Source organism: Pseudomonas sp. IT-P176 (assembly GCF_949767245.1).
Taxonomy (GTDB): Bacteria; Pseudomonadota; Gammaproteobacteria; order Pseudomonadales; family Pseudomonadaceae; genus Aquipseudomonas.
Genome location: NZ_CATKPN010000031.1, coordinates 1 through 57671, shown reverse-complemented (window position 1 = coordinate 57671; position 57671 = coordinate 1). Strand labels below are relative to the sequence as shown.

The window sequence follows — 57671 nt, the reverse complement described above, 5'->3', positions numbered from 1 at the left end:
GGAGCCGCCACTGACCTCTTCCGTCTGCGCCAGGCCGGCGCTGTGGTGGATCGCCGAGTAGATCATCTTCGCCGCGAAGTACAGCAACAGCACCGAACCGCCGACCCACAGCACCCAGCGCACCGCCGAGTACTGCAGCAGAACGGTCATGCCGGCCAGCGCCAGCACCGCGTAGACCAGGTCGCCGACACAGGTGCCCAGGCCCAGGGCAAACCCTTGGAAATAGCCACGCTGCATGGCCAGGGTGATCATTGCAATGTTGGCCACGCCGATATCCAGGCACAGCGAAAGGCTCAGTAAAAAGCCGCTGGAAAACTCCATTTTTTTATCCTGTTGCTGTCAGTGCCGGGGAAAAAAGTTGCTGGATGCCTCTGGACAAGCGGCCATCGGCGCCCTTATCGTGCGCCCAGACCACCGCAGTGGTCGGCGTCGCTCGGACGGTTCCGGGCGCTCACGTTATCAGAGGCAACAATGGCAGACCAAGGTTCGCCGCGCCGCTTTGCGCGCATAGATCGACTCCCCCCTTACGTATTCAATATCACTGCCGAGCTGAAGATGGCCGCCCGTCGTCGTGGCGAAGACATCATCGACTTGAGCATGGGCAACCCCGACGGCCCGACCCCGCCCCACATCGTCGACAAACTGGTTACCGTCGCCCAGCGCGAAGACACCCACGGCTACTCCACGTCCAAAGGCATTCCCCGCCTGCGCCGGGCTATTTCCCGCTGGTACAAGGATCGCTACGAGGTCGACATCGACCCGGAAAACGAAGCCATCGTCACCATCGGTTCCAAGGAAGGCCTGGCGCACCTGATGCTCGCCACCCTCGACCAGGGCGACACGGTACTGGTGCCCAACCCGAGCTACCCGATCCACATCTACGGTGCCGTGATTGCCGGTGCCCAGGTGCGTTCGGTGCCGCTGATTCCGGGCGTGGACTTCTTCGCAGAGCTGGAGCGGGCCATTCGTGGTTCGATCCCGAAACCGAAGATGATGATCCTCGGGTTCCCGTCCAACCCTACCGCGCAGTGCGTGGAGCTGGATTTCTTCGAGCGGGTAATCGCCCTCGCCAAGCAGTACGACGTCCTCGTCGTGCACGACCTGGCCTACGCCGACATCGTCTACGACGGCTGGAAAGCCCCGTCGATCATGCAGGTACCAGGCGCCAAGGACATTGCCGTGGAGTTCTTCACCCTGTCCAAGAGCTACAACATGGCGGGCTGGCGCATCGGCTTCATGGTCGGCAACCCGGAACTGGTCAACGCCCTGGCGCGGATCAAGAGCTACCACGACTACGGCACCTTCACCCCGCTGCAAGTGGCGGCCATCGCGGCACTGGAAGGCGACCAGCAGTGCGTCAAGGACATCGCCGAGCAATACCGGCAACGCCGCAACGTGCTGGTCAAGGGCCTGCATGAACTGGGCTGGATGGTCGAGAACCCGAAAGCTTCGATGTACGTCTGGGCGAAGATCCCCGAAGCTTATGCCCACCTGGGTTCGCTGGAATTCGCCAAGAAGCTGCTGGCCGAGGCCAAGGTCTGCGTATCGCCCGGGGTGGGTTTTGGTGAGTACGGCGACGACCACGTGCGCTTCGCCCTGATCGAGAACCAGGACCGGATTCGCCAGGCGGTGCGGGGGATTCGCGGGATGTTCCGCGCGGATGGGTTAGTCACTAAGTAAGACGATCAGCCACAAAAAAACCGCATCGCTGCGGTTTTTTTGTGGCTGCGAAACGCTTAGACGAACAACGACAACAGCAGGATAAAGCCCAGCGCGACGATGGACAGGATGGTTTCCATCGCGGTCCAGGTCTTGAAGGTTTCCGCCACGGTCATGTTGAAGTACTGCTTGACCAGCCAGAAGCCCGCGTCGTTGACGTGGGACAGGATCAGCGAGCCGGCACCGGTGGCCAGCACCAGCAGCTCACGGTTGACCCCTGGAATCATCCCCACCACCGGCACCACGATGCCCGCACCGGTAATGGTTGCGACAGTCGCCGAACCGGTCGCGATACGGATCACTGCCGCCACCAGCCACGCCAGCAGGATCGGCGAAATCTGTGCGCTTACGGCCATATGCCCGATCACATCACCCACACCGCTGGTCACCAGCATCTGCTTGAAGCCACCACCGGCACCGATGATCAGAATGATCGCGGCGGTTGGTGCGAGGCTGGCATCCAGCAGCTTGAGGATGCGTTTGGAGTCGATGCCCTGGCGATGGCCGAAGGTATACAGCGACAGCAGCAATGCCAGCAGCAGCGCCGAGATCGGGTGACCGATCATGTCCATCCAGGTGCGGAAGAAGTTGCCGTCCGGCAGCGCGACGTCAGCGAAGGTCTTGAGCAGCATCAGGAACACCGGCAACAGCACGGTGAACAGGGTGATGCTGAAGCTTGGCAGGCTGGCCGAATCCGGTTCGCGGGCCAGTTGATCCACCAGTTCCTGGTTAGGGTGACCGGGGATGTACTTGGCAATGAACGTACCGTAGATCGGACCGGCAATGATCGCCGTCGGCAGAGCCACGATCAGGCCGTACAGAATGGTTTTACCGATGTCGGCACCAAATACCCCAATGGCCAGCAACGGCCCCGGGTGTGGCGGCACCAGCCCGTGCACCGCCGACAGGCCAGCCAGCAGCGGGATACCGATCTTGATGATCGACACGCCCGTGCGCCGGGCCACGATGAACACCAACGGGATCAGCAGCACGAAGCCGATTTCGAAGAACAGCGGAATGCCCACCAGGAATGCGGCAAACATCATCGCCCACTGCACCCGCTCTTTACCGAACGAGCGGATCAGGGTCTGGGCGATCTGGTCGGCCCCGCCCGATTCGGCCATCATTTTGCCGAGCATGGTCCCCAGCGCCAGGATGATGCCGACAAACCCCAGTACCCCGCCAAAGCCGTCCTGGAACGCCTTGATGATGGTGCCGATCGGCATGCCCGATGTCAGGCCGAGGAACGCCGCGGCGATGATCAGCGCAATGAAGGGGTGGAACTTGAACTTGGTGATCAGGACAATCAAGCCGATCACCGTGACCACTGCATCAAGCAGCAGGAACGAGTCGTGGGACATACCGAACATTAGGGGTGACTCCTGGTTGTTGTTGTTATTAAAGCGGGTAATTCGAAAGCCATCAGGACAGCGCTACCTTTAAAAACAAAACTCATACGGCGAGCTTCAGGCCATGCCCAAGCCACCAATGGTGGGCTTGCGCGGCCAATTGCTCGACGCTGTGGGTCGAAGCATCCAGCGCCAGGGTCAGCGCTTCGCCGACCGGGGACTCGAGCGTGGCGAACTGGCTGTCGATCAGGGTCGACGGCATGAAGTGGCCCGGACGATGGGACACCCGATCCGCGGCCACTTCCCGGGTCAGTTCCAGGAACACGAAGCCCAGGCCCGGCAAGGCGCTACGCAAGCGCTCGCGGTAACTGAGCTTGAGCGCCGAACAGGTCAGCACCGGGCGCTGGCCCGTGGCGTCGACGCGACGCAATTCGGCGCACAGGCTGTCGAGCCAGCCGGCACGGTCGTCGTCGTTCAGGGGAATACCGGCGCTCATCTTTTCGATGTTGGCCGCAGGGTGAAAGCTATCGCCTTCGATGCCGGTCGCGCCGCTGAGCTGGCACAAGGCCTCGCTGACGCTGGACTTGCCGCAGCCGGCCACGCCCATGATGACCAGGGCGGAGATTGGTTGACTCATGTAACACCTCAGCGCGAAGACAGCGCTACCTTTGCTCATTGAGACTCTAGTGCAAACGCAGCCATCGTCGACGTCTTCTTGTCATTTTTATGGGTTGCAGCACGTTATTGCTCAACGCCAAATAGCAGGGATCAGGCAACCCCCGCTCATTCATTTGCAGCCGCATCGAGACAGCGCTACCTTAGTGCCTTGAATTTTGTTTGGCAAGCCGCCCGATGACCTCCACTAAAAACGATAAAAATCCCCGCACCACTGGCCGCCCTACCCTCAATGAAGTTGCTCGCCTGGCGGGGGTCAGCCCGATCACCGCTTCCCGCGCCCTGCGTGGGGTCAGTACGGTGGCCACCGAACTGGTGGAAAAGGTCCAGCAGGCCGCCCTCGAACTCAATTATGTGGTCAACCCGGCCGCGCGTGCGCTGGCCTCGGCCCAGAGCCATTCGGTGGTGGTGCTGGTGCCCTCGCTGTCGAACCTGCTGTTCATCGAAACCCTGGAAGCCATTCACCAAGTACTGCGGCCCAAAGGCTTCGAAGTGCTGATCGGCAACTTCCACTACTCCCGTGACGAAGAAGAAAACCTGCTGCGCAACTACATGGCCTATCAGCCACGCGGTTTGCTGCTGACCGGTTTTGATCGCACCGAAAGTTCGCGACGGATGATCGAGGCCAGCAACATCCCCTGCGTGTACATGATGGAACTGGACCACGCTGCCGGGGTGAACTGCGTCGGTTTTTCCCAACTCAGCGCCGGCGAAACGGCGGCCGAGCACTTGTTGTCCCGCGGCCGCAAGCGCCTGGCGTACATCGGCGCGCAGCTGGATCAGCGCACCTTGCTGCGCGGTGAAGGGTTCCGCCGGGCCTTGCAGAAGGCCGGTCGCTACGACCCGGACCTGGAAGTGCTCACCCCGCGCGCGTCATCCGTGGGCCTGGGCGGCGAGTTGTTCCTGCAACTGCTGGCGGCCCAGCCGGATGTCGACGGGATCTTTTTCGGCAACGACGACCTGGCCCAGGGCGCATTGCTTGAGGCCCTGCGCCATGGCATCCAGATTCCCCAGCAGGTGGCGATTCTCGGTTTCAACGACTTGCCGATGTCCGAGCACATGGTGCCGCGCCTGAGTAGCATCTATACCCCCCGCGAAGCCATTGGCCGGCGCGCGGCGGAACAGATGCTGACGTTGATGGCGGGCAACAAGGTGGCGCGGCCGGTGGAAGACATGGGGTTTGAGCTGAAGATTCGCGAAAGCAGCTGAGACTGGCGCCTACACCGTCTGGCCGAGCAGATCGACCAGGGCCAATGCGCCCTTTTGCAGCGGCTGGCTCTTGAGCCATACCGCATGCACCGGCAGCACCAGGCCGTTTTCGATATTGCGGAAGTTCAGCCGTTTCAAGCGCCCTGAATCCAGGCGTGCCTGCACCACCGACAGCGGGAAATTGCCCCAGCCCAACCCCGCCTCGACCATCTCCAGTGCAGTTTCCAGGTTGTCGGTGCGCCAGCAGGATTCGGCCACCAGCGGCCGGGTCTCGCTGATCGGCAGATCGCGGCTGGCGACGAAAATCTGCCGCACGTGCACCAGGTCCTCGAGAAACAGATCCTGTCCCTGCAGCAACGGACTGTCCGCCGCCAGCGTGGCGATCATGCGTTCGCTGCCGACAAATTGAAAGCGCTCCAGCACATTCATGCTCAACCCGGCAAACGCCAGGCACAGGCTGACACGCCCGCTGTGCAGCATCGCCAGCACGTCATCCTGCGGCGCCGTCAGCACTTCGACGTCGAGCAACGGATGGCGCTCGGCAAGCACCTTGATCGCCGCCAGCAAGCGGCGCCGATCGATGTCCGCGACCACGCCAATCGACAGCTTGCTTTCCAGCCCCAGCGACAACTGCACCGCGTGCACCTGCAATTGCTTGAGCTGCCCGGCAATCAGCCGTGCGTGGGGCACCAGCGAATTGGCCATGGCGGTGGGTTGGGGTTCGCGGTGGCTGCGGTCGAACAATGGATAACCGAGCTCTGCCTCCAGATTGGCAATGCCCATGCTCACCGCCGAAGGGACCTTGCCCAAGGCCCGGGCGGCCGCGGAAAAAGAGCCGCGCTCAATCACGGCGAGAAACAGTTCGATGCTGTCGCTGTTGAAGTTCACTGGATCAACCTATCAATAAAACTGAAAGCTACTGACTTTTTCTGTCATCTCCATTGAAGCTATCTTTCGCCGCCTGCGCCAGCCCCACTGGCCATCAAGCACTGAAAAAGAGGCAACTCCATGCAAGGCGTCAAACGCAAACTGGTCTACGTTTCACTCTACGAGGTGATCGGCATGACCTTCTCCGCCCTCGGCCTGGCCTTGCTGTCCGGCACTTCGCCAGGCAGCACCGGGCCGCTGGCGGTGATCATCACCAGCATCGCGGTGAGCTGGAATTTCATCTATACCTCGCTGTTCGAGCGCTGGGAAAGTCGCCAGGTATCACGCACCCGCACCGTCAAACGGCGGATCGCCCACGCCGTCGGTTTTCAACTGACGTTGATCGTGTTCCTGATCCCGTTGATTGCCTGGTGGATGCACATCAGCCTGGTGCAGGCCTTCCTGCTGGACCTGGCGCTGATCATCTTCATCCCCTGCTACACCTTTGCCTTCAACTGGCTATTCGACCGCACCTTTGGTTTGCCAACCTCGGCACTGCCCGACCCAGCCTGAAGCCAGAGGCGCGGACAAGGCTGGCGAACACTTGCGCAGCCTTCGCCCCCTCACCCGTCAGTGCAACTGCAGGGTCTCATTGAACTGGCTGATGGCATCCACCACATGCCGTGAGCCCTGCTGGATCTCCAGGATTACCTCGCCAGCCTCGTTGGCCAACTCCACCCCCAACCCGGTACGGCTCAAGCTCGATTGCATGCTCGACACCGCACTCAACGAGAGGTCGTGGTTCTTGCGCACCACGTCGACAATTTCCAGGGTCGCCTTGCTGGTACGCGCCGCCAGGCTGCGCACTTCGTCGGCCACCACGGCAAATCCGCGTCCATGCTCCCCGGCCCGCGCAGCTTCGATAGCGGCGTTGAGGGCTAGCAGATTGGTCTGGTCGGCGATGCCGCGAATGGTCTGCACAATGGTGCCGATGATGTCTGACTGCTTGCTGACCGCATCGATGCTCAGCGCAGCCTCGTTCAAGTCCTGGGAGATCTGCTCGATGATCTGCACCGTCTGCTGCACCACCTGCGAGCCCTTCTGGGCACAGGCGTCGTTTTGCACCGAGGTCGAATGCGCGGCTTCGGCGGCCGATTGCAGGGTGGTCACCTGCTGGGTGATGTCGCTGGCAAACTTGACCACTTTGTACAGCCGGCCCTTGGCGTCGAAGATCGGGTTGTAGGAGGCTTCCAGAAACACGATGCGCCCGAACTTGTCGACCCGCTCGAAGCGGTGTGAGTGATATTCGCCACGGTTGAGCGAGGCCCAGAATGCCTTGTAGGCCGACGACTCGCTTTCCGCACGGTGACAGAACAGGCTGTGGTGCTGGCCCATCACTTCGCCCGCGGAGTAATGCATGGTCTGCAGGAAGTTATCGTTAGCGCTGATGACTTTGCCGTCGGGGGAGAACTCGATCACCGCCATCGCCCGGCCCAAGGCATTCACCAGTGCCTGGTTCTCATGCTCCTTGATGATTCGGGCGGTGATGTCCGTGGCCACCTTGATCACGCTGTGCACCTGCCGGTCGGCACCGATCACCGGCATGTAGCTGGCTTCGAGCCAAACCTCCCGCCCTTGCCTGTCCAGGCGCTGGAACGTCCCGCTGTTGGGTTCGCCACGCTCCAGTTCACGCCAGAAGCGTTGGTATTCCTCGCTCTTGGCGTAATCGCCCTCGCAAAAGATCCGATGGTGCTTGCCGCGTATTTCTTCGAGGGAGTAACCCATTGCCTTGCAGAAGTTTTCATTGGCATCGAGGATCACCCCGGCAGGGTCGAACTCGATCATCGCCATCGAGCGACTGACCGCCGCCAGCTTGGCGTTGGCCTCGCTCAAAGCACAACTGAAGCGTTGGATTTCGAGCAGGTCAGACTTGTGATGTAGGTTAAACATGGTCATATCACCCTAAGCGCGGTCTTTTGATTGATGAAAGTACTTCGGTCTTTCAACGGATCCACCACAACGTTCCATGGAACAGGTACACGCCTTCCTCCAGCGCAAGGACAGATAAGGTGATAAATGATGGGTAATCGGAGAGTCCGTGGGGACAGCGCTCTAGCCCGGACATCCTTATCAGGAAGATCAGTGCTGAGCATAGACAGGCTCGGCACGGATGCAAGGCCATTAATAAGCCACCATCGAGGACAAAATCGGTTCAGCACCCGCCCGGCGTCAGTACATCAGCGCAGGAAAATCCGGCAGCGAGGGGTTATTGGCTTGGAACTGAACACGGAGCCCGCTTGCCGGGCTCCGTCGAGACGGGTCTGATTAGTGGCCGAATATGCCGACCTTCTTGGCTTTCTTGTCTGCGCGTTTTTCATCGGCGCTTTTTGCCGGTTTTTTCTTCGCGGCTTTTTTTGAATCCATGCCTTTGGCCATGATACTTACTCCACTCATACAGGATGTGAGTTCAGGTATACACCTATCGCAGAGCGCCCGTTCTTTTATAATCCACGGCTTTGCGCACCGATGGCCTCTTTCATGCCCCACACCCAGTACACACAGCTAGATGACGCGCTGTGGCCCTTGATGAACAAGTTCTACCGCCGTCATCAGTCATCGATGAAAGCGGTACGGGATGCACAATTGTGGGTCGGTAAACGTGATGAGATAGTCGCCGGCCTGTGTCTGCGACCCATGGCCGAAGGGTTATGGCTGACGGGCCTGCTGGTTGCTCCGGCCTGTCGCGGCCAGGGCGTGGCTGCGGCCTTGATGGCCGAGGCGCTGGCAACGGTCACCCAGCCGGTGTGGCTGTTGTGCCACCCGGACCTGCGTGAGTTCTATCAGGGCAACGGCTTCAGCGCCGGCCCGCAACTGCCCTATGCGTTGGCCGAGCGCCTGCTGCGCTACAGCCGCAGCAAGCCGATGATTGCCATGGGGCGTAGCTGATCGTGATCAGTCGTCCGCCGCTGGGTCGAGTTCGGGGAACATCACCTCGGTAAAGCCGAACTTGGCAAAGTCGCTGATCCGCGACGGGTACAGACGGCCGATCAGGTGATCACATTCGTGTTGCACCACGCGGGCATGAAACCCCGAGGCCATACGCACGATCGGCTCGCCCTTGGGATCGACGCCCTCATAACGAATGTGCTGGTAGCGCTGCACCGCACCCCGTAACCCGGGCACTGACAGGCAACCTTCGAAGCCCTCCTCCAGGGTGGGCTCCAGCGGGGTGATCAGCGGGTTGATCAGGATGGTCTGCGGCACGGCTTCCGCGTCGGGGTATCGCTCGCTGTGTTCAAAGCCGAAGATCACCAGTTGCAGGTCGACGCCAATCTGCGGCGCGGCCAGGCCGACCCCGCCGACGCTTTCCATGGTCTGGAACATGTCGTCGATCAACTGCCACAACTCAGGGCTGTCGAACATCTGCGCCGGAACCGGCGGGGCAATACGCAGCAGGCGCGGATCGCCCATTTTGAGAATTTCACGGATCATGGTCAGGCTTCGTCAGTGGTCGGTTTGAGCGAGTGGTCCCGTCCCAGTCCCGAAACGTGGTGTTTATGTGCATGGTCGTGCTCGCCCGGGACCTTTTCGCCAGGGTCCTTGCCTTCGCTCGACATGTGTTCGATCACAGCATTCATCTCCGCCCCCAGCAACAGCACTGCAGCGGAGATATAGAAGTACAGCAACAGCACGATGATCGCGCCGATACTGCCATACATGGCGTTGTAGTTGGCGAAGGTTTTCACGTAGAAACCAAAGCCCAGGGAAGCGATGATCCACACCACCACCGCCAGCACCGAACCTGGGGTGATGAAGCGGAACTCCTGCTTTACGTCGGGCATCACGTAGTAGATCAAGGCCACCGCGATCATCAGCAGAATCACGATCACCGGCCAGCGCAGAATGGTCCAGACCGTGACGATGAATTCCTGCATGCCAATCTGCGATGCGATCCATTCCATCACCTGCGGGCCAAGCACCATCAAGGCCGCGGCCACCAGCAGCATGCCGGCGATACCGACGGTGTAGAAAATCGACAGCGGGAAGCGCTTCCAGATCGGCCGTCCTTCGACCACGTCGTAGGCGGCATTCATCGCGCTCATCATCAGCCGCACACCGGCCGAGGCGGTCCACAGGGCGATGACGATACCCACCGAGAGCAACCCGCCTTTGGATTGCTGCAACTGGTCAATCACCGGGTTCACTTGCTCCAGGGCCTGGGGCGGCAACACCAATTCCGATTGCAGGCGCAGCCAGGAGAAGAAGTCCGGCAAGTGCAGGAACCCGATCAGGGCGATCAGGAACAGGATGAAAGGAAACAGCGAGAACAGCATCTGATAGGCCAGCGCCGAGGCATAGGTCGACATTTCGTCGTCGACGAACTCGGTGACCGTGCGCATCATCACGCGATGCAGGGGCAAGCCTTTCAAATCCGGGAAAATCATAGCGTCTCCTTTCGCCGCAATCAGGTTGTAGTCGGGGGCGACTCAGGGGCCGTTTTCTACAACAAGGTAACCTGTTTGGCGACCTTGAAACAATTTCCACGCGTTGCTTAACCATAGTCGACAAAAAAACGGCCACCCGCGGATGGCCGTCGCCCTGCCTTGCGGCTATCAGGCCTTGTCGACTGTTTTCTTGACTGCGTCCTTGGCGTCGCCGAGCGCTTGCTGGGCCTCACCTTTCTTTTCCTGGATCTTGCCTTCGGTCTGCAGCTTGGGATTATCGGTGGCTTTACCGACACCCTGCTTGATGTTGCCGATCGCTTCGTTGGCCAAACCTTTCGCTTTATCGCCAGTGCTGCTCATGGTCTTGCTCCTGTGAACATTCAAAGGTCAGTGTCGTTACGTAGAGGTTGACCGGCGGGCGTCAGGCGGAGTTTCATTTATTTTCACTGCGTCATTTCATCGCCAGATGCAGGTTGGGCTTTATGTTTGTGGGCTTTGCCGGGAGAATGCGCAACGTATTCAGGCCTTGGCGCTGAACGTCCAATCCCGTAGGAACGTTATGAAACTCGATAAAAAGCAGGCCATTGCCCGCAGAAACCAGGAACTGGGTGGTGCCGTGCTTGGCGTCAACAACTGCCACTTCACTGAACTGAACCGCAACCGCAACATCTGGTGGTTCGATATCCCGGTGGCCCGCCTGGCCGTGGGTCAGTACGAGTGGATTCACCTGCTGATGCACACCCCGGACACCGACCAGTTGCTGCACTTGAAAGTGCCAACCGTGTTCCTGCGGGAAAAACTCGAAGGCCTGGTAGTGCGCAACGAAGGCAAGCGCAAGGCTGCCCTGAGCCTGGAGCTGAGTGCCGACAAGGACTCGTACCTGCAGGACATGCGTCCGGCCGGCACCAATGTGAATTTCGCGCAGTTCCAGCAGTAACGTTCCACCCACAAAAAACCCCGCATCGGCGGGGTTTTTTATGGGTCAGGCGCTGACCTTCTTCAAACCGAGCTTCTTCAGCTCTTCGTCCCGCAGTTCGCGACGCAGGATCTTGCCGACGTTGGTGGTCGGCAGCGCATCGCGGAACTCGACAGCCTTGGGCACCTTGTAACCCGTGACGTTGGCACGCATGTGCGTCATCACCTGTTCCTTGGTCAGGGTCACGCCAGGTTTGGCAACGATGAAAATCTTGATCGCCTCGCCCGACTTGTCGTCCGGCACGCCGATGGCTGCGCACTGCAGGACGCCTGGCAGAGTCGCCAGTACGTCTTCCAGTTCGTTGGGGTAGACGTTGAAACCGGAGACCAGAATCATGTCTTTCTTGCGATCGACAATGCGCATGTAGCCATCCGGCTGGATCAGCGCGATGTCACCGGTCTTCAACCAGCCTTCGCTGTCGAGCATTTCATCGGTGGCGTCCTGGCGCTGCCAGTAGCCCTTCATCACCTGCGGCCCCTTCACGCAAAGTTCGCCGATTTCGCCCAGCGGCTGCTCGACGCCCTCGTCGTTGATGACCTTGCACAACGTCGAAGGAACCGGAATCCCGATGGTGCCGATCTGGATGTTCTGGATCGGGTTGACCGTGGCCACCGGGCTGGTCTCGGTCATGCCGTAGCCTTCGCAGATCGGGCAGCCGGTGACTTCTTTCCAGCGTTCGGCGGCGGCCAGTTGCAAGGCCATGCCACCGGACAGGGTGACCTTGAGCGCCGAGAAGTCCAGCTTGCGGAAGGCTTCGTTGTTGCACAGCGCGACAAACAAAGTGTTCAAGCCGACAAACCCGCTGAACTTCCACTTCGACAGTTCCTTGACCATCGCCGGCAGGTCGCGCGGGTTGCTGATCAGGATGTTGTGGTTGCCGATCAGCATCATTGCCATGCAATGAAAGGTGAAGGCATAGATGTGGTACAGCGGCAGCGGGGTAATCAGGATCTCGCAGCCTTCGTGCAGGTTCGAGCCCATCAGCGCCTTGCACTGCAACATGTTCGCCACCAGGTTGCGGTGGGTCAGCATTGCGCCCTTGGCCACGCCGGTGGTGCCGCCGGTGTATTGCAGTACGGCGACGTCGCTGCTGGCCGGGTTGGCCTCGGTCACGGGTTGCCCCTGGCCTTTGCTCAGCACGTCATTGAACTTGATGGCCTTGGGCAGGTTGAACGCCGGCACCATCTTCTTCACGTACTTGATCACGCTGTTGATCAACAGGCGCTTGAGTGGCGGCAGCAGGTCCGCCACTTCGGTGACGATCACATGCTTGACGCCGGTCTTGGGTACCACGGCCTCGGCCAGGTGCGCCATGTTCGCCAGGCAGACCAGGGCCTTGGCCCCGGAATCGTTGAACTGGTGTTCCATTTCCCGCGCGGTGTACAGCGGGTTGGTGTTGACCACGATCAAGCCGGCGCGGATGGCACCAAACACGGCGATCGGGTATTGCAACAGGTTAGGCAACTGTACGGCGATTCGATCACCGGGCTGCAAATCGGTATGCTGTTGCAGATAAGCGGCAAATGCCCCGGACAGTTCGTACAGCTCACCGTAGGTGAGTGTCTTGCCGAGGTTGCTAAAAGCCGGTTTGTTGGCGAAGCGTTGGCAGGATTGCTTCAACACTGCCTGAATATTCGGATACTCGTCTGGATTGATGTCGGCAGCAATCCCAGCTGGGTACTTATCCTTCCAAAAGTCTTCGATCATGGAAGCCCACTCCTCAGCAACGCGAATTCTTCACCGCATTTGATGCGATTATTATTGGTGTGTGTTTTTTGGTGAATCTGGCTTTTACTCAAGGCCGAGAAGTCACAAAGCGCGCCGAGAGTAGCAGCTTTGCCAAGGGCCTACTAGAGCCAAACGAAGGCTCTACGGTCACGATAATGACTCAAGACAAATCAATGGTCATTTTTAGAGTAAAAATTCTATATGCCGTGAAAGCCCCGTTCTACAGGGCTCCGCGCGCTTTTACTGGGACAAAAAAAGGGGCGCTCCAACTCGAGCGCCCCTTCTTGCTGCTGCATCGCTAACAATTCATTACGCGATATCGCGCAACTCCCGCCGCAGGATCTTGCCCACGGGGGTCATCGGCAACGAATCTCGCAGCACGATGTGCTTGGGCACCTTGTAGGCGGTGAAGTTCTCTTTGCAGTAGGCCTTGAGTTCTTCCAGGCTGACCCCGGCTTCACGCGCCACCACGAACAGCTTCACCGCTTCCCCGGAACGCTCGTCCGGCACACCGATTACCGCGCAATTGGCAACGTTGGGGTGGGCCATGACCACGTCTTCGATCTCGTTGGGGTACACGTTGAAACCCGAGACGATGATCATGTCTTTCTTGCGATCGACGATGCGCACAAAACCATCCGGATCGATCACCGCAATGTCACCCGACTTGAACCAACCCTCGGCATCCAGCACCTCCTCGGTGGCCTCGGGTTTCTGCCAGTAGCCCTTCATGATCTGCGGGCCCTTGATGCACAACTCGCCGCGCTCGCCCATGGCTTGCTCGACACCATCGTCGTTGATCACCTTCAGCGTGGTGCCCGGTACCGGCATGCCCACGGTGCCGATGCGCGACAGGTCGCCATAGGGGTTGGTGCAGGCCACCGGCGACGTCTCGGTCAGGCCGTAGCCTTCGGTAATCCGGCAACCGGTGAGCTTTTCCCAGCGCTCGGCAGTGGCCTTGACCAGTGCCGTGCCGCCGGAGTTGGTCAGCTTCAGGCTGGAGAAATCCAGGGTCTTGAAGTCCGGGTGATCCATCAACGCGACGAAGAGGGTGTTGAGCCCAAGCAAGGCCGAGAAGCGCCAGTTCTTCAGTTCCTTGATAAAGCCGGCGATGTCCCGAGGGTTGGTGATCAGCACGTTATGGTTGCCAGTCACCATCATGCACATGCAGTTCGCCGTGAAGGCATAGATGTGGTACAGCGGCAGCGGCGCGATCATCACTTCCTGGCCTTCGCGCAACAGCGGTTGTCCGTCACAACCGAACTGGCCCAGGCAGGCACGGGCCTGCTGCATGTTGGCGACCAGGTTGCCGTGGGTCAGCATCGCGCCCTTGGCCAGGCCCGTGGTGCCGCCGGTGTATTGCAGCACGGCGACGTCATCGAGACCGATCTGAAGCGGCTTGATGCTCTGCCCACGGCCCATGCGCAATGCACTTTTGAAGGAGATCGCCTGGGGCAGATTGTAAGCCGGGACCATCTTCTTGACCTTGTCCACCAGGGTATTGACCAGCCAGCCCTTGGCGGTAGGCATCAGGTCACCCATCTTCGCTTCGATCAGGTACTGGATCTCGGTGTCGGGCAGCACTTCCTGGACTTTCTGCCCGAACATGTTCAGGTACACCAGCGCCCGGGCACCGGAGTCCTTGAACTGGTGGCGCATCTCGCGCGCGGTGTACAGCGGGTTGGTGTTGACCACGATCAGGCCGGCGCGCATGGCACCAAACACGGCAATCGGGTAATGCAGGACGTTGGGCATCTGCACCGCGATGCGATCGCCGGGCACCAGGTCAGTCTGGCTTTGCAGGAAGCCGGCGAACGCTGCGCTGTAGCGTTCGAGGTCAGCGTAGGTCAGGGTCACGCCCATGTTGCTGAACGCGGGACGATCAGCGAATTTCTTGCAGGAACGTTCGAACACCTCGATCACCGACTTGTAGGCACCCAGGTCGATATCGATGGGTACGCCGGCCGGGCGTTTATCATTCCAGAAATCAGCTTGCATTATTATTGTCCTCTATACCTGAGCCAATCCGGGCCGCCTGAGCGGAGCTTCTGGGACACTAGCAGTTATGGTGAATCAGGCAAATATCAGCACCGGCGTCATTGATCGCGTGAATCTTGCTGCCGCGGGCTTTGCGCATTACCCGTCCCCGGGTTGTTGCGCTATACAATGCTGCGACCCCGCGCAAAGGAATCGCCATGATCCACGATACGTTCTGGTTGACCGCGAACGACCACAGCCAACTGTTCGTCAACCAATGGTTGCCGGAGGGTACGCTCAAGGCCGTGATTCTGGTGTCCCATGGAATGGCGGAACATAGCGCACGCTACGCACGCCTGGCCGAACAATTGTGTAACCAGGGGTACGGCGTGTATGCCCTGGACCAGCGCGGACACGGCCAGACCGCCACCAACGGGGTCATGGGGCACTACGCCGACGCCGACGGCTGGTGCAAAGTGGTGGGTGACCTGGCCAGCCTCAACCAGCACATCGGCCAACAGCATCCAGGCGTGCCCATCGTGCTGCTGGGCCACAGCATGGGCAGCTACATCGCCCAGGCGTACCTGCTGCACCACAGCGCCAGCCTGCATGGCGCGGTCCTCAGCGGTTCGAATTTCCAGCCGGTGGCGCTGTACCGCGCAGCGCGCCTGATCGCCCGTTTCGAACACTGGCGCCAGGGCCCTACCGGGCGCAGTGCGTTGCTGGAGTGGTTGTCGTTCGGTTCATTCAACAAGGCGTTCAAGCCCAATCGCACCGCGTTCGACTGGCTCAGCCGCGATCCCGACGAAGTCGACAAGTACGTCCGCGACCCGCTCTGCGGCTTTCGCTGCAGCAATCAGCTGTGGATCGACATGCTGGGCGGCTTGCAGCAGATCAGCAAAGCGTCCAATCTCGCCCAGATCGATCCGGGCCTGCCGTTACTGGTGATCGGCGGTGAATGTGATCCGGTGAGTGAGGGCAAGCGTCTCACCTCTTTGGCCGAGGCGCTACGCCGCGCCGGCAGCCAGGGACTGGAACTGAAGATCTACCCCCAGGCCCGGCACGAACTGTTCAATGAGAGCAACCGCGATGAAGTGACTGCGGACCTGCTCACCTGGCTGGCCGGGGCCTTGAGCCATCGCCGTCCTGCCAGGACCGAATGACCTTCGGTTTTTTTCACTTAACTCGTCACAGGATCCAAGACACATGACCCAGGTTACCAACACGCCGTACGAAGCCCTCGAAGTCGGCCAGACCGCCAGCTACAGCAAGACCGTGGAAGAGCGCGATATCCAGCTGTTCGCGGCGATGTCCGGCGACCACAACCCGGTGCACCTGGACCCTGAATTCGCGGCCGCCAGCATGTTCAAGGAACGTATCGCCCACGGCATGTTCAGCGGTGCGCTGATCAGCGCCGCAGTCGCCTGCGAACTACCTGGGCCGGGCACCATCTACCTCGGTCAACAAATGACTTTCCAGAAGCCGGTGAAGATCGGCGACACCCTGACCGTGCGCCTGGAAATCCTCGAAAAACTGCCAAAGTTCCGCGTACGCATCGCCACTCGCGTGTTCAACCAGCGTGATGAACTGGTGGTCGATGGCGAAGCCGAGATCCTCGCCCCGCGCAAGCAGCAGACCGTGACCCTGCCAACCCTGCCCGCAATCAGCATCGGCTGATTCGCCCTCGCACCAGGCCCTGACACCCACAAAGGTGTCCGCCTGAGCGCAATGCGGTCCGCGTTGATAGATCCGCGCAGCCAAGAAAAATCCGCAGCCCGATAAGGCCTGCGGATTTTTTATGTGCATGAGATTAATTCAGGCGAACCGCTAGCTCGCGCCTACCTGTACATCGCCACTTCTTAAAACAACCTTACACCCATGACAGCCCCGTCCGACTGCCCATGACACTGGCTCGACTACGCCACTGCAATGCCACGGATTAAAGGTGAAAAAGTCGTCTGGCTGTGGACCGGATTTAATCCAACCTGATTGCAGTGGCTGGGCCAAAAAAAACGCCGCCGTCCATGACTGGACGAGCGGCGTTTTTACACAGCTACAAGCTTACGAGCGAGCACGCGCCTGGTTGCGCAGGGCTTTGACCTGATCGTGATTGCGTTGCACGCCGTGGTACTGACGTTCAACCAGGTCACGAATGTTCACCAGGTTGTGTTTGTTGATTTTCTCCAGCGCTTCTTTGTAAGCCTTCAGGGCATGATCTTCGCCGCGCTCGGCTTCGTTAAGTACCGCCTCTTCGTCCTTGCCGGTCACCAGCGACTTGAGGTCGACCCAGCGACGGTGCAGGTCACCGCTGACGCTGGTGGAGGTTTCCGGATCGCCACCCATCGAACGCACGGTGCTCTGCAGTTCCGCGGCGGCGGTGGCGCAGTCGGTAGAACGTTTGACAAACAGCGCCTTGAGTTCAGGATGCTTGATGTCTTCGGCGCAGGTCTTGAACCCCTCCTGGCCGTCCTTGCTGGTCTCGATCAAGTCGTTGAGGACTGAAATCGCTTCTTTATTAATGTCGGTCATTTTTCAATTCCTTGCGGGTTGAGAGAGTTGCATTAAGAGTTGCAGCTCGTGTGCCAGCTTTTGAATTGATAAATTTCCGTTATTTTTCAACGACTTGGTATTTTAGATGGAATCTGTATCCACGCTATTTGCATGATCTGTCAATTGGCCTGCATGCAGAATGCCTGTATTTTCCAAAGTGTCTGAACCAGGACCGCTGACCGATGAACCCTGAAAAGCTCGAATTACTGATCACCCGCGAAATGCCCTTTGGCAAATACAAGGGACGCATCATCGCCGACCTGCCTGGCCCCTACCTCAACTGGTTCGCCCGCGAGGGTTTCCCCCACGGTGAACTGGGCGGCCTGCTGGCATTGATGCAGGAAATCGACCACAACGGGTTGTCCGATCTGCTGGACCCATTGCGGGCCAAACACGGCAAACCCAAACCTCGTCACTGAGCCACTGAACCCGCACCGAGTCGCCCCATGCCCGATAACACGCTACGCGCCCGTGATGAAGCTTTCTGGCAAACCTTCGCTGATCGCTACGATGTCCAGCCAGGTCCGATCAACTTGGAAAACGGCTATTTCGGCCGTATGTCGCGTACGGTGATCGACGAGTACCAGCGCAATATCGAACTGATCAACCGCAGTAACTCGGTGCATGTGCGCCAGCGCTTCGAACAGTTCGAGAGCGTGACCGTGCGCGAGCACCTGGCCGACTTGCTGCGGGTACCCGCCGAGGCGGTCGCCTTCACCCGCTGCGCGTCCGATGGGTTGCAAGCGCTGATTCGCAATTACAACGGCCTGCAACCGGGCGACCAGGTACTGCTCTGCGACCTGGAATACGACACGGTAAAAAGTGCGATGCGCTGGCTGGCCCGCCATCGTGGCGTGGAAGTGATTGAAATCCAGCATGCCCACCCGGCGAGTTTCGAGACCCTGCTGGCGAGCTATCGCGCGGCATTCGAGCAATATCCGCGTCTCAAGCTAATGGCCCTGACTCACGTCACCCACCGCACCGGCCTGGTGCTGCCGGTCCAGGCCATTGCCAGCGCTGCCCGAGAACACGGGATCGACGTAATCCTCGACGGCGCCCACGCTCTCGGCCAGATCGAGTTCGACCTGGATGAACTGGGCATCGAGTTTGCCGGCTACAACCTGCACAAATGGATCGGCGGCCCGTTGACCCTGGGGTTCATCTACATCGCGCCGCAGCGCCTGGCCGCAATCGATCCGGACATGGGCGAGTTCCATTTCCCCACGAGCGACATCCGCTGCCGCACGCCCTACAGCACCCCGAACATTCCAGCCCTGCTGACCCTGCCCCTGGTGTTCGAAGAGCATCGAGCCATGGGCGGCGCCGCAGCCAAAAGCGCGCGCCTCAACTACCTGCGCAACCTGTGGGTCAGCGCCGTGCGCAAGGTACCGGGGATTGAAGTCATGACCCCGGATGACCCGCGCCTGTACTGCGCGATCAGCTCCGTACGGTTTACCCGCCAAGCAGATCAGCAACCAATGGTCGAGCGCCTGCTCAAGGACTACAACCTATTCACCGTCGCCCGCAGCGGCTCGGCCTGCGGCCCGTGCATCCGCATCACCCCGGGCCTGACCAGCACCGCACGGGACATGCGGCTGCTGGCACAGGCGTTGATCGAATTGAGCTGAGACGCCAACGAGAACAAAAAAAAAGGCGCACCGACCAAGTGCGCCAAATAGCCGTAAAACACAGAACAACTACAACGATCCTGCAAAAACCATCAATTCAACAGAGCCAGCGCCTCAGCCGTACACTCCTGAATACGCGCCCAGTCACCGTTCTTGATCCACTCCGGATCCAGCATCCAGCTCCCGCCCACACACATCACGTTCTTCAACGCCATGTAGCTCTTGATGTTCCCCGGACCCACCCCACCCGTCGGGCAGAACTTCACTTCACCGAACGGACCGCCCAGGGCCTTGATGGCCGCGACACCGCCGCTGACCTCGGCCGGGAACAACTTGAAGCGCCGATAACCCAAGGCATAACCCTCCATGATCCCCGAGGCATTGCTGATCCCCGGCAACAACGGGATCGAGCTGGCTACGCTGGCTTCCAGCAGCTCACGGGTAATCCCCGGAGTGACGATAAACTGCGAACCCGCAGCTTCAGCGGCAGCCAGCGTGGTGCGATCCAGCACCGTGCCGGCACCGGTGACCAGCTCCGGACGCTGCTCACGCAGGATCTGGATCGCCTTGAGGCCGAACTGCGAGCGCAAGGTCACTTCCAGTGCGGTCAGACCACCGGCCGCCAGGGCGTCAGCCAGAGGCAGGACATCCTGCTCGCGGGCAATGGTAATCACCGGCAGGATCCGCGCCTTGGCGCAGAGGCTGTCGATCAGGGCAACTTTGTCCGCCATGGAAACGGTCGGGGATGGGTTTTTCATAGCGGCTGATCCTTGGCTCATGGGCACCAGTAAATCTCTAACGTAGGTTGCAGAAAGGCACGAATCGGCATTGCGGCGACATCGTCACCGGCCAGTGCGTCACTCAGGGTGGCCAGCTTGGACTGACCGGAAATCGAAAGAACCGTGACCTGCGCCGACGCCAGCAACGCACGACTCATGGTCAGGCGCTGATGAGGTACGGTCGGCGCCAGCATCGGCCAGCACCGGCGCGTGCCGTCGACCTGCAGGGCCTCGGCCAGGTGCGGACTGTTGGGGAACAACGAAGCGGTATGCCCGTCGTCACCCATGCCCAGCACCAGCACATCAATCTTCGGCAGCTCGGCGAGCAGGCGGTCGGCCTGTTCGGCGGCTTGCTCAAGGTTCGCGCTGGCGCTGTACAGGCTGAGGAACTGCGCCTTGGCGGCCGGCCCCTGCAGCAGATAACGCTTGAGCAGGCCGGCATTGCTGTCGGCGTGTTCGACCGGCACCCAGCGTTCGTCAGCCAGGCTGACCACGACGTTGGCCCAGTCGAGTTTCTGCTTGGCCAGATGCTGGAAAAACGCCACCGGACTGCGCCCACCGGAGACCACCAGGGTCGCCGTGCCCCGGGCTTCGATGGCGTCGCCCAGTTGCCGAGCCACTGCCAGCGCCAGGCTCTCGGCCAGCAGCACCGGGCTTTTGAATGCATGGGCGCTGACGCCCTCGGGCAGTTTTAATTCAGATATCGCCATACCACGACCTCCCGTCCCGCGTGATCAGTGCAATGGAGCTCATCGGCCCCCAGGACCCCGCCGCGTACGGCTTGGGGGCATCTCCGGATTTTTTCCATCCGGCGATCAACTGGTCGCACCACTTCCACGCGGCTTCGATTTCATCTTTACGGACAAACAGGTTCTGATTGCCGCGCATCACTTCCAGCAACAACCGCTCGTAGGCATCGGGAATCCGCGCACTGCGATAGGTATCGGAAAAATTCAGCTGCAGCGGTCCGCTGCGTAGCTGCATGCCCTTGTCCAGGCCTTGTTCCTTGGTCATCACGCGCAAGGAAATACCTTCGTCCGGCTGCAGGCGGATGATCAGCTTGTTGCTGATCTGCAAGCGCTGCTCGGGGGCGAAGATGTAGTGCGACGGTTCCTTGAAGTGAATGACGATCTGCGACAGCTTGTCCGGCATACGCTTGCCGGTACGCAGGTAGAACGGCACGCCGGCCCAACGCCAGTTACGAATGTCGGCCCGCAGCGCAACGAAGGTTTCGGTATCGCTCTGGGTGTTGGAGTTCTCTTCTTCCAGGTAACCCGGCACCGGCTTGCCCGCGCTGTAGCCCGCGATGTACTGGCCGCGCACCACCTGGGTAGTCAGGCCTTCCGGGCTGATCGGCGCCAGCGCCTTGAGCACCTTGACCTTCTCGTCACGGATGCTGTCGGCGGACAGGTCGGCCGGCGGGTCCATGGCGATCAGGCAGAGCAGCTGCAACAGATGATTCTGGATCATGTCGCGCAGTTGGCCGGCCTTGTCGAAGTAGCCCCAGCGACCTTCGATCCCGACTTTCTCGGCGACCGTGATTTCCACGTGGGAAATGTAGTTCTGGTTCCACTGGGTTTCGAACAGGCTGTTGGCGAAACGCAGGGCGATCAGGTTCTGTACCGTCTCTTTGCCCAGGTAGTGGTCAATGCGATAGGTACGGTTTTCCGGGAAGTACCGCGCTACGGCATCGTTGACCTTGCGCGAGGACTCCAGGTCCGAACCGATGGGCTTTTCCAGCACCACCCGGGTGTTTTCCGTCAGGCCCACTTGCGCCAGGTTCTCGCAGATAGCGCCGTACACCGCTGCCGGGGTAGCGAAGTAGGCAATCATCCGCTGCGCGGTGCCCGCCAGTTCGGCCAGGGCGACATAGTCGTCCGCCTTGAGGAAGTCGACGTGCAGGTACGTCAGGCGTGCCAGGAAGCGCTCGACCACGGCTTCGTCAAGCTCCTTGGCCTCTACATAGCGCCGCAGTTCCCGGGCGATGAAAGCCAGGTGCTCCTGCTCCGTGCCCGCTTCACGGGCCAGTGCGATAATGCGCGTGTCCTCATGCAGCAGGCCCGCGCCATCAAGTTGATACAAGGCAGGAAACAGCTTGCGCAGGGCCAGATCGCCGAGGGCGCCGAACAAGGCAAAGGTGCACGGTTCAACCGTAATCGAAGGCATGATGTTTGTTCTTTTATCAAGTTAAGCTACAAATACCTTTTTTCAAGGCATCGCTCAAGGAAAAATGTAGTAATAACCACAACATTTTTCCAAAATACAGATTCCGAGTGGTGGTCAGTCGGGGCCATCAGTAGGATAGGCCACCGTTATGGGCCCGATCAAAGTCTCAATTGGCATAGCCAAGCCCCCTCTTTGCAGAGCTGAACCAAGGAATTTCATATGGACCGCGTGCGGAACTTACTGGAACAGATCCAGAATCGCCTTGCCGACCTGAACAAGGCCGAGCGCAAGGTCGCCGAAGTGATCCTGCTCAACCCACAGCAGGCCACTCGCTTCAGCATCGCCGCCCTCGCCCAGGCCGCCTCGGTCAGTGAGCCGACGGTCAACCGTTTCTGCCGTTCATTCGGGGTCAGCGGCTACCCGGAACTCAAGCTGCAACTGGCGCAGAGCCTGGCCAGCGGAGCGGCCTACGTCAGCCGCGCGGTGGAGGCTGATGACAATCCCGAAGCCTACACCCAGAAAATCTTCGGCAGCGCCATCGCCTCCCTCGACAGCGCCTGCCAGGCACTGGACCCGAACCTGATCAGCCGCGCCGTCGACCTGTTGATCCAGGCCCGGCAGATCCACTTCTTCGGCCTCGGTGCTTCCGCCCCTGTGGCCCTGGACGCCCAGCACAAGTTCTTCCGCTTCAACCTGGCGGTCACCGCCCATGCCGACGTACTGATGCAGCGGATGATTGCCTCAGTGGCCCACACCGGCGAGTTGTTCGTGATCATTTCCTACACCGGACGCACCCGTGAACTGGTGGAAGTGGCGCGCATCGCTCGGGAAAATGGCGCTTCGGTCCTCGGCCTGACCGCCGAGGGCTCGCCACTGGCCAAGGCCAGCACCTTGAGCCTGAACATCCCGTTGCCGGAAGACACCGACATCTACATGCCGATGACCTCGCGGATCATTCAACTGACCGTGCTCGACGTCCTCGCCACCGGCATGACCCTGCGCCGTGGCGTCGACTTCCAGCCACATTTGCGCAAGATCAAAGAGAGCTTGAATGCCAGCCGCTATCCGGTAGGTGACGAGTTCAACTGATCCAACAGCTTCATTGCCCGCTCAGACCTCATCGCGGGCAAGCCCGCTCCCACAGGTTCAATGGCAGCCGCAAGTTTTGTGCTCGACGTGGACACTGTGGGAGCGGGCTTGCCCGCGAAGGGGCCAGTCCAGACACCGCAATTTCTTAAACTAAGCCGCCGCCCACGCCTGCAGGCTCAAATGCGCCCGCTCCCCCGGCGCCAGGCACAAGCTGTCGGTGCCACCACTGGCGGCTTCGACACAGACAAACTCGGAAATCTCGTTCCAGCTCACCCCCAGCAACGGCCGTGAGCCGGGATGCCAAACCACCGTGTCAGCGCTGGCACCGGTGTCGATGCACAACTGGCGCTGCCAGGCGTGGTCCTTGAGCTGCAGTTCCCCCTCATGCTGGAACACCCGTTGACAGCCGCCCTCGACCCGCAACTCGCCCTGCTGCTGGCAATTTTCCCGCTTGAGCTGGTCATAACCCTGGGCGCCATCGAGCCCAGACAGCGCTACCTCACCGACGTCACCAATACGCCAGTAAGCGTGCAAAGCATGGCTCAACTGGCACGGCAGGCTGTCCTGGTGCTCAGTGCTCAGGCGCAATTCCATGCGCTCGCCCAGGTGCGCGTGCAGGTCCACTTGCCAGTCACACAGCTGCAACTGCCAGTGCAGGCGTACGCCGTCGGCATCGCTGCTGCTGTCGATCAGCTTCCAGTCGATCAGCCGCGCCCAACCATGGGACGGCCAGGCGTTTTCGCTCGGGTGGCGGCCATACCACGGCCAGCACACCGGCACGCCGCCACGGATGGCGCCGACCTGTGGCCACTTCGCCGCACACCACAACCAGGGCTTGTGCCCCGAGGGCTGGAAATGCAGCAACTGCGCGCCCTGGCGACTGAACACCGCCTGGCACAGCGGATGGTCGATCACCAACACATCGCGCTTCTGATAGCGCTCCCACGCAAACACCGGACGTTCGCGCAAGGATTTGAAGAAACGTTGTAGCGGATGCTCTTGCATGTGCCACGGTCCTGAAAATCAGCGGTAACCAGAGGGCGCGCGACCCCAAAAAAAAGCGGACAGCCTGGGCTGTCCGCAAAAATGCGCACATGGAGAAGAGCTTATCGCAACCGCGTTAGAACACCGACTGAATTTTCAGGCCGGCCACCAGCGCGTTGTCGACTTCATCGACACCGCCCGGGTGGGTGACGTATTGCAGATTAGGACGCACCGTCAGCCAGTTGGTGACGTGGAAACCGTAGTTGATCTCGTAGTTGTACTCGGTGGTCCGCAATGGCGAGAACAGCGGATCGGCATAGTCGCTGACGCCATTGGCCGCGTTGACCAGCTCGGCGTTTTTCTTCACGTCTTCGTTGACGTGGATACGGGCGAAGCCGATGCCGACGTCATCTTTTGGCCGTGCATCGAACGGGCCCTTGTACACGAACATCAGCGACTGATAGTTGTCGACGACGTTGGTGTCCTTGTCGTGGAAGGTCGCGTTGGCCGCGATGTTCAAGCCGCGGGAAGCGTCGCCGTTGTGGCTGGTCAGTTGCTGCTGGGCGACGAACCAGTAACCGTGCTTGCTGCTGTGCTCGCGGTAGCTGTCACCGCTGGTTGCGGCATCCTGGCCGTTGTCGTCCTCGCGCACGTCATTGGCTGCGGCCGTGCTCTTGTAGTAGCCCACACGGTATTCACCCGGCAGGTTGTTGACCTTCGGCGACCAGACCAACTCGACCGGCAACACGGTGCCCTGAGTGCCGCTGCCGCTGAGCTTGAAGCCGTTGCCGTGCTCCAGTTGCGACGGGTTCTGGTTGTAGGCACCGATCTGCGCGAAGAACTCTGGCGTGATGTTGTACTTCACGCGGATCGCCGCCTGGCTGACCGGCCAGTTGTACCAGATGTTGGTGGCCCAGTTACCCACCTGGGAACCACAGAACGCCAGGTTCTGGAACTCGCACGGGAAGGTATTGAAGTCCTCGCCCTCGCCGAAGTAACCGGCCTTGACGTCGAGCTTGTTGTCGAGGAACTGATGCTGGATCCACAACTGGGTCAGACGCACCATATGGCCGCGACCGTAGACTTCCTGGGAGGAACTCAAGGTGCCCGCGCGCGGGTCGCCGATACGGTCGTTGGAGATGTTTTCGCCGTTGCGGTTGGTCAGCTGGATCTTGGCCTGGGTGTTGTCCCAGCCCCAGAGTTTCTGCAGGTCCAGCGCCACGCCGAGGCCAAACTGGTCGGCATAGCGCGCGGTCTTGTCGTCGTTGTAGCCACCGTTGAGGTTGCCACCGACTTCACCCACGTAGTCGGCCTTGATGTCGATGCCTTGCTCGATCAGCCGGGTACGCTCGCCGCCCCAATCGCCGGTCATCCACTTGGAGTCAGCGCTGAACGCGTCAGCGGCATGCGCGTTGGCTGCCAGGCACATTGCTGCGACCGCCGACAGCTGGCAGATGAGTTGAGCGTTGTTCTTGATCTTCATCCCTACTTCCTCGTTTTATTGTTATTAACTGGCATCCCCTGCAGGAGCGAGCCTGCTCGCGCCTACAATCGTGTGCTTCAGCGGCCTTTGAACTGGGTCACGTTGGCGCTGTGAGCTTCACTCCTTGGCAGACCCGCCGTCCCCAGGCGCTCCCCGGTCTTGGCATCGAACAGCAGCACCTTGGTCGGATCGAATTGCAGGGTCAGGGTCTCGCCCACGGCGGGCGCCACATCCGGCGCCAAGCGGCAGCAGACCTTGGTTTCGTTCAGGTTGACGAACACCAGGGTGTCCGGCCCGGTCGGTTCAGTGACCTGGACCTCGGCACGGATAGTCGGCAAGCCGTTGGTTTCGCCAGATGCCAGCACGATCTGCTCGGGACGCATGCCGAGGATCACTTCACGATCCTCGAGGCCCGCATCCTGCATGGCCAATGGCAGCTCGACACGCGCCTGGCCACTGTCCAGCAGGGCCAGCAGGCGGCCGTCCTTGCGTTGCAGGCGCAGGGGGATGAAGTTCATCGGCGGCGAACCAATGAAGCTGGCGACAAACAGGTTGGCGGGGTCGTTGTAGATCTGCTTCGGCGTGCCGAACTGCTGGATGATCCCGTCCTTCATCACCGCCACCTTGTCCCCCAGGGTCATGGCTTCGATCTGGTCGTGGGTGACATAGACCGTGGTGGTTTTCAGGCGCTGGTGCATCAGCTTCATTTCGGTACGCATCTCGACCCGCAGCTTGGCGTCGAGGTTGGACAGCGGTTCGTCGAACAGATAGATCTTCGGCCGCCGCGCCAACGCCCGGCCCATCGCCACGCGCTGTTGCTGGCCGCCGGAAAGCTGGCCCGGCTTGCGCCCGAGCAGGTGTTCGATCTGCAGCAGCTTGGACACCCGCGCCACTTCTTCATCGATTTCGGCGGTCGGCATTTTGCGAATCTTCAGGCCGAAGGCGATGTTGTCGCGCACGCTCATGGTCGGGTACAGCGCGTAGGACTGGAACACCATGGCGATGTCTCGGTCCTTGGGGCTCATGCCGCTGATGTCGGCGTCGTCCACCAGGATCGCCCCGCCGCTGATGTTCTCAAGGCCGGCGATGCAGTTCATCAGGGTCGACTTGCCGCACCCGGACGGGCCGACCAGGATCAGGAACTCACCGTCGTCGATCTTCAGCTCGATGTTTTTCAAGGTGTCCGGCAAGCCGGCGCCATAGGTCTTGTTGACGTTGCGTAATTCGAGAGTTGCCATGTTCTACCCCTTGACCGCGCCGGACGTCAGCCCACGCAGGAAATACTTGCCAGCGAATATGTAGACCAGCAGTGTCGGCAACCCGGCGATCATCGCCGCCGCCATATCAACGTTGTATTCCTTGGCCCCTGTGCTGGTGTTGACCAGGTTGTTCAAGGCCACGGTGATCGGTTGCGCGTCGCCACTGGCGAAGACCACGCCAAACAGGAAGTCATTCCAGATCTGGGTGAACTGCCAGATCAGGCAGACCATCACGATCGGGATCGACATCGGCAGCAGGATCTTCCAGAAAATCGTGAAGAAGCCCGCGCCGTCCAGGCGTGCCGCCTTGACCAGGGCATCGGGAATGCTCACGTAGTAGTTACGGAAGAACAGCGTGGTGAACGCCAGCCCGTAGACGATGTGCACCAGCACCAGCCCGGTGGTGGTGTTGGCCAGGCCGAGCTTGCCGATGGTGAACGAGGCTGGCAGCAGCACGGTCTGGAACGGCAGGAAGCAGCCGAACAGCAGCAGGCCGAAGAACAGCTGCGAGCCACGGAAGCGCCACATCGACAGCACGTAGCCGTTCATCGCGCCAATAAAGGTCGAGATCAGTACCGCCGGCACGGTGATTTTCACCGAGTTCCAGAAGTACCCTCCTACGCTGTCCCAGGCCTTGAGCCAGCCGATGCCGTCGATCACTTGCGGCCAGCTCAGCAGGTTGCCGGTACGGATGTCTTCCGGCGACTTGAAGCTGGTCAACAACATCACCACCAACGGGATCAGGTACACCGCAGCGGCCAGCAGCAGGGTCGCGTAGATGGCGATCCGGCTGACGCTCAGGCGCGGGGTGGCAAGCGAGTTATTCATGGCGTTTGCCCCGCAGTTCGGAGTACAGGTACGGCACCAGGATCGCCAGGATCGCGCCGAGCATCATCATTGCGCTGGCGGAACCGATGCCCATCTGGCCACGGCTGAAAGTGAAGGAATACATGAACATCGCCGGCAGGTCGGAGGAGTACCCCGGGCCGCCCGCGGTCATGGCCGCGACCAGGTCGAAGCTCTTGATCGCGATGTGCGCGAGGATCATGAAGGCGCTGAAAAACACCGGGCGCAGGCTCGGCAGGACGATCTTCAGGTAGATGGTCGGCAGGCTTGCACCATCGACCTGGGCGGCGCGGATGATCGACTGGTCGACTCCGCGCAGACCGGCGAGGAACATCGCCATGACAAAACCCGAGGCTTGCCACACGGCGGCGATCACCAGGCAGTACACCACGCGGTCCTGATCCACCAGCCAGTCCAGGCGAAAGCCTTCCCAGCCCCAGTCACGCAGCATCTTGTCCAGGCCCAGGCCCGGGTTTAGCAGCCACTTCCAGGCGGTACCGGTGACGATCATCGACAGCGCCATCGGGTACAGGTAGATGGTGCGGATGAAGCCTTCCTTGCGAATGCGCTGGTCCAGCAGCACCGCGAGGAACACCCCCAGCACCAGGCTGATGCCGATGAACAGGCCGCCGAACAGCGCGAGGTTCTTGCTCGCCACCCACCAGCGGTCGTTGTCCAGCAGGCGGGTGTACTGCTGCAGGCCGACCCACTTGTAGCTCGGCATGAAGCTGGAATTGGTGAAGGACAGAACGAATGTCCAGATGATGTAACCGTAGAAGCCGACCAGAACGATCAGCATGCTGGGCGCCAAAACCAGTTTGGGCAGCCAGCGCTGCAGTGCATCGAACGGTGAGGCTTTGCTGAAAACCGCCACAGAGCTCATCGGGATTATCCAAGTGAAAGGAGTAAGAGTCGGAGTCGAGGAGAACCCTTGTGGGAGCGGGCTTGCCCGCGATAGCGATGCAACAGTCGACACTGCTGTTGAATGTCAGTCAGCTATCGCGGGCAAGCCCGCTCCCACAGGGTTACTCAGGGTCCAGGATTACTGCGCGGCTTTGACCGCCGAGGCCAACTGGGCGCTGGCCTTGGCCGGGTCGGCGTCCTTGTCGTTCATGAAGTTGGTGACGACGTCGAAGATCGCCCCCTGCACCGCCAGCGAAGTGGCCATGTTGTGGGCCATGCTCGGTTGCAGGCCGCCGGACTTGTCGTCCGCCAGGAAGTCCTTGGCCGCGGCCTGGGCGCAGGAGTCGAAGCCCAGCGCGCTCATGTCGTTGAGCATGTCGGTGCGCACCGGGATCGAGCCCTTGTTGATGCTGAAGACCTTCTGGAAGTCCTTGCCCAGCGCGACTTTGGCCAGGTCCTGCTGCGCGGCGATGTCACCCTTGCGATCGGCTTTCAACTTGAACACCGCCAGGGAGTCGATGTTGTAGGTGAAGGCGTTTTCAGTGCCTGGGAACGGCACGCACTGGTAATCCTTGCCGGCGACTTTGTTCGCCGCGGTCCACTCGCTCTTGGCCCAGTCACCCATCATCTGCATGCCAGCCTTGCCGTTGATCACGTCGGCGGCAGCGATGTTCCAGTCACGGCCCGCGCGGTTGGGGTCCATGTAGCCGATGAGTTTTTTCAGCACGGTGAAGGACTTGACCATCTCGGGGCCGGAGAGGGTTTTCTGGTCCAGGTCGACCAGGGCTTTCTTGTAGCCTTCAGCGCCCATGACCGAGAGCACCACGTCTTCGAACACGGTGCTGTCCTGCCAAGGCTGGCCGCCGTGGGCCAGGGCAATGAAGCCGGCCGCCTTGAGCTTGTCGGCAGCGACGTAGAATTCTTCGAGGGTGGTCGGGGCCTTGTCGATCCCGGCTTTCTTGAACACTTCCGGGTTGATCCACAGCCAGTTGACGCGGTGGATGTTCACCGGTACTGCGACGTAGTCACCTTCGTATTTGACGGTGTCAGAGACTTTTTTCGACAGCAGGCCGTCCCAGTTTTCCGCCTTGGCGACCTCGGTCAGCGCGTCGGTGCTGAGCAGGCCGGTGCTGCCCCACTCCTGGATATCCGGGCCCTTGATCTGGGCCACGCCCGGTGGGTTGCCGGCCACGGCGCGGCTCTTGAGTACGGTCATGGCCGTTGCGCCACCGCCGCCTGCCACCGCACCGTCCTTCCAGATAAAGCCGTCTTTTTCAACCTGGGCCTTGAGTACGTCGACCGCTGCTTTTTCACCACCCGAGGTCCACCAGTGCACAACCTCCACGGAACCTTTGGGGTCGGCGGCCAGGGCGCTGAGGGGGAACATGGAGGCGAGGGAAATGACTGTGGCGAGGCGAGAAATCGCATTCATCTGAAGTACCTTTCTTGTTGTTATGCATGCAAGTCTGGTGCTTGCGCTGCAAACGAGTTTAAACAGGCTGGGATCCGCCGCAGGTAACGAAGCGACGGCGAAATGTCACCGCATGGTTACATAACCCGTGACCCAGAGCCCTGCGCCAACGCCGTAGCCATGCTCGGGGCCAACGGCAGCCGCGGAATCAGCACCGTCTGCCAGGCGTGATAGAGGTCCGGCTTACCACCCCAGATCTGCGCACTCGGGCGATTGTCGGCGTCCAGTTCGTGGTGCCAACTGCCATGGACGAGATCGATCAGGTACTGCTCGCTGTACTCCCAAAGCCGCCGATACCAGGTTTCGTATTGGCCCTCGCCGGTGCGCTGGAGCAAGGCACTGGCCGCCGCGCTCGCTTCGCAGTGCACCCAATGCAAACGCTGACGCACCACTGGGCGACGGTCCCAGTCGAGGGTGTAGACCATGCCCGGCGCACCATCGACCTGCCAGGCGTGCTGGCAGTTGTTGGCGAACAGTTGCTGCGCATCGCGCAGCAGCCAGCCGGGGGTGAGCATGCCGGCCTGGACCCGCGCCGCCTCCAGGTGCAACAGCAGCCGCGCCCATTCAAACCCGTGGCCCGGGGTGGTGCCAAAGGGGCGGAAACCATCGGCCGGATTGGCCTGATTGTAGGCGTGCAGCGGCTGCCATTGACGGTCGAAATGCTCGACCACCAGGTACTGATTGGCGGCGCCGTGGCCGTGGATCAGTCGCTCGGCAATGCGCAAGGCGCGGCTCAGCCAGCGGCTGTCCTGGGTGACGTCGGCCAGGGCGAGAAAGGCCTCGGTGGCGTGCATGTTGCTGTTCGCGCCGCGATAGGCTTCCTCGACGCTCCAGTCGCGATTGAACGACTCGCGCATCGCGCCCTCCTCCTCGCACCAGAAATGCCGGTCGATGATCTCGATCGCATCGTCAAGCAACGCCTGGGCACCAGGGCGCCGAGCGACCCGCGCGGAACTCGCGGCCAATGCCACGAACGCATGCAGGTAAGCGGCTTTACCGGTATTGCCGTCGCGGTGCTCGGGCGAGGCGAACCAGCCGCCGTGTTCGGCGTCACGCAGCGGCCCAGTGAGGGCCTGGATACCGTGATCCACCAGCTCGGCAAACCCTGGCAAGCCCTGGATATGGGCCAGGGCGAAGCTGTGGGTCATGCGCGCGGTGTTCATGGTTTCAGCTTGCGCGTCCGGCGGCAGGTGGCCGCGCTCGTCGAGATTGCCGAAACCTGTGGGCAGCCTGGAAGCCTTGGCGAACGCCAACAGGCGCAAGCCCTCGGCAGCCAGCCATTGTTGGTGGGCAGGTGAGTGCATGGTGGACCTTTTTTTGTTGTTATGACTGCCAGCAGTCTAAACAACAGGTCGTGACGGCCAGGTAACGAAGGCGCCGAGTTATGTCACCAGGCAGTGACATTGGCTTCGGGTGCCATCGCGGGCAAGCCCGCTCCCACAGGAAATCCACCATCCGTCCCTGTGGGAGCGGGCTTGCCCGCGATCAACGATTACGCGGTCCCTGATTAATCCACACTGCGCGGCAACTGCAGCGTCACCCGCAACCCACCCTCGCGCAAATTCTGCAAACTCACTTCGCCGCCATGGCTATGGGCGATGTTGCGCGCAATCCCCAACCCCAGGCCATACCCCTGCTGCTTCCCGGCCAGGCGAAAGTGTGGCTCGAACACTTGCTCCAGGCGCTGCTCCGGCACACCCGGGCCCTCGTCGTCGACATGCAGGATAAACGCGCTGTCATCGTCATCGATGTGCAGGTGGGCGGTCTGTCCGTACTTCAGCGCATTGTCGATCAGGTTGCCGATGCAGCGCTTGAGCGCCAGCGGTTTGCCCGGATACGCCGTGAGCGCCCGCCCCTGCTGGGTCACGCGGCCGTTGCCGTTGGGCGCCAGGTAAGGCTCGACCAGGCATTCGAGCACGTGATTGAGGTCCACCGGCTCGATGTTCTCGTGAATGTCGGTGTCCTTGACGCATTGCAGCGCGCCCTTGACCAGCAGCTCCAGCTCGTCCAGGTCGCGGCCGAACTTGGCCTGCAACTGCTCGTCGTCCAGCAGTTCGACCCGCAGCCGCAAGCGCGTGATCGGCGTACGCAGGTCATGGGAAATCGCGCTGAACAACTGGCTGCGCTCGGTCAGGTAGCGGCTGATGCGTTCGCGCATCGCATTGAATGCACGGCCCACTTCGACCACTTCGCTGCCGCCGCCCTCGGCCACCGGCAGCACGTCGGCGCCCAGGGACATGTCCCGCGCTGCCCGCGCCAGGCGCTTGAGCGGCCGGCTTTGCCAATGCACCAGCAGCCCGATGAACAGCAGCAGGAAGCCGCTGGTGAGCACGATGAACCACACCTGCTGCGACGGCAGGCCCTGTTCTTCAAGGCTGGTGTAGGGCTCGGGCAACAGGGAGGCGATGTACAGCCATTCGCCCTTGGCCAGTTTGATCTGGGTCACCAGCACCGGCGGGTTGACCGGCTCCAGCGTCAGCGCGTAGTGCGCCCAGGAGCGCGGCAATTCATCGAGCTTCAAGCCGCCATTGAAGATCCGCAGATCATCCGGGCTGACAAACTGCACGGAAATATCGGTGTCGGCCCCCAGCGACGTGCGCAGCACCTCGTCCACCGCGGCCAGCACCGCCTGCTTGCGCGGGGTGGCGGGCAGCAGTTGCATATCCAGGGGCTTGTCGTTGAGGGTGACCACAAATCGGGTGCCGCCCATGCTGCGCAATTGGTCCAGCACCAGCGGCCGATAGGCCACCGGCAACGAGCGGAAGTAACTGACGCTGGCGTTCATCGAATGAGCCAGGCTGCGGGCGGCGGTCACCAGCCCTTCGAGCTGGGTGGCGCGCAACTGCGAGACCCAGATCACGCTCGACAGGGCTTGGGCAAACAGTACCGCCAGCAACGTCAGCAACAGCATCCGCCCCAGCAGCGAGCGCGGTACCGGGACCTTGCGCAGCAGCCGGGCGAAAAACTCAGTGACCATTGCTGGCGACCACGCTGGCCGCCAGTTGATAACCGCTGCCGCGCACGGTACGGATCAGCCGTGGCGGCTTTTCGGTGTCGCGCAGGCGCTGGCGCAAGCGGCTGACCGCCATGTCGACAATCCGGTCCAGGGGCATCAGGTCGCGGCCCCGGGTGGCGTTGCCGATGGTGTCGCGGTCGAGGATGGCCTGGGGGTTATCGAGGAACAGTTTCAGCAAGGCAAAATCGGCGCCGGAGAGAATCACCTCCTCGCCGTCGGTGTGAAACAGCCGGTGGCTGACCATGTCCAGCCGCCACTCGTCGAAAGCCAGCACTTCGCCGCCCGAACGCTCCTGGCCGAACTGGGCCCGGCGCAGCAGGGCCTTGATCCGTGCCTGCAATTCACGGGGACTGAAGGGCTTGCCCAAGTAGTCGTCGGCGCCCAGTTCCAGGCCGATGACCCGGTCGGCCTCGTCGGAACTGGCGGTGAGCATGATGATCGGCACATGGGCCTGGCGTGGGTGCTGGCGCACCCAGCGACACAGGCTGAAGCCGTCTTCGTCGGGCAGCATCACGTCGAGGATCACCAGGTCGCAAGGCGCGTCGTTCAGCGCCTGGCGAAACCCCGCGCCATCAGGCGTGGTACGCACCTGAAAGCCGGCACGACTGAGGTACGTGTCCAGCAACTCGCGTATTTCCTGATCGTCATCGACCAACAAAATCGACTTGTTGACTGAGCTCACGGGCGGCTTCCTTATTGTTATGAAGGGGGGTGGATTATGCTTGCTCGAGCGCCACACCCGCGCCCACCAGGCCGGAATACGGGGCTGTCACCAGCCACACCGGAATGCCCTTGAAGTAATCGCTCATGCAGCCCTTGTCGGCAAAGCAACGGGCGAAGCCACTTTCCAGGAAAAAATCGGCAAACCGCGGGATCACCCCACCGACAATGTAGACCCCCCCACGGGCACCGGTGGTCAACACGTTGTTGCCCGCCACCCGACCCAGCCAGCAGCTGAACTGCTCAAGTACTTCGCGGGCAATCGGGTCGCCGGCCAGGCCAGCGGCGGTGATGGCTTGCGGGGTGTCGAGCGTTGGCGCGTGCCCGTCCACCGCGCAGATCGCCCGGTACAGCCGTGGCAAACCACCGCCGCTGAGCACGCTTTCTGCGCTGACATGGCCAATTTCGTTATGCAGGTGCTGCCACAACTGGGTTTCCCGCACGCTGCTCAACGGCAGGTCGACATGCCCGCCCTCACCCGGCAGGGCCGCCCAACGCCCCTGCCCCTGATCGAGCAAGGTGCCGACACCCAGGCCCGTGCCCGGGCCGATCACCACCGCCGGGCGCAGCGGCTCGGGGGTGCCGGCGCAGACCAGGCGAAACTCCCCCGGCTGCAGGCGCGTCATGCCCAGGGCCATGGCCGAGAAATCATTCACCAGCAACAGTTGCTCCAGTTGCAAGGCCTGGCAGAACGCCTTGCGACTCAGGCGCCAGTGGTTGTTGGTGAAACGAAACTCATCGCCACTGACCGGGCCGGCCACCGACAGGCAGACCGCACCGATCGCTCCGGGCGCCAGGCCCAGACCCTGGAGATAGGCACCAATGGCATCTTGTGGACAGGCAAAGTCGGCTGTCGCCAGCACCTGGACCGACTCCAGTTGCTGGTCTTTCCACAAGGCAAAACGTGCATTGGTACCGCCAATGTCACCGACCAGCGCTAGTTTCACTTAAGGGTCTCCAGGGCAGAGGTAAAGGCGCTGGCGCCCTGCTCTGCCGAGCTGAAGGCCATGCGCATGAAACCGAACAGTTCGCGCCCGCAACCAATGCCGTTATCCAGCAGGCCAGTGGCCGGGGTACGCGCGTCAAATTCAGCGGCGTCCACCAGCACTTGCAAAGTGCCTTTGACGCCATCGACGCGGATGATATCGCCCTCTTGCACGCGGGCCAAAGCGCCACCGACAAAAGCTTCAGGGCTGACGTGAATGGCCGCCGGGATTTTCCCCGACGCGCCGGACATCCGCCCGTCCGTGACCAGTGCCACTTTGAAGCCGCGATCCTGCAGCACGCCAAGGAACGGGGTCATCTTGTGCAGTTCCGGCATGCCATTGGAACGCGGGCCCTGGAAGCGCATCACGGCAACAAAATCCTTCTCCAACAGGCCAGCCTTGAACGCATCGGCCAGGTCCTGCTGATCCTGGAACACCATGGCCGGAGCCTCGACCACTTGATGTTCCGGGGCTACCGCCGAGACTTTCATCACGCCGCGCCCGAGGTTGCCTTCCATCACCCGCAGGCCGCCTTCGGCCGAGAACGCCCGGGCCACCGGCCGCAGGATGTTTTCATCGAGGCTTTCGCTCGGGCCTTCGCGCCATACCAGTTGACCGTCCTCGAGGAACGGCTCCTGGGTGTAGCGGCTCAGGCCGTGGCCGGCCACGGTGTTGACGTTTTCATGCAGCAGGCCGGCCGCCAGCAGCTCACGAATCAGGAACGACATGCCGCCAGCCGCCTGGAAGTGGTTGATGTCGGCCTTGCCGTTCGGGTAGACGTGGCTCAGGGTCGGCACCACCTCGGAGAGGTCGGCCATGTCCTGCCAGGTCAGTTGGATGCCCGCCGCCATGGCAATCGCCGGCATGTGCAGGGTGTGGTTGGTCGAGCCGCCGGTGGCGTGCAGGGCCACGATCGAGTTGACCAGCGAGCGTTCGTCGACGATTTCGCCGATCGGCATGAAGTTGCCGCTCTGCTTGGTCAGGCGCGTGATCTGGAACGCCGCCTCGCGGGTCAGGGCATCACGCAACGGGGTGTTCGGGTTGACGAACGAAGCACCCGGCAGGTGCAGGCCCATGACTTCCATCAGCAACTGGTTGGTGTTGGCGGTGCCGTAGAAGGTGCACGTGCCAGGGCTGTGGTAGGACTTCATTTCCGACTCCAGCAGCTCTTCGCGGCTGGCCTTGCCTTCGGCGTAACGCTGGCGAACGTCGGCTTTTTCCTTGTTGGAAATCCCCGAGACCATCGGGCCGCCCGGGACGAAGATGGTCGGCAGGTGACCAAAACGCAGCGAGCCCATCATCAGGCCCGGGACGATTTTGTCGCAGATGCCCAGCATCATCGCCGCATCGAACATGTTGTGCGACAGCGCCACGGCGGTCGACAGGGCGATCACTTCACGGCTGGCAATCCCCAGTTCCATGCCCGGCTCGCCCTGGGTCACGCCGTCACACATTGCCGGGACACCGCCGGCGAACTGGCCGACCGAGCCGATCTCGCGCAGCGCCTGCTTGATCTGTTCCGGGTAGGTCTCGTAGGGCTGGTGCGCCGAGAGCATGTCGTTATATGACGAAACAATTGCCACGTTGGCCGCGTTCATCATCCGCAGGCTTTGCTTGTCTTCGGTGCCACATCCGGCCACACCGTGGGCGAAGTTGGCACATTGCAGCTTGCCGCGCATCGGGCCATCACTGGCGGCGCCGCGAATCAATGCAAGGTAAGCCTCACGGGTAGCGCGGCTACGGGTGATAAGCCGTTCGGTGACCTCAAGTACGCGGGGATGCATGTGTAGAACTCCAGGCTAACGGATATGGCGACCTGTTCGTGTCTATGCTGATCAAGAGGCGTCCACGCGGGCAGCGTTTGACGGTTTTCTTGACCAATCGGACCAGTTGATTCAGGTCACTCGTTGTAGATAGAACAAAATATTGCCACTAAAAAGGCTTGTTTTCTATTTTTATGCGAATAATCTTGTAATTCCAACAACAAAACGACGGCGGCGCTGTTCAAATGACTCTTCGAATCGCAATCAATGGTTTTGGCCGTATCGGCCGCAACGTCCTGCGGGCACTGTATACCCAAGGCTACCGTCAGGATCTGCAGATCGTCGCCATCAACGATCTGGGCGACAGTTCGATGAACGCCCACCTGCTCAAGTACGACACCGTGCACGGCACGTTTGATGCCCAGGTGGAACACGACCAGGAGAGCCTGACGGTCAACGGCGACCGCATTGCGGTCAGCGCCATTCGCAACCCGGCCGAACTGCCATGGGCTGCAGAAAAGATCGACGTAGTGTTCGAATGCACCGGTCTGTTCACCGACCGGGCCAAAGCCGCCGCGCATATTAGCGCCGGCGCGCGCAAAGTGATCATTTCAGCACCGGCCAAGGGCGCCGATGCCACCGTGGTCTACGGGGTCAACCACGACATCCTGCGCCAGTCGCACCAGATCATCTCCAACGCCTCGTGCACCACCAACTGCCTGGCCCCGGTGGCCCAGGTGCTGCACCGCGAACTGGGCATCGAGAGTGGCCTGATGACCACCATCCATGCCTACACCAACGACCAGAACCTGACGGACGTCTACCACAGCGACCCGTACCGCGCCCGCTCGGCTACCCAGAACATGATCCCGAGCAAGACCGGCGCCGCGGAAGCGGTAGGCCTGGTGCTGCCGGAACTGGCCGGCAAGCTGACCGGCATGGCCGTGCGCGTGCCGGTGATCAACGTCTCCCTGGTGGACCTGACGGTGCAGCTCAAGCGCGAAGCCACGGCCGATGAGGTCAACGCGCTGCTGCGCGAAGCCAGCCAGCACTCGAAAATCCTCGGCTACAACACCCTGCCCCTGGTTTCCAGCGACTTCAACCACAACCCGCTGTCGTCGATTTTCGACGCCAACCACACCAAAGTCAGCGGCAAGCTGCTCAAGGTGCTGGCCTGGTACGACAACGAATGGGGGTTCTCCAACCGCATGCTGGATAACTGCCTGGCGCTGTGCAACGCCGAATAAGCAATGCGGGAGCTGCCACCGGCAGCTCCCCTCTGGTTTTGTTGGAGCCCACCGATGATCGGCATCACCTTCACCGAAAAAACCATGGCGGCGCGCAAGCGCATCGCCCTGGTCGCCCATGACCACTGCAAGGTGTTCCTGCTCGACTGGGCCGAGCGCCAGAAGCACAAGCTCGCCCAACACCAACTGGTCGCCACCGGCACCACCGGCCTGTTGCTCAGCCAACGCCTGGACCTGCCAGTGGAAAGCATGATCAGCGGCCCACTGGGTGGCGATCAGCAGCTCGGGGCGCAAATCGCCGAGCAACGCGTAGACCTGCTGGTGTTCTTCTGGGATCCCTTCGAACCACAACCCCACGACCCGGACATCAAGGCACTGCTGCGAGTAGCGGCCGTCTGGAACATTCCAGTGGCCTGCAACGAATGCAGCGCCGACTACTTGCTCAGCAGCCCGCTGCTGGATCAGCCACACACCCACCGGATCCCTGATTACCCGGCCTATCTACAAGGTCGCCGATAATTCCTACAGAAAGAAGCGCTTGACCTTTGACACAGATGATAAGCATTATCATTCGCTTGAAATCGATCAGGTCCTACTGTGAGTCAAGCGCACTTCAACCACGTCTTCCTCGCTCAGCGCGTCTCGCTGCTGCGCACATTGGAGCGGATGGTCAATAACCACAGCACCGCCGAGGACCTGTTGCAGGAAACCTACCTGCGCGTGACCCGGGCGTTGAGTGAGCGGGCCATCGACCACCTGGAACCCTTCGTCTTTCAAACTGCCCGCAACCTGGCGCTGGACCACCTGCGCGCCCGCCGTATCCAGTCACGCACGATGCTCGAGGACGTACCGCTGGAGGTGGTGCAGAACGTTGCCGCGCCGCTCAGCAGTGCCGAGGACGCCGCCCATGCCGAACAGATGCTCGAACGCTTGAACATCAGCCTCAACCAACTGACTGCGCGCCAACAACAGATTTTCATCCTCAGCCGCCTGCACGGCCACAGCTACCTGGAGATCGCCGAGAAACTCAGCGTGTCCCTGAGCACCGTGCAAAAAGACCTGAAGCTGATCATGGCGATCTGTGTCGGTGTCGCCGATCGTCTCAACGGCCGTTGAGTCGCTCGCTCCATTGTTTTGCACACCTGCGTCAGGGCGTCGGCTTTGTTACCCTTAGCCGAGGTTTGTAGCACTCTTATCCAAAACCAGCCGCGCGCAGACGTGGCCGAGGAACACCCGTGACGGACAGCCACCACTCCCACCCGCCAACCCCGGCGCGGGATTCAGCCAGCACCAGGGCGATGGAACAAGCCCTGGACTGGCTGATCGTGCTGGACAGTCCGAGCGAGGAGCAAAGCCGTGAATTTCACGCCTGGCTCGCCGCCGACCCGCGCAACGCCGAAGCCTTCGCCATGGCCCAGGCCGTCTGGGACGGCCCGCAAGTGGCACAGTGCGCGCAGACCCTAGACAGCGCCAAGCGCAAGGTCAGCGTGCTCGGGCGCTTGCGCCCACACTGGAAACCCCTGGCCAGCGCGGCAGTGCTGCTGCTCGGCCTGTTCAGTTTCAGCAACCTGCCCATGCGCCTGCAGGCCGATCACCTGACCGTGGTCGGCGAGCGCCAGCGCCTGCAACTGGAGGACGGCTCGAAAGTCCTGCTCAACACCAACTCGGCCTTCTCCAGCACCATCAATGATCAACAACGCGTGGCTCGCCTGTTCCAGGGCGAAGCCTATTTCGAGGTAGCCGCCAATCGTGGCCTGCCCCTGGAAATCGATGCCGGGCCGGTCACCGCCAGCGTGCGCGATACCTCCTTCGCCGTGCGTTACCTGGACGGCGTCGCCCAGGTGCGGGTGCAGCGCGGCGATGTCGACCTGCGCAGCGCCCACAGCGATGCACGGGTGCGCTTGAGCGCAGGCGAAAGTATCCGTATCGGGCCCAATGGTTTCGATCAACCGGCCCGCCTCGATCCGGCGACAGACCTGGCGTGGGTCCAGGGCCGCCTGGTGTTCGAAAACTGCCCGCTGAACCAGGTCCTGGCCGAGTTGCGCCGCTACTACCCGGGCTGGATCATCAACAACAACGAACAGTTGGCCAACGTTTCGGTCACCGGTAACTACCGCCTCGACCAGCCGCTGGACGTGGTCCGGTCGCTGGCTCACATCACCTCCGCCAAGCTCCAGGAGTTCCCGGCGCTGGTGATTTTGAACTGAATGAGAATTATTTTTACTCGATAGTCATTCGCCGTACGTCTCGTTATAGCCAATGCAATTGATTCGCATCCTTGATGCCAATCTGCACCTATAAGATTCGTGCGACACGGAGCGCTATCGATGTCCTCTCGCCTTACCCGCCAGTCCTCTTCACCATCCGCCCGCGTGCACAACTGCACGCTGTCCTTGCTGACCGCCACCATGCTGCTGGCCGGCACCCAGGCTGCGCCTGTGATGGCCGCCACCCCGGCCCAACAGCCAAGCCGCCAGATGGGCGACTACAGCTTCGCCATTACCCAGCAGCCACTGGTCTCGGCGCTCAACGAGTTCACCGCCGTCACCGGATGGCAGGTCGGCTTGCCGGCAGAACTGGCAGAAGGCGTGGCCTCGCCAGGCGTGCACGGCGCACTGAGCCCGGAAAAAGCCCTGGATCGCCTGTTGGTGGGGACCAACCTGAGCTATCGCAAGCTGGGCAGCAACAACATTGCGCTGGAAAAACGCACCGCCGGCGGCACCCTCGCACTGCAGCAGATGACCATCAGCGCCACGCGCCAGGAGCAGAGCGTCGACAGCGTGCCCAGCACCGTGACCGTGCACACCCGCGAAGAGCTGGATCGCAACAACGTCAACACCATCAAGGACCTGGTGCGCTATGAGCCAGGCGTATCGGTCGGCGGTACCGGCACCCGGGGCGGCATCAGCGGCTACAACATTCGCGGCATCGACGGCGACCGGATCCTGACCCAGGTCGACGGCGTCGAGATTCCCAACGGCTTCTTCAACGGCCCGTATGCCAAGACCCAACGCAACTACGTTGACCCGGAAATCGTCAAGCGCGTGGAAATCCTCCGCGGCCCGGCCTCGGTGCTGTACGGCAGCAACGCTATCGGCGGCGCGGTGAGCTACTTCACCCTTGACCCGGAAGACATCATCAAGCCCGGCCAGGATGTCGGCGCCCGCCTGAAAACCGGTTACAGCTCCGCCGATGACAGCTGGCTGAAATCCGCCACCGTCGCCGGACGCGCCGATCAGTTCGATGGCTTGCTGCACTTCAGCCAGCGCGACGGTCACGAAACTGAATCCTACGATCACTACAATGGCACCGGCCTGGATCGCACCGCGGCCAACCCGGAAGACGTGCGCACCACCAACGTACTGGCCAAGGCTGGCTGGAACTACGCCGAAGACGCACGCCTGGGCCTGACCTACGAAAAATACAAGGACCACCGCGACACCGACCAGCAAAGCGCCATCGGCGGCCCGTTCAACAATGGCCAGCCCCTGGGCATGTACCGCTCGCGCACGGGTGATGACACAGTCAGCCGCGAACGTTTTGGCCTGGAAAACAGCTTCGCCGTCGATGCCCTGCTGGTGGACAACCTGAAGTGGAGCCTGAACTACCAGATCGCCAAGACTGACCAGACCACCCTGGAAAACTACTTCCCGTTCAGCCGCAACGTGATGCGCTCGCGCGAAACCCTCTACGAGGAAAAGCAGTGGGTGTTCGACGCACAACTGGACAAGGCATTCGCCATCGGCGAGACCGGCCATGTGCTGACCTACGGCACCACCATCAAACACCAGAAAGTCACCGGCTCGCGCACCGGCAGCGGCACCTGCCTGGCGGTAGGTCGTGGTTGCAGCGCCGTGGGCGCCATCAGCCCCAGCGATGTGCTGAAAAAATCCAGCGACTTCCCGGACCCGACCATCGACACCTACAGCCTGTTCGCCCAGGACCAGATCACCTGGAACGACTGGACCTTCACCCCAGGACTGCGCTACGACTACACCAAGCTCAAGCCCCATGTCACCCAGGAGTTCCTCAACACCGTAGCGCCTGATGGCCTGGGTACGGTCAGCGACGAGAACAAGACCTGGCATCGGCTCTCGCCCAAGTTCGGCCTGACCTACGCCCTGGACGACAACTACACCTGGTTCGGCCAGTACGCCGAAGGTTTCCGGACGCCGACCGCCAAGGCCTTGTACGGTCGTTTCGAGAACAGCACCACCGGCTACAACGTGGCGCCGAACCCGGACCTGGAACCGGAAAAAAGCAAAACCTACGAGACTGGCCTGCGCGGCAACTTCGAGGCAGGCAACTTCGACATGGTGGTGTTCTATAACAAGTACCGCGACTTCATCAACGAAGACGCCGTGACCCCCGGCTACAACGAGCTGACGTTCCAGAGCAACAACATCAAGCACGCCACCATCAAGGGCGTGGAGCTCAAGGGTCGCCTGAACCTCGATACCTTCGGCGCACCACAGGGCCTCTACACCAAGGGCTCGATCGCCTACGCCCACGGTCGCAACAATGACACTGGCGAGCCACTCAACTCGATCAACCCGCTGACCGGCGTGTTCGGCCTGGGCTATGACCAGGACAGCTACGGCGCCTTGCTCAGCTGGACCCTGGTGCAGAAGAAAAACCTGGTGGACGACAGCAGCTTCAAGTCGCCGGACGGCGTCAGCAGCCAGTTCAAGACCCCAGGCTACGGCGTGCTCGACCTGGCCGGTTTCTACAAGGTCAGCGACGACGTGACCCTCAGCGCTGGCGTGTACAACCTGGCGGACAAGAAATACTGGCAGTGGGACAACGTGCGCGGTTACGACAGCGTCGGCGAGGCCGCCGTGCTCAGCCCGGCCAACCTCGATCGCCTGACCGAGCCAGGCCGCAACTTCGCGATCAACCTGATCTGGGATATCTGATCGTTACCCGCTAATGGAATCTCGTTGCGCCTTTTTCCCAGGCGCAGCGAGGATTTTTTACTGTGCTGCGCCAGCTGGTTCGTCTAGTTACCAAGCGCATCTCATTCTCAAGGACTTCTTCATGACCGCTGCCGATCCTACTCAACGCCCGAGCCTGCGTTCCCAACGCCTGAACCAGATCACCCACGAGCCCCATGCCAAGCTCGACGCCCTGGTCAAGGCCCATGCGCCGTTTGAAACCCAGGCCAACTTCGCCCGTTTTGTGGTGGCCCAGTACCTGTTTCAGTCGGAACTGGTGTCGCTGTACAACGATCCCGATCTGATCGCCATCGTCCCCGACCTGGCAGAGCGCTGCCGCGCCGAAGCCGCCAAGGCCGACCTGGCTGACCTCGACACCCAGGTCCCGGCTCCGGTGGCAGGCGCCGTGCAACAGCCGAGCAAGGCTGAAGCCCTGGGCTGGCTGTTCGTTTCCGAAGGCTCGAAACTCGGTGCCGCGTTCCTGATCAAGCGTGCCGTAGGCCTGGGCCTGAGCGAAACCTTCGGTGCCCGCCACCTGGGCGAGCCGACCGGTGGTCGCGCCGAAGGCTGGAAAAACTTCGTCAGGACCCTCGACGGCCTGGCATTCAGCGCCGAAGAAGAAGCCGCGGTCGATAAAGGTGCCATCGACGCCTTCAACCGCTTCACCGTATTGCTGGAACAGGCTTACGCCACCGAGCCTGAACTGGCCTGACCGACCCCCTGCCCAACCTGGTTGGGCAGGGCAAACCTTTAGCCTTGCGATCCAACCTCGCGGTCAACCTCTGAATAATCCATGTCTCGCCTCGCTTCCTCCAAACTCGCGCGCCTCCTCTTCGGCCTGCTGGCCTATGTCAGCCTGGGCATTGGCCTGATCGCCATAGTCGTGCCGGGGTTGCCGACCACCGAATTCATCCTGTTGGCCGCCTGGGCGGCGACCAAGAGTTCGCCGCGCCTGAGTGCCTGGCTGGAAAACCATCGGCTGTTCGGGCCGATCCTGAAAAACTGGCGCAACGGCAAGATTGTCGCGCGAAGAGCCAAGATCAGCGCCACCGCGAGCATGCTGCTGTGTGCCGGCTTGATGCTGGTGATGCTCGACCACGGCTGGCCGATCTACCTCGCCATCGCCGGCATGAGCCTGGGCAACCTGTGGATCTGGTCGCGCCCGGAGTCACTGCCTCAAGCCTCCTGATATCTCCAGTCCCTGCCGCGCCAGCGACCGTTCGTCGGCTGTCGCTCATGCCCAGCTCTTGTAAGCCGATGTGTCACACATGGCGCTGAATGGATTTGGCGAGCGGGTCGCTCAAGACCCTCAGCCCACCAGTCATCCCTTCGCGAGATCGCCCCATGTTCGACTCTCTTTCCATCCGCCTGAAAATCGTGCTGTTGTCCGGACTGTGCCTGTTGGGCGTGGTGGGCCTGATCGTCGGCATGAACATCTACCAGACCAATCAGAACGATCAACTGGTCAGCGCCTCCAGCACCCGGATGCTCACGGCCAGCGTCGAGAACCTGCTGCAGGCCAAGGCTGCCGAGCAGGCGGTGCGGGTGCAGAAGACCTTCGGCGAAAGCCTGCTGGTAGTGACCGCCCTGGCCGACCAGATCGCTGATCTGCGTCGTCTGGCCGGCAAGCGCGCCCTGGATCCCGGCGCCCTGCGCGAGGAGTTGAACCAGAGCCTGAAGAGCGCTTTCGAGCGCAACACCGGGGTCCTGGGAATCTGGCTGGCATTCGAACCCAATGGCCTGGACGGCCAGGACCAGGGCTTCGTCGACGACGCCGCTCGCCTGTCCAACGAAGCCGGGCGATTCGCCAGTTACTGGAGCCGAGCCGGGGGGACCGGGGAAAACACCATCATGACCGAAGAGGACATGACCAAGACCACCCTCAATCTCAGTGGCACCCCGTACAACAGCTGGTACACCTGCCCCCGCGACAGCAAGCGTACCTGTCTGCTCGACCCCTATGCCGACACCGTCGCCGGCAAGGAAATGCTGATGACCAGTATTTCCGTGCCGTTGCTGGTCAATGGCAAGGCCATCGGCGTGGTCGGTATCGACATCTCCCTCGACGCCCTGCAAGCCGCCGCCCTCAGCTCCCAGCGGGACTTGTTCAACGGTGCCGGGCACATGCTGATCGTGTCTGGCAGCGGTGCGCTGGCCGGCTACAGCGTCGACGCCAGCAAACTGGGGAAAAACCTGGTCGAGGCCCTGGGCAACGATGGCAAGGAAGTGCTGCAACTCCTCAATACCAACACCGCGAAGATTCTCCAGCAGGGCGACCTGATTCGCGCGGTGCTGCCGGTCAGCCCGATTGCCGACACCAAGCCTTGGGGGGTAGTGATCGACCTGCCCCGGCACGTGCTGCTGGCCGACTCGCTGAAACTGCAAACGGTGCTCGATGAGGCGCAGGACCTTGGCACCTACAAGACCCTGGCCGTGGCCATCGGCGCCGGCCTGCTGGGCCTGCTGCTGATGTGGTTGACTGCCTCCGGCGTGACCCGGCCAATCAACAGCGTGGCGACCATGCTCAAGGCGATTGCCAGCGGCGACGGCGACCTCACCCAGCGCCTGAACTACAGCAAGCAAGACGAGTTGGGTGAGCTGGTGAGCTGGTTCAACCGCTTCCTCGACAAACTGCAGCCGACCATCGCACAGATCAAGCAAAGCATCACCGACGCCCGTGGCACCGCCGACCAGTCCTCGGCAATCGCCCGCCAGACCAGCGAAGGCATGCAGGTGCAGTTCCGCGAAATCGACCAGGTCGCCACCGCCTCCAACGAAATGAGCGCCACCGCCCATGACGTCGCCAACAGCGCCTCGAATGCCGCCAGCGCCGCCAGGGGCGCGGACCAGTCGGCGCGGGACGGGATGTCGATCATCGAACGCAGCACCCGCGACATCAATCAACTGGCCGAAGAAGTCAGCAAGGCAGTGACCGAAGTCGAAGCGCTGGCCGTCAACAGCGAGCAGATCGGCTCGGTGCTGGAAGTGATCCGTAGCATCGCCGAACAGACCAACCTGCTGGCCCTCAACGCCGCGATCGAGGCGGCTCGCGCCGGCGAAAGCGGACGCGGCTTTGCGGTGGTCGCCGATGAAGTGCGCAACCTGGCCAAGCGTACCCAGGATTCGGTCGAGGAGATCCGCCTGGTGATCGAGCGGATCCAGACCGGCACCCGCGGCGTGGTCGCCACCATGCATTCGAGCCAGACCCAGGCGCACAACAACGCCGGGCAGATCCAGCAAGCGGTGCAGGCCCTGGGCAAGATCAGCGAGGCAGTCACGGTGATCAGCGACATGAACCTGCAGATCGCCAGTGCCGCCGAGCAGCAGAGCGCCGTGGCCGAAGAGGTCAACCGCAACGTTTCGGCGATCCGCACGGTCACCGAGACCCTGACCGAGCAAGCCACCGAATCGGCGCAGATCAGTAGCCAGCTCAACTCCCTGGCCACCCACCAGATGAAACTGATGGACCAGTTCCGGGTTTAGGCCCTCCACCACAGCGCTTTTGTTCTATGATCGAGCCCTCTTTCGGAGGGCTCTCGATGACCACTTTGCTGACTGCCCTGCAAGCCGCATTGGGCTTGCAGAAAACTGCCATCCGGTTCACCGCCGAGGGCGCCCTGCCCTCGGCGTTTGCCGTCACCGAGCTGGCCAGCGCCAGTATTGCGGTGGCCGGCCAGGCCCTCAGCGAACTGCTGCAGCAACAGACCGGCCGTTTACCGACCCTCGAAGTTGATCGCCGACTTGCCTCCTTCTGGTTCGCCACCTCCTTGCGCCCGCTGGGCTGGAAGCTGCCGCCGATGTGGGATCCGCTCGCCGGTGACTATGCCACGGGCGATGGCTGGATCCGCTTGCACACCAATGCTGCCCATCATCGACGCGCCGCCGAAAAAGTACTGGGTGCCTGCAGCGACCGCAGCGCGATGGCCGCCAAGGTTGCGTCGTGGGCCAAGGAGGATCTGGAACAGGCGGTGGTCGACGCCGGGGGCTGCGCGGCGGTCATGCGCTCCTGGCAGCAATGGCAGGTCCATCCCCAGGGGCTGGCGGTCAATGCCGAGCCGCTGGTGCACTTGGCGCCCCTTGAGGATCAACGCCGGCAGGCCTGGTCGGGATCAGTCGCGAGGCCGCTGGCGGGGCTCAGGGTGCTGGACCTGACCCGGGTCCTTGCCGGCCCCGCAGCCAGTCGTTTTCTCGCCGGCCTGGGCGCCGATGTGCTGCGCATCGACCCACCCCACTGGCACGAGCCGGGCGTGGTCGCGGAAATGACCCTGGGCAAACGCTGCGCCCACCTTGACCTGCACCAACGCAGCGACCGCCAGGTGTTTGAAGCCCTGCTCAAGGACGCCGACATCCTGCTCCACGGCTACCGCGCCGACGCCCTGGAAAACCTCGGCTACGGCGCTCGCGAACGCCAGGCGCTGGCGCCGGGGCTGATCGACGTCAGCCTCAATGCCTATGGTTGGTGCGGTCCCTGGCAAAATCGCCGGGGCTTCGACAGCCTGGTGCAGATGAGCACCGGCATCGCCGAAGCCGGCATGGCCTGGCAGCACAGCGACCAACCGACGCCCCTGCCGGTGCAGGCCCTGGACCACGCCACCGGGTACCTGATGGCGGCCAGCTGTCTCAAGCTGTTGACCGAGCGCCTGGCCAGCGGCTGCGGCGGCTCCGCCCGCCTGTCATTGGCGCGCACGGCGAAGCTGCTGCTGCAACAGCCCGCCACACCACAACCGGCGCTGCGTGCCGAAGAGCCCAGCGATCAGGGACTCGTGCTGGAACAAACAACCTGGGGACCGGCCAATCGACTGCAGGTGCCACTAACCATCAGCGGCACGCCCCTGCAGTGGTCACTGCCGGCCGGGGAACTGGGCGCCCATCGGGCACGGTGGTGAACAGCGCCTGCTATGGGCATTCAGGCAGCGATGGTGCCCGCAAAATCTGCTGGCAGCCAAAAATCCTGTGGGAGCGGGCTTGCCCGCGATGGTCTCAAGAGCGCTGCGTTGATCCTGAATCTGCGCGTTATCGTTGACGTCCATCGCGGGCAAGCCCGCTCCTACACAATCCTGCGAAGCCGGTCTTTGCTACACCTCAATCCCCCCGACTCAAGGACGTCCACAACACTTGCGCCGCATAACCCCGGTATGGTCGCCAGCTTTCTGCCCGGGCCAACAGGTGCTGGGCGCTGACTGGCTGGCCTTCGAGGGCGGCCAGCGCCTTGAGCAGCCCCACATCCCCCGGCGGGAACGCGTCCGCCTCGCGCATCTGGCGCAAGGCGATGTACTGGGCCGTCCAGTCACCCACGCCCCATAACGCCAGCAACGGCGCCACAGACGCCGGCAGGTGCTCGCGCGCCTCGAACAGCCCGGGGTTCTCCAGCAACGCCTGGGCCACACCCGACAAAGTGCGCCCACGGCTGCGGGGCATGCCCAGCGTGGCCAGATCCGCCGAAGCCAACACCTGCGCCTCGGGAAACACCTGCCTCAGGCCCGGCAACCACGGCTCGGGCCCCACCAGCGGCGCGCCGTATTGCGCCACCAGCTTACCCGCCAGCCTGATCGCCGCCGCCACACTGATCTGCTGCCCCAGCACCGCCCGCATCGCCAACTCCAGGCCGTCCCAGGTGCCCGGCACACGCAAGCCCGGGCGCCGGGCAATCAACGGCGCCAGCAGCGGGTCTGTGGCCAGGTGCCGGTGGATGGCCGGCAAGTCCGCATCCAGGTCGAACATCCGCCGTAAGCGCGCCATGATCTGCGGCAACGCCGCCGAATCGGCATAGGCCAGCTCTACCGCCAGGCCGTGACCCGGCGCCTGGCTGATGACAAACGTGCCCTGCAAACCGTGCAGGCAGAAGCTGCGGGCGTACGACCCGGGGCGAACCACCTCGAGCCCATCGATGGCCCGCGCCGCTAGGAAGTCGAGCATCGCCGGCCAATCGTAGGCCCCCTGATAGTCGAGCGTCAGCCTCACAAACTCAGCACGCCGCTGTACAAGCCATAGGCCGCCACCAACGCACCGACAACCACGCAGGCGAAAATGCCTTTTTCGATGTGGGTGAACAACGGCTGGCCCTGCTCATGCTTGGCCTTGGCGAACAGAATCACCCCCGGTGCATACAGCAGCGCCGACAGCAGCAGGTACTTGACCCCACCGGCATACAGCAGCCAGACCGCATAAACCAGGGCGATCGCGCCAATCAGCAAATCCTTGGTGCGCTCGCCCGAGGCGTTTTCATAGGTTTCACCGCGCCCGCTCAACAGCACCGCGTAAGCCGCCGACCACAAGTAAGGCACCAGGATCATCGACGAGGCGAGGTAGATCAGGCTGGTGTAGGTACCAGCAGAAAACAGCGTGATCAGCAGGAACAACTGGATCATCGCGTTGGTCAGCCACAGCGCGTTGACCGGTACATGGTTGGCGTTTTCCTTTTTCAGGAACGCCGGCATGGTCTTGTCCCGGGCCGTGGCAAACAGGATTTCAGCGCACAGCAGCGCCCACGACAGCAATGCCCCAAGCAACGAAATGGCCAGGCCGACGCTGATCAGCAAAGCGCCCCACGGCCCGACAATGTGCTCCAGCACCGCCGCCAGCGAAGGGTTCTGCAGGTTGGCCAGCTCCGGCTGACTCATGATCCCCAGTGACAGCACGTTCACCAGCACCAACAGCGCCAGCACCCCGATAAAGCCAATGACGGTGGCCCGGCCCACGTCGGAGCGTTTTTCCGCGCGGGCCGAATACACGCTCGCGCCTTCGATGCCGATAAACACGAATACCGTGACCAGCATCATGTTGCGCACCTGGTCCATCACGCTGCCGAAGTTCGGGTTGCTGCGACCCCAGATATCCCGGGTAAAGATGTCAGCCTTGAACGCCACGGCGGCAATCACGATGAACATCACCAGCGGCACGATCTTGGCCACCGTGGTCACCTGGTTGATGAACGCCGCCTCCTTGATCCCGCGCATCACCAGGAAATGCACCGCCCACAGCAGCACCGAGGCGCAGCCGATGGCAATCGGCGTATTGCCCTGGCCAAACACCGGAAAGAAGTAACCCAGGGTGCTGAACAGCAGCACGAAATAGCCAACGTTGCCCAGCCAGGCACTGATCCAGTAGCCCCAGGCCGAGGAGAACCCCATGTAGTCGCCAAACCCGGCCTTGGCGTAGGCGTACACCCCCGAGTCCAGTTCAGGCTTGCGATTGGCCAGGGTCTGGAACACAAAGGCCAGGGTCAGCATGCCTACGGCGGTGATGGCCCAGCCGATCAACACGGCCCCGGCATCGGCGCGGGCGGCCATGTTCTGCGGCAAGGAAAAGATCCCGCCGCCAATCATCGAGCCGACCACCAAGGCGATCAAGGCACTGAGTCGGAGCTTTTGCGCCGGTTGCGACATCGTTACCTCTCAAATCGACGTTTTGTCATGTTTGCGAACCATAACAAGTGTTCACTCAATTAAATATCCAGCGCAGCCACACGTTTATCAGTAAAGGATAAAAATCAGACTTCGCTTAGAACTGTCTCATCTATGCCGCCGGGGGATTTTGCCAGTTTTGTGAAGCATTTCCGATAAATCCATTCTGTACTGAGAACCGCCGGTAAAAATTTGCACATTCTGAAAAACCAACTAGCTTCATACCTTGCTGCAATACGATGCATTATCTTTAGTTCCACCTGGAAGCCTCTAGGAGAGGCCTCTCAGCGCGTTAACAAACCGACGAAAGTCATTCATCAACAATGGAATGTGGCAATGAACTGATCTAAGTCAGCTGTTTGAAACGTCAGCGGATTTACTCTGCGAACTCACTTCTCCTGCATTGGAGTCATGCAATGTCAGAATCTCCCGGAAAACTACGACTAGGTGCCCTGGTCGCGCTTGTGGTCGGCTCCATGATTGGCGGCGGGATCTTTTCCTTGCCCCAGAACATGGCCGCCAGTGCCGATGTCGGCGCTGTTTTGATCGGCTGGGCCATCACTGCTGTCGGTATGTTGACCCTGGCCTTTGTCTTCCAGACCCTGGCCAATCGCAAGCCGAATCTGGATGGCGGGGTCTACGCCTATGCCAAGGCCGGTTTCGGCGACTACATGGGTTTCTCCTCGGCCTGGGGCTACTGGATCAGTGCCTGGTTGGGGAACGTCGGTTACTTCGTATTGCTGTTCAGCACCCTGGGTTACTTCTTCCCGATTTTCGGCGAAGGCAACACCGTCGCCGCCGTCATCGGTGCGTCTGTGCTGTTGTGGGCGGTGCACTTCCTGGTCCTGCGCGGGATCAAGGAAGCAGCGTTCATCAACCTGGTGACCACGGTGGCCAAGGTTGTACCGCTGCTGCTGTTTGTCCTGATCGCCATTTTCGCCTTCAAACTGGACATCTTCACTGCCGATATCTGGGGGATCAAGAACCCGGACCTGGGCAGCGTGATGGACCAGGTGCGCAACATGATGCTGGTCACCGTCTGGGTGTTCATCGGTATCGAGGGCGCGAGCATCTTCTCCTCCCGTGCGGAAAAACGCTCGGACGTGGGTAAAGCCACGGTGATCGGCTTCATTACCGTGCTGCTGTTCCTGGTGCTGGTGAACGTCCTCTCGCTGGGGATCATGACTCAACCGGAACTGGCCAAGCTGCAGAACCCGTCGATGGCCGCCGTGCTTGAGCACGTGGTGGGTCACTGGGGTGCGGTGCTGATCAGCGTTGGCTTGATCATCTCCCTGCTGGGCGCCCTGCTGTCGTGGGTCCTGCTGTGTGCGGAGATCATGTTCGCCGCCGCCAAAGACCACACCATGCCGGAGTTCCTGCGCAAGGAAAACGAGAACCACGTACCGGTCAACGCCCTGTGGCTGACCAACGCCATGGTGCAGATCTTCCTGATCATCACCCTGTTCTCGGCCAGTACCTACCTGTCGCTGATCTACCTCGCCACCTCGATGATCCTGGTGCCTTACCTCTGGTCGGCGGCCTACGCCCTGCTGTTGGCAGTGCGCGGCGAGACTTACGAGAACGCCCTGGCCGAACGCAAGAAGGACCTGTTCATCGGCGCCGTAGCCCTGATCTATGCGGTCTGGCTGATTTACGCCGGCGGCCTGAAGTACCTGCTGCTCTCTGCCCTGCTCTATGCCCCTGGCGTGATTCTGTTCGCCAAGGCCAAGCGCGAGTTGGGCAAACCGATTTTCACCAACGTCGAGAAGCTGATTTTCGCCGCGGTAGTCATAGGTGCGCTGGTAGCGGCCTATGGGCTCTACGACGGCTTCCTGACCCTGTAACACTCAAGTTTGTATTGTCATCTGGAGGATCACTGTAATGACCACGGAAAAAGTTAAGTACGGCGTACATTCCGAAGCCGGCAAACTGCGCAAAGTCATGGTTTGCTCCCCCGGCCTGGCCCACCAGCGGCTGACCCCGAACAACTGTGACGAACTGCTTTTCGATGATGTGCTGTGGGTTGCCCAAGCCAAGCGTGACCATTTCGACTTCGTCACCAAGATGCGCGAACGCGGGATCGACGTGCTGGAAATGCACAACCTGCTGACCGACATCGTTGCCATCCCCGAAGCGCTGGACTGGATCCTGGAACGCAAGGTCACCGCCGACTCGGTGGGCCTGGGCCTGATCAACGAAGTGAAATCCTGGCTGCGCAGCCTGGAGCCACGGCATATCGCCGAGTACCTGATCGGTGGCGTGTCCGCCGATGATCTGCCGGACAGCTTCGGTGGCAAGACCATCCAGATGTTCCGCGACTTCCTCGGCCACACCAGCTTCATCCTGCCACCGCTGCCCAACACCCAGTTCACCCGCGACACCACCTGCTGGATCTACGGTGGCGTGACGCTGAACCCGATGTACTGGCCGGCCCGTCGCCAGGAAACCCTGCTGACCACCGCCATCTACAAGTTCCACCCTCAGTTCACCAACGCCGACTTCGAGATCTGGTACGGCGACCCGGACCTGGATCACGGCAGCTCCACCCTTGAAGGCGGCGACGTCATGCCGATCGGCAACGGTGTGGTCCTGATCGGCATGGGCGAGCGCTCGTCCCGCCAGGCCATCGGCCAACTGGCACTGAACCTGTTCAAGAACAAAGCCGTCGAGAAAGTGATCGTTGCCGGCCTGCCGAAGTCCCGCGCAGCCATGCACCTGGACACCGTGTTCAGCTTCTGCGACCGCGACCTGGTCACGGTCTTCCCGGAAGTGGTGAATCAGATCGTTGCCTTCACCCTGCGACCTGACGAAAGCAAACAGGGCGGCATCGACATCCGCCGCGAGGAAACCAGTTTCCTCGACACCGTGGCCAAGGCCCTCAACCTCAAGGCGTTGCGCGTGGTGGAAACCGGCGGCAACAGCTTCGCCGCCGAACGCGAGCAGTGGGACGACGGCAACAACGTGGTCGCCGTGGAGCCAGGCGTGGTCATCGGCTACGACCGCAACACCTACACCAACACCCTGCTGCGCAAGGCCGGGATCGAGGTCATCACCATCAGCGCCGGCGAGCTCGGTCGCGGCCGTGGCGGCGGCCACTGCATGACCTGCCCGATCATCCGCGACCCAATCGACTACTAACCTATAAACCCTGGCCGACACTTATCGAGTGCGGCCAGGGGGATAACCGAAACCCAAGGAGATCCAAAATGGCTTTTAACATTCATAACCGCAATCTGCTGAGCCTGGAACACCACACCCCTCGCGAATTGCGTTATCTGCTCGACCTGTCCCGCGACCTCAAGCGCGCCAAGTACACCGGTACCGAGCAGCAGCACCTCAAAGGCAACAACATCGCGCTGATCTTCGAAAAAACCTCGACCCGCACCCGCTGCGCGTTCGAAGTGGCCGCTTATGATCAGGGCGCCAACGTCACCTATATCGACCCGAACTCCTCGCAGATCGGCCACAAAGAAAGCATGAAGGACACCGCCCGCGTACTGGGGCGCATGTACGACGCCATCGAATACCGTGGCTTCAAACAGGAAATCGTCGAAGAACTGGCGAAGTTCGCCGGCGTACCGGTGTTCAACGGCCTGACCGATGAATACCACCCGACCCAAATGATCGCCGACGTGCTGACCATGCGTGAACACGCCGACAAGCCGATCCACGAGATCAGCTACGCCTACCTGGGCGACGCGCGCAACAACATGGGCAACTCGCTGCTGCTGGTCGGCGCCAAGCTGGGCATGGACGTACGCATCTGCGCACCCAAAGCCCTGTGGCCTCTCGACGACCTGGTGGCTCGCTGCAAAAAATACGCGGAAGAAAGTGGCGCCCGCATCACCCTGACCGAAGACCCGAAAGCCGCGGTCAAGGGCGTGGACTTCATCCACACCGACGTCTGGGTATCGATGGGCGAGCCTGTCGAAGCCTGGGCCGAACGGATCCAGCAACTGCTGCCGTACCAGGTCAACGCCGAGCTGATGAAAGCCACCGGCAACCCACGCACCAAGTTCATGCACTGCCTGCCAGCCTTCCACAACAGCGATACCAAGATCGGCAAGCAGATTGCCGAGCAGTATCCGCACCTGGCCAATGGCATCGAAGTGACCGATGACGTGTTCGAGTCGCCAGCCTGCATCGCCTTCGAGCAAGCGGAAAACCGCATGCACACGATCAAGGCGATCCTGGTATCGACCCTGGCTGATCTGTAACAGCTCACTCGGCTCCCACTGACTGGACACAGTCAATGTGGGAGCTGGCTTGCCTGCGATGGCAGCACCCCGGTGCTTCTGACAGACCTTGGTGATGCTATCGCGAGCAAGCTCGCTCCTACAGGGGACCGCGTACCGGCTTATATCTCTTCGAAGAAGGACTGCATTATGCGTATCGTCGTTGCTCTGGGCGGTAACGCCCTCCTACGTCGTGGTGAACCCATGACGGCAGACAATCAACGCGCCAACATCCGGATCGCCACCGAACAGATCGCCAAGATCCACCCCGGCAATCAACTGGTGATCGCTCACGGTAATGGCCCGCAAGTCGGCCTGCTGTCGCTGCAGGCAGCCGCCTACACCTCCGTTTCCCCCTACCCGCTGGACGTGCTCGGTGCTGAAACCGAAGGCATGATCGGCTACATCATCGAACAGGAACTGGGCAATCTGCTGGACTTCGAGGTGCCGTTCGCAACCCTGTTGACCCAGGTTGAAGTCGACGCCAACGACCCGGCGTTCAAGAACCCGACCAAGCCGATCGGCCCGGTCTACAGCAAGGCTGAAGCCCAAGCGCTGGCGGCGGAAAAAGGCTGGGCAATCGCCCCCGATGGCGACAAGTTCCGCCGCGTGGTGGCCAGCCCGAAACCCAAGCGTATTTTCGAAATCCGCCCGATCAAGTGGTTGCTGGAAAAGGGCAGCATCGTGATCTGCGCCGGGGGTGGCGGGATCCCGACCATGTACGACGAAAACCACAAGCTCAAGGGCATCGAAGCGGTGATCGACAAGGACCTGTGCTCGGCGCTGCTGGCCGAACAGCTGGAAGGTGACTTGCTGGTGATTGCCACCGACGTCAGCGCGGCGTTCATCGACTTCGGCAAGCCCACCCAGAAAGCCATCGCCCAGGCGCACCCCGACGAAATGGAAAAACTCGGCTTCGCCGCAGGCTCCATGGGGCCGAAAGTCCAGGCCGCCTGCGACTTCGCGCGCAACACTGGAAAAGTCGCGGTGATCGGTTCACTCTCGGACATCGAAGCGATCGTCCAGGGCAAGGCCGGCACCCGAATCAGCACGTCCAAACCTGGCATTACTTACCTGTAAGGAGAGACGTCTATGGCAAAGTTTGAGCCAGGTCATTTGCACATCGAGCGTCATGCACTGACCCCGGATGATGTCAGCTACAACGTGCACCTCGACTACGAAGTCAGCAAGAGCCCAAAGGGCGACAAGGGCATCCAGTTCACCATGCATGGCAACATTCAGGGCAAGGACATGAGCGAGACGTTCTTCCTGCCCAAGGAGGAGGCCTACAACTTTGCCAACAACGTGACGAAGATCGCCGAGAAGTACGGCATTCCAAAGACCCACAGCCAGATCGGCTCGGTGCACAAGCATTACGACCTGATGTTTGAAGACATCCGGGTGCAACTGAACATGAAATCCGGCGACCCGGTGAATATCGAACACTTCGAGTAATCCCATCCCGCTCGCGATGGCGCGCTGTCGACTGACACAGCGCTATCGCGAGCAGGCTTTCACCATTCGCCCGCCCCAAGGCATACTTGCCCCCCTCCGCACCTCAGAACCAACAAACGCCCCATGCGTATCCACGTCAGTTTCATCGACCGCGTCGGCATCACCCAGGAAGTCCTGGCCTTGCTCGGTGGGCGCAACCTCAACCTGGATGCGGTGGAAATGGTCCCGCCGAACGTCTACATCGACGCCCCGACCTTGAGCCCGCAAGTGCTCGAAGAACTGCGCGATGCCTTGTTCAGCGTACGTGGTGTGCAAGCGGTGACCGTGGTCGACATCCTTCCCGGACAACGCCGCCACCTGCAACTGGATGCCCTGCTGGCCGCCATGACCGACCCGGTGCTGGCCCTCGACAGTGCCGGCACCATTCTGTTGGCCAACCCGGCGTTGATCGCCCTGTACGGCCGCGAACCGGCCGGGGAAAACGTCGCCGAACTGTTTGCCGACCCAGCCCTGCTGGAAACCTTGCTGGAGCACGGGTTTCGCTTGCCGCTGCGGGAAATCACGGTCAACGGCCAGACCTTGTTGCTGGGCGCCACGCCGATCACCGACGCTGGCGCCCTGCTGACCCTGTATCCACCCAACCGGATCGGCGAACAGCTCTCGGCACTGCATCACGATCACGCCGAAGGTTTTGATGCCTTGCTCGGCGAGTCGCCGGCGATCCGCACACTCAAGGCCCGTGCGCAGCGGGTAGCCGCCCTCGACGCGCCACTGTTGATCCAGGGTGAAACCGGCACCGGCAAGGAACTGGTGGCCCGCGCCTGCCATGCCATCAGCGCCCGCCACAGCGCGCCGTTCCTGGCGTTGAACTGTGCGGCCTTGCCGGAAAACCTCGCCGAAAGCGAACTGTTCGGCTACGCCCCCGGTGCCTTTACCGGCGCCCAGCGCGGTGGTAAGCCGGGGTTGATGGAACTGGCCAACCAGGGCACGGTGTTTCTCGACGAGATTGGCGAGATGTCGCCCTATCTGCAGGCCAAGCTCCTGCGGTTTCTCAACGATGGCAGCTTTCGCCGGGTGGGCGGGGACCGTGAGGTCAAGGTCAACGTGCGGATCCTCAGCGCGACCCACCGCGACCTGGAGAAGATGGTCAGCGAGGGGACCTTTCGCGAAGACCTGTTCTACCGCCTCAATGTGCTCAACGTCGAAGTCCCGCCATTGCGCGAGCGCGGCCAGGACATTCTGCTGCTGGCTCGCTACTTCATGCAGCAGGCGTGTGCGCAGATCCAGCGTCCGGTCTGCCGCCTGGCACCCGGCACCTACCCGGCCCTGCTCGGCAATCGTTGGCCAGGGAATGTGCGCCAGTTGCAGAACGTGATCTTCCGCGCCGCGGCCATTTGCGAAAGCAGCCTGGTGGACATCGGCGACCTGGACATTGCCGGCACCTCGGTGGCGCGCCAGAGCGACAGCGAGGTCGACAGCCTGGAGCAGGCCATGGAAAGCTTCGAGAAATGCCTGCTGGAAAAGCTCTACGTCAACTACCCCTCGACCCGCCAACTGGCCAGCCGCCTGCAGACCTCCCACACCGCCATCGCCCATCGGCTGCGCAAGTACGGGATTCCCGGCAAGGCCTGAATACAACTCCTTATCTGAACTGCCGCAAATGTTGGACTGCCTCATCGCGGCATAGGTATCTACACCACTGTGGTGCGACGTTGCACCTGTGGGCCGTCAGGGATGTTGGATTAGACCGCGTGCATATCCATTTTTGCGGTAACGGCCTCCTATGGTTCCGCTTTTACAGCGGCTCAC

General features: G+C 61.5%; 51 protein-coding genes and 3 pseudogenes (1 of these 54 running past the window's edge). 26 read left to right on the top strand and 28 right to left on the bottom strand.

Features of this window, described 5'->3' with window-relative positions; genetic code table 11:
• Positions 1-321: the start of a LysE family translocator gene (locus ACM6IP_RS04520; protein ID WP_414861039.1), read on the bottom strand. Its footprint begins 342 nt before the window's first position; the window shows 321 of its 663 coding nt (coding positions 1-321); the start codon lies at positions 319-321; the stop codon falls past the left edge of the window.
• A gap of 150 nt (positions 322-471) precedes the next feature.
• On the opposite strand from ACM6IP_RS04520, the gene alaC reads away from it, so the two are divergent.
• Complete coding sequence (gene alaC, locus ACM6IP_RS04515; RefSeq protein ID WP_095169798.1) at positions 472-1680, top strand: alanine transaminase; 1209 nt, start codon at positions 472-474, stop codon at positions 1678-1680.
• A gap of 56 nt (positions 1681-1736) precedes the next feature.
• Here alaC and ACM6IP_RS04510 read toward each other — a convergent pair whose 3' ends face one another.
• Complete coding sequence (locus tag ACM6IP_RS04510; RefSeq protein ID WP_095169799.1) at positions 1737-3089, bottom strand: GntP family permease; 1353 nt, start codon at positions 3087-3089, stop codon at positions 1737-1739.
• Between the two features lie 82 nt (positions 3090-3171).
• Positions 3172-3705, bottom strand: coding sequence for a gluconokinase (locus tag ACM6IP_RS04505; protein WP_095169800.1), 534 nt, complete (start codon positions 3703-3705; stop codon positions 3172-3174).
• Positions 3706-3920: 215 nt separating this feature from the next.
• On the opposite strand from ACM6IP_RS04505, the gene ACM6IP_RS04500 reads away from it, so the two are divergent.
• Positions 3921-4952, top strand: a complete 1032-nt coding sequence (locus ACM6IP_RS04500; protein WP_095169801.1) for a LacI family DNA-binding transcriptional regulator — start codon at positions 3921-3923, stop codon at positions 4950-4952.
• A gap of 9 nt (positions 4953-4961) precedes the next feature.
• Here the strand turns inward: ACM6IP_RS04500 and ACM6IP_RS04495 are convergent, their stop codons facing one another.
• Complete coding sequence (locus ACM6IP_RS04495; protein WP_159997579.1) at positions 4962-5840, bottom strand: LysR family transcriptional regulator; 879 nt, start codon at positions 5838-5840, stop codon at positions 4962-4964.
• 120 nt (positions 5841-5960) lie between these two features.
• On the opposite strand from ACM6IP_RS04495, the gene ACM6IP_RS04490 reads away from it, so the two are divergent.
• Entirely contained in the window at positions 5961-6392 is a 432-nt protein-coding gene (locus ACM6IP_RS04490; protein WP_159997581.1) for a PACE efflux transporter, read from the top strand.
• A gap of 57 nt (positions 6393-6449) precedes the next feature.
• Here ACM6IP_RS04490 and ACM6IP_RS04485 read toward each other — a convergent pair.
• Positions 6450-6881: pseudogene (locus ACM6IP_RS04485) on the bottom strand (methyl-accepting chemotaxis protein); the annotation flags it as partial.
• A gap of 111 nt (positions 6882-6992) precedes the next feature.
• Positions 6993-7664 (bottom strand): annotated as a pseudogene (locus tag ACM6IP_RS04480) (PAS domain-containing protein); the annotation flags it as partial.
• Between the two features lie 693 nt (positions 7665-8357).
• Between ACM6IP_RS04480 and ACM6IP_RS04475 the strand changes: the two are divergent.
• On the top strand, positions 8358-8765 hold the full coding sequence (locus ACM6IP_RS04475; protein ID WP_401129529.1) for a GNAT family N-acetyltransferase: 408 nt from the start codon (positions 8358-8360) through the stop codon (positions 8763-8765).
• 6 nt (positions 8766-8771) lie between these two features.
• Here ACM6IP_RS04475 and def read toward each other — a convergent pair whose 3' ends face one another.
• From def to ACM6IP_RS04460, 3 genes are all read right to left on the bottom strand, one after another.
• Positions 8772-9311, bottom strand: a complete 540-nt coding sequence (def, locus tag ACM6IP_RS04470) for a peptide deformylase (protein ID WP_095169804.1) — start codon at positions 9309-9311, stop codon at positions 8772-8774.
• Positions 9312-9313: 2 nt separating this feature from the next.
• On the bottom strand, positions 9314-10264 hold the full coding sequence (locus ACM6IP_RS04465) for a YihY/virulence factor BrkB family protein (protein WP_159997587.1): 951 nt from the start codon (positions 10262-10264) through the stop codon (positions 9314-9316).
• 168 nt (positions 10265-10432) lie between these two features.
• The gene (locus ACM6IP_RS04460; protein WP_095169806.1) at positions 10433-10624 is read right to left on the bottom strand and encodes a CsbD family protein; all 192 of its coding nucleotides are present in this window, start codon (positions 10622-10624) and stop codon (positions 10433-10435) included.
• Positions 10625-10823: 199 nt separating this feature from the next.
• Between ACM6IP_RS04460 and ACM6IP_RS04455 the strand changes: the two genes are divergently transcribed.
• Positions 10824-11201 (top strand): hypothetical protein, encoded by a 378-nt coding sequence (locus ACM6IP_RS04455; protein WP_095169807.1) that lies wholly within the window; start codon positions 10824-10826, stop codon positions 11199-11201.
• A gap of 45 nt (positions 11202-11246) precedes the next feature.
• Here the strand turns inward: ACM6IP_RS04455 and fadD1 are convergent, their stop codons facing one another.
• Entirely contained in the window at positions 11247-12947 is a 1701-nt protein-coding gene (gene fadD1, locus ACM6IP_RS04450) for a long-chain-fatty-acid--CoA ligase FadD1 (protein WP_095169808.1), read from the bottom strand.
• A 330-nt stretch (positions 12948-13277) separates the two neighbouring features.
• On the bottom strand, positions 13278-14966 hold the full coding sequence (gene fadD2 / locus ACM6IP_RS04445) for a long-chain-fatty-acid--CoA ligase FadD2 (RefSeq protein WP_414861038.1): 1689 nt from the start codon (positions 14964-14966) through the stop codon (positions 13278-13280).
• Positions 14967-15163: 197 nt separating this feature from the next.
• On the opposite strand from fadD2, the gene ACM6IP_RS04440 reads away from it, so the two are divergent.
• Complete coding sequence (locus ACM6IP_RS04440; protein WP_401129535.1) at positions 15164-16108, top strand: lysophospholipase; 945 nt, start codon at positions 15164-15166, stop codon at positions 16106-16108.
• Positions 16109-16151: 43 nt separating this feature from the next.
• Positions 16152-16622 (top strand): MaoC family dehydratase, encoded by a 471-nt coding sequence (locus ACM6IP_RS04435; RefSeq protein ID WP_338522905.1) that lies wholly within the window; start codon positions 16152-16154, stop codon positions 16620-16622.
• 384 nt (positions 16623-17006) lie between these two features.
• Here the strand turns inward: ACM6IP_RS04435 and ACM6IP_RS04430 are convergent, their stop codons facing one another.
• The gene (locus ACM6IP_RS04430) at positions 17007-17474 is read right to left on the bottom strand and encodes a ferritin-like domain-containing protein (RefSeq protein ID WP_095169811.1); all 468 of its coding nucleotides are present in this window, start codon (positions 17472-17474) and stop codon (positions 17007-17009) included.
• A gap of 203 nt (positions 17475-17677) precedes the next feature.
• Here ACM6IP_RS04430 and ACM6IP_RS04425 point away from each other — a divergent pair, with 203 nt between their 5' ends.
• Both ACM6IP_RS04425 and ACM6IP_RS04420 read left to right on the top strand, forming a co-directional pair.
• Positions 17678-17914 (top strand): DUF3820 family protein, encoded by a 237-nt coding sequence (locus ACM6IP_RS04425; protein ID WP_095169812.1) that lies wholly within the window; start codon positions 17678-17680, stop codon positions 17912-17914.
• Between the two features lie 27 nt (positions 17915-17941).
• Positions 17942-19123, top strand: a complete 1182-nt coding sequence (locus ACM6IP_RS04420) for an aminotransferase class V-fold PLP-dependent enzyme (protein WP_414861037.1) — start codon at positions 17942-17944, stop codon at positions 19121-19123.
• A 92-nt stretch (positions 19124-19215) separates the two neighbouring features.
• Here the strand turns inward: ACM6IP_RS04420 and ACM6IP_RS04415 are convergent, their stop codons facing one another.
• The 3 genes from ACM6IP_RS04415 to zwf are packed head-to-tail and all read right to left on the bottom strand — an operon-like array spanning position 19216 to position 22068.
• On the bottom strand, positions 19216-19881 hold the full coding sequence (locus tag ACM6IP_RS04415) for a bifunctional 4-hydroxy-2-oxoglutarate aldolase/2-dehydro-3-deoxy-phosphogluconate aldolase (RefSeq protein ID WP_414861036.1): 666 nt from the start codon (positions 19879-19881) through the stop codon (positions 19216-19218).
• 17 nt (positions 19882-19898) lie between these two features.
• A complete protein-coding gene (pgl, locus tag ACM6IP_RS04410; protein ID WP_095169815.1) occupies positions 19899-20612 on the bottom strand; it encodes a 6-phosphogluconolactonase in 714 nt (237 codons plus the stop codon).
• Positions 20599-22068, bottom strand: a complete 1470-nt coding sequence (gene zwf, locus ACM6IP_RS04405; RefSeq protein WP_095169816.1) for a glucose-6-phosphate dehydrogenase — start codon at positions 22066-22068, stop codon at positions 20599-20601. Before zwf ends, pgl begins: the two co-directional genes overlap by 14 nt.
• Positions 22069-22296: 228 nt before the next feature.
• Between zwf and ACM6IP_RS04400 the strand changes: the two genes are divergently transcribed.
• Positions 22297-23157: a MurR/RpiR family transcriptional regulator gene (locus tag ACM6IP_RS04400; protein WP_174244630.1), complete on the top strand. Its 861-nt coding sequence runs from the start codon at positions 22297-22299 to the stop codon at positions 23155-23157.
• Between the two features lie 150 nt (positions 23158-23307).
• On the opposite strand, the gene ACM6IP_RS04395 is transcribed toward ACM6IP_RS04400, so the two are convergent.
• The 11 genes from ACM6IP_RS04395 to edd all read right to left on the bottom strand — a co-directional run bounded on the left by ACM6IP_RS04395 (position 23308) and on the right by edd (position 36609).
• The gene (locus tag ACM6IP_RS04395; protein WP_095169818.1) at positions 23308-24162 is read right to left on the bottom strand and encodes a D-hexose-6-phosphate mutarotase; all 855 of its coding nucleotides are present in this window, start codon (positions 24160-24162) and stop codon (positions 23308-23310) included.
• A gap of 115 nt (positions 24163-24277) precedes the next feature.
• Positions 24278-25624: a carbohydrate porin gene (locus tag ACM6IP_RS04390; protein ID WP_095169819.1), complete on the bottom strand. Its 1347-nt coding sequence runs from the start codon at positions 25622-25624 to the stop codon at positions 24278-24280.
• Between the two features lie 77 nt (positions 25625-25701).
• Complete coding sequence (locus tag ACM6IP_RS04385; RefSeq protein WP_414861035.1) at positions 25702-26862, bottom strand: ABC transporter ATP-binding protein; 1161 nt, start codon at positions 26860-26862, stop codon at positions 25702-25704.
• 3 nt (positions 26863-26865) lie between these two features.
• Positions 26866-27711 (bottom strand): carbohydrate ABC transporter permease, encoded by an 846-nt coding sequence (locus tag ACM6IP_RS04380; RefSeq protein WP_095169821.1) that lies wholly within the window; start codon positions 27709-27711, stop codon positions 26866-26868.
• A complete protein-coding gene (locus tag ACM6IP_RS04375) occupies positions 27704-28612 on the bottom strand; it encodes a carbohydrate ABC transporter permease (RefSeq protein ID WP_095169822.1) in 909 nt (302 codons plus the stop codon). Before ACM6IP_RS04375 ends, ACM6IP_RS04380 begins: the two co-directional genes overlap by 8 nt.
• Positions 28613-28771: 159 nt before the next feature.
• A complete protein-coding gene (locus ACM6IP_RS04370; protein WP_095169823.1) occupies positions 28772-30064 on the bottom strand; it encodes an ABC transporter substrate-binding protein in 1293 nt (430 codons plus the stop codon).
• A gap of 116 nt (positions 30065-30180) precedes the next feature.
• Positions 30181-31407, bottom strand: coding sequence for an AGE family epimerase/isomerase (locus tag ACM6IP_RS04365; protein WP_414861034.1), 1227 nt, complete (start codon positions 31405-31407; stop codon positions 30181-30183).
• A 203-nt stretch (positions 31408-31610) separates the two neighbouring features.
• Positions 31611-33080, bottom strand: coding sequence for an ATP-binding protein (locus ACM6IP_RS04360; protein ID WP_095169825.1), 1470 nt, complete (start codon positions 33078-33080; stop codon positions 31611-31613).
• A complete protein-coding gene (locus ACM6IP_RS04355; RefSeq protein ID WP_095169826.1) occupies positions 33070-33801 on the bottom strand; it encodes a response regulator in 732 nt (243 codons plus the stop codon). Before ACM6IP_RS04355 ends, ACM6IP_RS04360 begins: the two co-directional genes overlap by 11 nt.
• 34 nt (positions 33802-33835) lie before the next feature.
• The gene (locus tag ACM6IP_RS04350; RefSeq protein WP_095169827.1) at positions 33836-34786 is read right to left on the bottom strand and encodes a glucokinase; all 951 of its coding nucleotides are present in this window, start codon (positions 34784-34786) and stop codon (positions 33836-33838) included.
• Positions 34783-36609, bottom strand: a complete 1827-nt coding sequence (gene edd / locus ACM6IP_RS04345) for a phosphogluconate dehydratase (protein WP_095169828.1) — start codon at positions 36607-36609, stop codon at positions 34783-34785. The genes ACM6IP_RS04350 and edd overlap by 4 nt, the downstream gene beginning before the upstream one ends.
• Before the next feature lie 224 nt (positions 36610-36833).
• On the opposite strand from edd, the gene gap reads away from it, so the two are divergent.
• From gap to ACM6IP_RS04295, 10 genes and pseudogenes are all read left to right on the top strand, one after another.
• A complete protein-coding gene (gap, locus tag ACM6IP_RS04340) occupies positions 36834-37835 on the top strand; it encodes a type I glyceraldehyde-3-phosphate dehydrogenase (RefSeq protein WP_414861033.1) in 1002 nt (333 codons plus the stop codon).
• A 54-nt stretch (positions 37836-37889) separates the two neighbouring features.
• On the top strand, positions 37890-38354 hold the full coding sequence (locus tag ACM6IP_RS04335; RefSeq protein WP_414861032.1) for a methylglyoxal synthase: 465 nt from the start codon (positions 37890-37892) through the stop codon (positions 38352-38354).
• 78 nt (positions 38355-38432) lie between these two features.
• The gene (locus tag ACM6IP_RS04330; protein ID WP_095169831.1) at positions 38433-38951 is read left to right on the top strand and encodes an RNA polymerase sigma factor; all 519 of its coding nucleotides are present in this window, start codon (positions 38433-38435) and stop codon (positions 38949-38951) included.
• Between the two features lie 119 nt (positions 38952-39070).
• On the top strand, positions 39071-40042 hold the full coding sequence (locus ACM6IP_RS04325) for a FecR family protein (RefSeq protein ID WP_414861031.1): 972 nt from the start codon (positions 39071-39073) through the stop codon (positions 40040-40042).
• 120 nt (positions 40043-40162) lie between these two features.
• On the top strand, positions 40163-42751 hold the full coding sequence (locus tag ACM6IP_RS04320; RefSeq protein WP_414861030.1) for a TonB-dependent receptor: 2589 nt from the start codon (positions 40163-40165) through the stop codon (positions 42749-42751).
• Between the two features lie 121 nt (positions 42752-42872).
• Positions 42873-43481 (top strand): biliverdin-producing heme oxygenase, encoded by a 609-nt coding sequence (locus ACM6IP_RS04315; RefSeq protein ID WP_414861029.1) that lies wholly within the window; start codon positions 42873-42875, stop codon positions 43479-43481.
• Between the two features lie 81 nt (positions 43482-43562).
• Positions 43563-43958, top strand: a complete 396-nt coding sequence (locus ACM6IP_RS04310; RefSeq protein WP_414861028.1) for a YbaN family protein — start codon at positions 43563-43565, stop codon at positions 43956-43958.
• An 89-nt stretch (positions 43959-44047) separates the two neighbouring features.
• Positions 44048-45346, top strand: a pseudogene (locus ACM6IP_RS04305) (chemotaxis protein); the annotation flags it as partial.
• A 150-nt stretch (positions 45347-45496) separates the two neighbouring features.
• Positions 45497-46252 carry a methyl-accepting chemotaxis protein gene (locus ACM6IP_RS04300; protein ID WP_414861058.1) on the top strand — a complete coding sequence of 252 codons (756 nt, stop codon included), beginning with the start codon at positions 45497-45499 and terminating at the stop codon, positions 46250-46252.
• Between the two features lie 56 nt (positions 46253-46308).
• Complete coding sequence (locus ACM6IP_RS04295) at positions 46309-47655, top strand: CoA transferase (RefSeq protein ID WP_414861027.1); 1347 nt, start codon at positions 46309-46311, stop codon at positions 47653-47655.
• A gap of 196 nt (positions 47656-47851) precedes the next feature.
• Here the strand turns inward: ACM6IP_RS04295 and ACM6IP_RS04290 are convergent, their stop codons facing one another.
• Both ACM6IP_RS04290 and arcD (ACM6IP_RS04285) read right to left on the bottom strand, forming a co-directional pair.
• Positions 47852-48730 (bottom strand): DNA-3-methyladenine glycosylase family protein, encoded by an 879-nt coding sequence (locus ACM6IP_RS04290; protein ID WP_414861026.1) that lies wholly within the window; start codon positions 48728-48730, stop codon positions 47852-47854.
• On the bottom strand, positions 48727-50154 hold the full coding sequence (gene arcD, locus ACM6IP_RS04285; protein WP_159997617.1) for an arginine-ornithine antiporter: 1428 nt from the start codon (positions 50152-50154) through the stop codon (positions 48727-48729). Before arcD (ACM6IP_RS04285) ends, ACM6IP_RS04290 begins: the two co-directional genes overlap by 4 nt.
• A gap of 434 nt (positions 50155-50588) precedes the next feature.
• Here arcD (ACM6IP_RS04285) and arcD (ACM6IP_RS04280) point away from each other — a divergent pair, with 434 nt between their 5' ends.
• From arcD (ACM6IP_RS04280) to ACM6IP_RS04255, 6 genes are all read left to right on the top strand, one after another.
• Positions 50589-52016 (top strand): arginine-ornithine antiporter, encoded by a 1428-nt coding sequence (gene arcD / locus ACM6IP_RS04280; RefSeq protein ID WP_095169840.1) that lies wholly within the window; start codon positions 50589-50591, stop codon positions 52014-52016.
• A gap of 37 nt (positions 52017-52053) precedes the next feature.
• Positions 52054-53310, top strand: coding sequence for an arginine deiminase (gene arcA, locus ACM6IP_RS04275; RefSeq protein ID WP_095169841.1), 1257 nt, complete (start codon positions 52054-52056; stop codon positions 53308-53310).
• A gap of 68 nt (positions 53311-53378) precedes the next feature.
• Positions 53379-54389, top strand: a complete 1011-nt coding sequence (locus ACM6IP_RS04270; protein WP_095169842.1) for an ornithine carbamoyltransferase — start codon at positions 53379-53381, stop codon at positions 54387-54389.
• A 168-nt stretch (positions 54390-54557) separates the two neighbouring features.
• Positions 54558-55487 (top strand): carbamate kinase, encoded by a 930-nt coding sequence (gene arcC, locus ACM6IP_RS04265; protein WP_095169843.1) that lies wholly within the window; start codon positions 54558-54560, stop codon positions 55485-55487.
• A 12-nt stretch (positions 55488-55499) separates the two neighbouring features.
• A complete protein-coding gene (locus ACM6IP_RS04260) occupies positions 55500-55862 on the top strand; it encodes a DUF5064 family protein (RefSeq protein WP_095169844.1) in 363 nt (120 codons plus the stop codon).
• A gap of 123 nt (positions 55863-55985) precedes the next feature.
• Positions 55986-57494 carry a sigma-54-dependent transcriptional regulator gene (locus ACM6IP_RS04255; RefSeq protein ID WP_095169845.1) on the top strand — a complete coding sequence of 503 codons (1509 nt, stop codon included), beginning with the start codon at positions 55986-55988 and terminating at the stop codon, positions 57492-57494.
• Positions 57495-57671 lie beyond the last annotated feature (177 nt).

Excerpts from the sequence above, each read along its gene's own strand:
- alaC (WP_095169798.1), top strand. The coding sequence starts at position 472 with ATGGCAGACCAAGGTTCGCCGCGCCGCTTTGCGCGCATAGATCGACTC.
- ACM6IP_RS04510 (WP_095169799.1), bottom strand. The coding sequence starts at position 3,089 with ATGTTCGGTATGTCCCACGACTCGTTCCTGCTGCTTGATGCAGTGGTC.
- ACM6IP_RS04505 (WP_095169800.1), bottom strand. The coding sequence starts at position 3,705 with ATGAGTCAACCAATCTCCGCCCTGGTCATCATGGGCGTGGCCGGCTGC.
- ACM6IP_RS04500 (WP_095169801.1), top strand. The coding sequence starts at position 3,921 with ATGACCTCCACTAAAAACGATAAAAATCCCCGCACCACTGGCCGCCCT.
- ACM6IP_RS04490 (WP_159997581.1), top strand. The coding sequence starts at position 5,961 with ATGCAAGGCGTCAAACGCAAACTGGTCTACGTTTCACTCTACGAGGTG.
- ACM6IP_RS04475 (WP_401129529.1), top strand. The coding sequence starts at position 8,358 with ATGCCCCACACCCAGTACACACAGCTAGATGACGCGCTGTGGCCCTTG.
- def (WP_095169804.1), bottom strand. The coding sequence starts at position 9,311 with ATGATCCGTGAAATTCTCAAAATGGGCGATCCGCGCCTGCTGCGTATT.
- ACM6IP_RS04465 (WP_159997587.1), bottom strand. The coding sequence starts at position 10,264 with ATGATTTTCCCGGATTTGAAAGGCTTGCCCCTGCATCGCGTGATGATG.
- ACM6IP_RS04460 (WP_095169806.1), bottom strand. The coding sequence starts at position 10,624 with ATGAGCAGCACTGGCGATAAAGCGAAAGGTTTGGCCAACGAAGCGATC.
- ACM6IP_RS04455 (WP_095169807.1), top strand. The coding sequence starts at position 10,824 with ATGAAACTCGATAAAAAGCAGGCCATTGCCCGCAGAAACCAGGAACTG.
- fadD1 (WP_095169808.1), bottom strand. The coding sequence starts at position 12,947 with ATGATCGAAGACTTTTGGAAGGATAAGTACCCAGCTGGGATTGCTGCC.
- fadD2 (WP_414861038.1), bottom strand. The coding sequence starts at position 14,966 with ATGCAAGCTGATTTCTGGAATGATAAACGCCCGGCCGGCGTACCCATC.
- ACM6IP_RS04440 (WP_401129535.1), top strand. The coding sequence starts at position 15,164 with ATGATCCACGATACGTTCTGGTTGACCGCGAACGACCACAGCCAACTG.
- ACM6IP_RS04435 (WP_338522905.1), top strand. The coding sequence starts at position 16,152 with ATGACCCAGGTTACCAACACGCCGTACGAAGCCCTCGAAGTCGGCCAG.
- ACM6IP_RS04430 (WP_095169811.1), bottom strand. The coding sequence starts at position 17,474 with ATGACCGACATTAATAAAGAAGCGATTTCAGTCCTCAACGACTTGATC.
- ACM6IP_RS04425 (WP_095169812.1), top strand. The coding sequence starts at position 17,678 with ATGAACCCTGAAAAGCTCGAATTACTGATCACCCGCGAAATGCCCTTT.
- ACM6IP_RS04420 (WP_414861037.1), top strand. The coding sequence starts at position 17,942 with ATGCCCGATAACACGCTACGCGCCCGTGATGAAGCTTTCTGGCAAACC.
- ACM6IP_RS04415 (WP_414861036.1), bottom strand. The coding sequence starts at position 19,881 with ATGAAAAACCCATCCCCGACCGTTTCCATGGCGGACAAAGTTGCCCTG.
- pgl (WP_095169815.1), bottom strand. The coding sequence starts at position 20,612 with ATGGCGATATCTGAATTAAAACTGCCCGAGGGCGTCAGCGCCCATGCA.
- zwf (WP_095169816.1), bottom strand. The coding sequence starts at position 22,068 with ATGCCTTCGATTACGGTTGAACCGTGCACCTTTGCCTTGTTCGGCGCC.
- ACM6IP_RS04395 (WP_095169818.1), bottom strand. The coding sequence starts at position 24,162 with ATGCAAGAGCATCCGCTACAACGTTTCTTCAAATCCTTGCGCGAACGT.
- ACM6IP_RS04390 (WP_095169819.1), bottom strand. The coding sequence starts at position 25,624 with ATGAAGATCAAGAACAACGCTCAACTCATCTGCCAGCTGTCGGCGGTC.
- ACM6IP_RS04385 (WP_414861035.1), bottom strand. The coding sequence starts at position 26,862 with ATGGCAACTCTCGAATTACGCAACGTCAACAAGACCTATGGCGCCGGC.
- ACM6IP_RS04380 (WP_095169821.1), bottom strand. The coding sequence starts at position 27,711 with ATGAATAACTCGCTTGCCACCCCGCGCCTGAGCGTCAGCCGGATCGCC.
- ACM6IP_RS04375 (WP_095169822.1), bottom strand. The coding sequence starts at position 28,612 with ATGAGCTCTGTGGCGGTTTTCAGCAAAGCCTCACCGTTCGATGCACTG.
- ACM6IP_RS04370 (WP_095169823.1), bottom strand. The coding sequence starts at position 30,064 with ATGAATGCGATTTCTCGCCTCGCCACAGTCATTTCCCTCGCCTCCATG.
- ACM6IP_RS04365 (WP_414861034.1), bottom strand. The coding sequence starts at position 31,407 with ATGCACTCACCTGCCCACCAACAATGGCTGGCTGCCGAGGGCTTGCGC.
- ACM6IP_RS04360 (WP_095169825.1), bottom strand. The coding sequence starts at position 33,080 with ATGGTCACTGAGTTTTTCGCCCGGCTGCTGCGCAAGGTCCCGGTACCG.
- edd (WP_095169828.1), bottom strand. The coding sequence starts at position 36,609 with ATGCATCCCCGCGTACTTGAGGTCACCGAACGGCTTATCACCCGTAGC.
- gap (WP_414861033.1), top strand. The coding sequence starts at position 36,834 with ATGACTCTTCGAATCGCAATCAATGGTTTTGGCCGTATCGGCCGCAAC.
- ACM6IP_RS04335 (WP_414861032.1), top strand. The coding sequence starts at position 37,890 with ATGATCGGCATCACCTTCACCGAAAAAACCATGGCGGCGCGCAAGCGC.
- ACM6IP_RS04320 (WP_414861030.1), top strand. The coding sequence starts at position 40,163 with ATGTCCTCTCGCCTTACCCGCCAGTCCTCTTCACCATCCGCCCGCGTG.
- ACM6IP_RS04315 (WP_414861029.1), top strand. The coding sequence starts at position 42,873 with ATGACCGCTGCCGATCCTACTCAACGCCCGAGCCTGCGTTCCCAACGC.
- ACM6IP_RS04310 (WP_414861028.1), top strand. The coding sequence starts at position 43,563 with ATGTCTCGCCTCGCTTCCTCCAAACTCGCGCGCCTCCTCTTCGGCCTG.
- ACM6IP_RS04300 (WP_414861058.1), top strand. The coding sequence starts at position 45,497 with ATGCAGGTGCAGTTCCGCGAAATCGACCAGGTCGCCACCGCCTCCAAC.
- ACM6IP_RS04295 (WP_414861027.1), top strand. The coding sequence starts at position 46,309 with ATGACCACTTTGCTGACTGCCCTGCAAGCCGCATTGGGCTTGCAGAAA.
- arcD (WP_159997617.1), bottom strand. The coding sequence starts at position 50,154 with ATGTCGCAACCGGCGCAAAAGCTCCGACTCAGTGCCTTGATCGCCTTG.
- arcD (WP_095169840.1), top strand. The coding sequence starts at position 50,589 with ATGTCAGAATCTCCCGGAAAACTACGACTAGGTGCCCTGGTCGCGCTT.
- arcA (WP_095169841.1), top strand. The coding sequence starts at position 52,054 with ATGACCACGGAAAAAGTTAAGTACGGCGTACATTCCGAAGCCGGCAAA.
- ACM6IP_RS04270 (WP_095169842.1), top strand. The coding sequence starts at position 53,379 with ATGGCTTTTAACATTCATAACCGCAATCTGCTGAGCCTGGAACACCAC.
- arcC (WP_095169843.1), top strand. The coding sequence starts at position 54,558 with ATGCGTATCGTCGTTGCTCTGGGCGGTAACGCCCTCCTACGTCGTGGT.
- ACM6IP_RS04260 (WP_095169844.1), top strand. The coding sequence starts at position 55,500 with ATGGCAAAGTTTGAGCCAGGTCATTTGCACATCGAGCGTCATGCACTG.
- ACM6IP_RS04255 (WP_095169845.1), top strand. The coding sequence starts at position 55,986 with ATGCGTATCCACGTCAGTTTCATCGACCGCGTCGGCATCACCCAGGAA.